General features: G+C 70.5%; 52 protein-coding genes, 2 pseudogenes and 1 riboswitch (2 of these 55 running past the window's edge). Of the genes and pseudogenes, 27 read left to right on the top strand and 27 right to left on the bottom strand.

What is annotated here, in order from left to right:
* Both ACIOEW_RS03290 and ACIOEW_RS03285 read left to right on the top strand, forming a co-directional pair.
* Positions 1 to 610, top strand: partial view of a branched-chain amino acid ABC transporter permease gene (locus tag ACIOEW_RS03290; RefSeq protein ID WP_362541286.1) — the 3' portion only. 500 nt of this gene lie to the left of the window's left edge; the window shows 610 of its 1110 coding nt (coding positions 501–1110); the start codon falls outside the window, past its left edge; it ends in the stop codon at positions 608 to 610.
* On the top strand, positions 607 to 1497 hold the full coding sequence (locus ACIOEW_RS03285; protein WP_401960875.1) for an alpha/beta fold hydrolase: 891 nt from the start codon (positions 607 to 609) through the stop codon (positions 1495 to 1497). Before ACIOEW_RS03290 ends, ACIOEW_RS03285 begins: the two co-directional genes overlap by 4 nt.
* 51 nt (positions 1498 to 1548) lie before the next feature.
* On the opposite strand, the gene ACIOEW_RS03280 is transcribed toward ACIOEW_RS03285, so the two are convergent.
* Positions 1549 to 3033, bottom strand: coding sequence for a PHB depolymerase family esterase (locus ACIOEW_RS03280; RefSeq protein WP_401960873.1), 1485 nt, complete (start codon positions 3031 to 3033; stop codon positions 1549 to 1551).
* A gap of 260 nt (positions 3034 to 3293) precedes the next feature.
* Between ACIOEW_RS03280 and ACIOEW_RS03275 the strand changes: the two genes are divergently transcribed.
* Together ACIOEW_RS03275 and ACIOEW_RS03270 are read left to right on the top strand one after the other, a co-directional pair.
* Positions 3294 to 4115 carry a 3-hydroxybutyrate dehydrogenase gene (locus ACIOEW_RS03275; RefSeq protein WP_401960870.1) on the top strand — a complete coding sequence of 274 codons (822 nt, stop codon included), beginning with the start codon at positions 3294 to 3296 and terminating at the stop codon, positions 4113 to 4115.
* A 44-nt stretch (positions 4116 to 4159) separates the two neighbouring features.
* Positions 4160 to 6127 carry a helix-turn-helix domain-containing protein gene (locus ACIOEW_RS03270; protein ID WP_401960867.1) on the top strand — a complete coding sequence of 656 codons (1968 nt, stop codon included), beginning with the start codon at positions 4160 to 4162 and terminating at the stop codon, positions 6125 to 6127.
* 261 nt (positions 6128 to 6388) lie between these two features.
* On the opposite strand, the gene ACIOEW_RS03265 is transcribed toward ACIOEW_RS03270, so the two are convergent.
* The gene (locus ACIOEW_RS03265; RefSeq protein ID WP_362541269.1) at positions 6389 to 6622 is read right to left on the bottom strand and encodes a ferredoxin; all 234 of its coding nucleotides are present in this window, start codon (positions 6620 to 6622) and stop codon (positions 6389 to 6391) included.
* Positions 6622 to 8085, bottom strand: a complete 1464-nt coding sequence (locus tag ACIOEW_RS03260; RefSeq protein ID WP_362541266.1) for an aldehyde dehydrogenase — start codon at positions 8083 to 8085, stop codon at positions 6622 to 6624. Before ACIOEW_RS03260 ends, ACIOEW_RS03265 begins: the two co-directional genes overlap by 1 nt.
* 343 nt (positions 8086 to 8428) lie before the next feature.
* Here ACIOEW_RS03260 and ACIOEW_RS03255 point away from each other — a divergent pair, with 343 nt between their 5' ends.
* Positions 8429 to 9469 carry an MBL fold metallo-hydrolase gene (locus ACIOEW_RS03255; RefSeq protein WP_362541263.1) on the top strand — a complete coding sequence of 347 codons (1041 nt, stop codon included), beginning with the start codon at positions 8429 to 8431 and terminating at the stop codon, positions 9467 to 9469.
* Positions 9470 to 9488: 19 nt separating this feature from the next.
* Here the strand turns inward: ACIOEW_RS03255 and ACIOEW_RS03250 are convergent, their stop codons facing one another.
* A complete protein-coding gene (locus ACIOEW_RS03250; protein ID WP_401960863.1) occupies positions 9489 to 11009 on the bottom strand; it encodes a hypothetical protein in 1521 nt (506 codons plus the stop codon).
* Positions 11010 to 11288: 279 nt separating this feature from the next.
* Between ACIOEW_RS03250 and ACIOEW_RS03245 the strand changes: the two genes are divergently transcribed.
* Complete coding sequence (locus ACIOEW_RS03245; RefSeq protein ID WP_401961529.1) at positions 11289 to 11810, top strand: GNAT family N-acetyltransferase; 522 nt, start codon at positions 11289 to 11291, stop codon at positions 11808 to 11810.
* A gap of 185 nt (positions 11811 to 11995) precedes the next feature.
* Here the strand turns inward: ACIOEW_RS03245 and ACIOEW_RS03240 are convergent, their stop codons facing one another.
* On the bottom strand, positions 11996 to 12757 hold the full coding sequence (locus ACIOEW_RS03240) for a hypothetical protein (RefSeq protein WP_401960861.1): 762 nt from the start codon (positions 12755 to 12757) through the stop codon (positions 11996 to 11998).
* A 266-nt stretch (positions 12758 to 13023) separates the two neighbouring features.
* A riboswitch (cobalamin riboswitch) is annotated at positions 13024 to 13095 on the top strand.
* A 128-nt stretch (positions 13096 to 13223) separates the two neighbouring features.
* Between ACIOEW_RS03240 and ACIOEW_RS03235 the strand changes: the two genes are divergently transcribed.
* The 6 genes from ACIOEW_RS03235 (at position 13224) to ACIOEW_RS03210 (ending at position 19802) form a co-directional block, all read left to right on the top strand.
* Positions 13224 to 14483: a prenyltransferase/squalene oxidase repeat-containing protein gene (locus ACIOEW_RS03235; RefSeq protein ID WP_362541255.1), complete on the top strand. Its 1260-nt coding sequence runs from the start codon at positions 13224 to 13226 to the stop codon at positions 14481 to 14483.
* Between the two features lie 206 nt (positions 14484 to 14689).
* On the top strand, positions 14690 to 15340 hold the full coding sequence (locus tag ACIOEW_RS03230; protein WP_401961527.1) for an SCO2322 family protein: 651 nt from the start codon (positions 14690 to 14692) through the stop codon (positions 15338 to 15340).
* Positions 15337 to 16536: an energy-coupling factor transporter transmembrane component T gene (locus ACIOEW_RS03225; protein ID WP_401960858.1), complete on the top strand. Its 1200-nt coding sequence runs from the start codon at positions 15337 to 15339 to the stop codon at positions 16534 to 16536. The genes ACIOEW_RS03230 and ACIOEW_RS03225 overlap by 4 nt, the downstream gene beginning before the upstream one ends.
* Positions 16533 to 18248, top strand: a complete 1716-nt coding sequence (locus tag ACIOEW_RS03220; RefSeq protein WP_401960856.1) for an ABC transporter ATP-binding protein — start codon at positions 16533 to 16535, stop codon at positions 18246 to 18248. Before ACIOEW_RS03225 ends, ACIOEW_RS03220 begins: the two co-directional genes overlap by 4 nt.
* Positions 18245 to 19072 carry an ECF transporter S component gene (locus ACIOEW_RS03215; protein WP_401960853.1) on the top strand — a complete coding sequence of 276 codons (828 nt, stop codon included), beginning with the start codon at positions 18245 to 18247 and terminating at the stop codon, positions 19070 to 19072. Before ACIOEW_RS03220 ends, ACIOEW_RS03215 begins: the two co-directional genes overlap by 4 nt.
* A 304-nt stretch (positions 19073 to 19376) precedes the next feature.
* Entirely contained in the window at positions 19377 to 19802 is a 426-nt protein-coding gene (locus ACIOEW_RS03210; protein ID WP_401960851.1) for a transglycosylase SLT domain-containing protein, read from the top strand.
* A 133-nt stretch (positions 19803 to 19935) separates the two neighbouring features.
* Here ACIOEW_RS03210 and ACIOEW_RS03205 read toward each other — a convergent pair whose 3' ends face one another.
* Positions 19936 to 21105, bottom strand: a complete 1170-nt coding sequence (locus ACIOEW_RS03205; protein WP_362541240.1) for a steroid 3-ketoacyl-CoA thiolase — start codon at positions 21103 to 21105, stop codon at positions 19936 to 19938.
* A 316-nt stretch (positions 21106 to 21421) separates the two neighbouring features.
* Here ACIOEW_RS03205 and ACIOEW_RS03200 point away from each other — a divergent pair, with 316 nt between their 5' ends.
* Together ACIOEW_RS03200 and ACIOEW_RS03195 are read left to right on the top strand one after the other, a co-directional pair.
* A complete protein-coding gene (locus ACIOEW_RS03200) occupies positions 21422 to 22672 on the top strand; it encodes a cytochrome P450 (protein WP_362541237.1) in 1251 nt (416 codons plus the stop codon).
* A 121-nt stretch (positions 22673 to 22793) separates the two neighbouring features.
* On the top strand, positions 22794 to 23750 hold the full coding sequence (locus ACIOEW_RS03195; RefSeq protein WP_401960848.1) for an AEC family transporter: 957 nt from the start codon (positions 22794 to 22796) through the stop codon (positions 23748 to 23750).
* Between the two features lie 116 nt (positions 23751 to 23866).
* On the opposite strand, the gene ACIOEW_RS03190 is transcribed toward ACIOEW_RS03195, so the two are convergent.
* Positions 23867 to 25825: a bifunctional glycosyltransferase 87/phosphatase PAP2 family protein gene (locus ACIOEW_RS03190; RefSeq protein ID WP_401961526.1), complete on the bottom strand. Its 1959-nt coding sequence runs from the start codon at positions 25823 to 25825 to the stop codon at positions 23867 to 23869.
* Between the two features lie 377 nt (positions 25826 to 26202).
* Here ACIOEW_RS03190 and ACIOEW_RS03185 point away from each other — a divergent pair, with 377 nt between their 5' ends.
* A complete protein-coding gene (locus tag ACIOEW_RS03185; RefSeq protein WP_401961525.1) occupies positions 26203 to 27300 on the top strand; it encodes a DUF2330 domain-containing protein in 1098 nt (365 codons plus the stop codon).
* Positions 27301 to 27444: 144 nt separating this feature from the next.
* Positions 27445 to 27921: a GNAT family N-acetyltransferase gene (locus tag ACIOEW_RS03180; RefSeq protein WP_401960846.1), complete on the top strand. Its 477-nt coding sequence runs from the start codon at positions 27445 to 27447 to the stop codon at positions 27919 to 27921.
* A gap of 40 nt (positions 27922 to 27961) precedes the next feature.
* Here ACIOEW_RS03180 and ACIOEW_RS03175 read toward each other — a convergent pair whose 3' ends face one another.
* On the bottom strand, positions 27962 to 30028 hold the full coding sequence (locus ACIOEW_RS03175; RefSeq protein ID WP_401960843.1) for a DHA2 family efflux MFS transporter permease subunit: 2067 nt from the start codon (positions 30026 to 30028) through the stop codon (positions 27962 to 27964).
* Between the two features lie 135 nt (positions 30029 to 30163).
* Here ACIOEW_RS03175 and ACIOEW_RS03170 point away from each other — a divergent pair, with 135 nt between their 5' ends.
* Positions 30164 to 31333 carry a peptidoglycan-binding protein gene (locus tag ACIOEW_RS03170; RefSeq protein WP_401960840.1) on the top strand — a complete coding sequence of 390 codons (1170 nt, stop codon included), beginning with the start codon at positions 30164 to 30166 and terminating at the stop codon, positions 31331 to 31333.
* A 178-nt stretch (positions 31334 to 31511) separates the two neighbouring features.
* Positions 31512 to 32174 carry an HAD-IA family hydrolase gene (locus ACIOEW_RS03165; protein WP_362541223.1) on the top strand — a complete coding sequence of 221 codons (663 nt, stop codon included), beginning with the start codon at positions 31512 to 31514 and terminating at the stop codon, positions 32172 to 32174.
* Between the two features lie 192 nt (positions 32175 to 32366).
* Here ACIOEW_RS03165 and ACIOEW_RS03160 read toward each other — a convergent pair whose 3' ends face one another.
* The gene (locus ACIOEW_RS03160) at positions 32367 to 33128 is read right to left on the bottom strand and encodes an ABC transporter permease (RefSeq protein WP_401960837.1); all 762 of its coding nucleotides are present in this window, start codon (positions 33126 to 33128) and stop codon (positions 32367 to 32369) included.
* A 302-nt stretch (positions 33129 to 33430) separates the two neighbouring features.
* Here ACIOEW_RS03160 and ACIOEW_RS03155 point away from each other — a divergent pair, with 302 nt between their 5' ends.
* The 4 genes from ACIOEW_RS03155 to ACIOEW_RS03140 all read left to right on the top strand — a co-directional run bounded on the left by ACIOEW_RS03155 (position 33431) and on the right by ACIOEW_RS03140 (position 37479).
* Complete coding sequence (locus ACIOEW_RS03155; protein WP_362541217.1) at positions 33431 to 34075, top strand: HNH endonuclease family protein; 645 nt, start codon at positions 33431 to 33433, stop codon at positions 34073 to 34075.
* A 147-nt stretch (positions 34076 to 34222) separates the two neighbouring features.
* Positions 34223 to 35971, top strand: a complete 1749-nt coding sequence (locus tag ACIOEW_RS03150) for an alkaline phosphatase D family protein (protein WP_401960834.1) — start codon at positions 34223 to 34225, stop codon at positions 35969 to 35971.
* Between the two features lie 83 nt (positions 35972 to 36054).
* A complete protein-coding gene (locus ACIOEW_RS03145) occupies positions 36055 to 36513 on the top strand; it encodes a DoxX family protein (RefSeq protein ID WP_362541211.1) in 459 nt (152 codons plus the stop codon).
* Positions 36514 to 36801: 288 nt separating this feature from the next.
* Positions 36802 to 37479, top strand: coding sequence for a VTT domain-containing protein (locus tag ACIOEW_RS03140; RefSeq protein WP_362541208.1), 678 nt, complete (start codon positions 36802 to 36804; stop codon positions 37477 to 37479).
* Here ACIOEW_RS03140 and ACIOEW_RS03135 read toward each other — a convergent pair.
* From ACIOEW_RS03135 to ACIOEW_RS03115, 5 genes are all read right to left on the bottom strand, one after another.
* Positions 37466 to 37690: a DUF2277 domain-containing protein gene (locus tag ACIOEW_RS03135; protein ID WP_362541205.1), complete on the bottom strand. Its 225-nt coding sequence runs from the start codon at positions 37688 to 37690 to the stop codon at positions 37466 to 37468. The genes ACIOEW_RS03140 and ACIOEW_RS03135 overlap by 14 nt on opposite strands.
* 92 nt (positions 37691 to 37782) lie before the next feature.
* Positions 37783 to 38463: a GAP family protein gene (locus ACIOEW_RS03130; protein WP_401960830.1), complete on the bottom strand. Its 681-nt coding sequence runs from the start codon at positions 38461 to 38463 to the stop codon at positions 37783 to 37785.
* Positions 38456 to 39823: a DUF1254 domain-containing protein gene (locus ACIOEW_RS03125; RefSeq protein ID WP_401960827.1), complete on the bottom strand. Its 1368-nt coding sequence runs from the start codon at positions 39821 to 39823 to the stop codon at positions 38456 to 38458. The genes ACIOEW_RS03130 and ACIOEW_RS03125 overlap by 8 nt, the downstream gene beginning before the upstream one ends.
* A 68-nt stretch (positions 39824 to 39891) precedes the next feature.
* Entirely contained in the window at positions 39892 to 41235 is a 1344-nt protein-coding gene (locus tag ACIOEW_RS03120; RefSeq protein ID WP_401960825.1) for a DUF1254 domain-containing protein, read from the bottom strand.
* Positions 41232 to 41675: a hypothetical protein gene (locus ACIOEW_RS03115; protein ID WP_362541194.1), complete on the bottom strand. Its 444-nt coding sequence runs from the start codon at positions 41673 to 41675 to the stop codon at positions 41232 to 41234. The genes ACIOEW_RS03120 and ACIOEW_RS03115 overlap by 4 nt, the downstream gene beginning before the upstream one ends.
* A 446-nt stretch (positions 41676 to 42121) precedes the next feature.
* On the opposite strand from ACIOEW_RS03115, the gene ACIOEW_RS03110 reads away from it, so the two are divergent.
* Entirely contained in the window at positions 42122 to 43552 is a 1431-nt protein-coding gene (locus tag ACIOEW_RS03110) for an MFS transporter (protein ID WP_401960823.1), read from the top strand.
* Here the strand turns inward: ACIOEW_RS03110 and ACIOEW_RS03105 are convergent.
* The 5 genes from ACIOEW_RS03105 to ACIOEW_RS03085 all read right to left on the bottom strand — a co-directional run bounded on the left by ACIOEW_RS03105 (position 43467) and on the right by ACIOEW_RS03085 (position 46945).
* Positions 43467 to 44156, bottom strand: a complete 690-nt coding sequence (locus tag ACIOEW_RS03105; RefSeq protein ID WP_401961522.1) for an alpha/beta hydrolase — start codon at positions 44154 to 44156, stop codon at positions 43467 to 43469. The two genes, ACIOEW_RS03110 and ACIOEW_RS03105, sit on opposite strands and share 86 nt — an antisense overlap.
* 61 nt (positions 44157 to 44217) lie before the next feature.
* The gene (locus ACIOEW_RS03100; protein ID WP_362541188.1) at positions 44218 to 44817 is read right to left on the bottom strand and encodes a hypothetical protein; all 600 of its coding nucleotides are present in this window, start codon (positions 44815 to 44817) and stop codon (positions 44218 to 44220) included.
* 124 nt (positions 44818 to 44941) lie between these two features.
* Positions 44942 to 45235, bottom strand: coding sequence for a hypothetical protein (locus ACIOEW_RS03095; RefSeq protein WP_362541185.1), 294 nt, complete (start codon positions 45233 to 45235; stop codon positions 44942 to 44944).
* 73 nt (positions 45236 to 45308) lie between these two features.
* The gene (locus ACIOEW_RS03090; protein WP_401960820.1) at positions 45309 to 46016 is read right to left on the bottom strand and encodes a B3/4 domain-containing protein; all 708 of its coding nucleotides are present in this window, start codon (positions 46014 to 46016) and stop codon (positions 45309 to 45311) included.
* Between the two features lie 92 nt (positions 46017 to 46108).
* Positions 46109 to 46945, bottom strand: coding sequence for an EamA family transporter (locus ACIOEW_RS03085; RefSeq protein WP_401961520.1), 837 nt, complete (start codon positions 46943 to 46945; stop codon positions 46109 to 46111).
* A gap of 117 nt (positions 46946 to 47062) precedes the next feature.
* On the opposite strand from ACIOEW_RS03085, the gene ACIOEW_RS03080 reads away from it, so the two are divergent.
* Complete coding sequence (locus ACIOEW_RS03080) at positions 47063 to 47647, top strand: XRE family transcriptional regulator (RefSeq protein WP_362541182.1); 585 nt, start codon at positions 47063 to 47065, stop codon at positions 47645 to 47647.
* 57 nt (positions 47648 to 47704) lie between these two features.
* On the opposite strand, the gene ACIOEW_RS03075 is transcribed toward ACIOEW_RS03080, so the two are convergent.
* Both ACIOEW_RS03075 and ACIOEW_RS03070 read right to left on the bottom strand, forming a co-directional pair.
* Entirely contained in the window at positions 47705 to 48172 is a 468-nt protein-coding gene (locus ACIOEW_RS03075) for a MarR family transcriptional regulator (protein WP_401960817.1), read from the bottom strand.
* A gap of 252 nt (positions 48173 to 48424) precedes the next feature.
* A pseudogene (locus tag ACIOEW_RS03070) lies at positions 48425 to 48565 on the bottom strand (signal peptidase I); the annotation flags it as partial.
* Between the two features lie 40 nt (positions 48566 to 48605).
* On the opposite strand from ACIOEW_RS03070, the gene ACIOEW_RS03065 reads away from it, so the two are divergent.
* Positions 48606 to 49124 (top strand): pentapeptide repeat-containing protein, encoded by a 519-nt coding sequence (locus ACIOEW_RS03065; RefSeq protein WP_401960815.1) that lies wholly within the window; start codon positions 48606 to 48608, stop codon positions 49122 to 49124.
* A 233-nt stretch (positions 49125 to 49357) separates the two neighbouring features.
* Here the strand turns inward: ACIOEW_RS03065 and ACIOEW_RS03060 are convergent, their stop codons facing one another.
* Positions 49358 to 49876, bottom strand: a complete 519-nt coding sequence (locus ACIOEW_RS03060) for a hypothetical protein (protein WP_401960812.1) — start codon at positions 49874 to 49876, stop codon at positions 49358 to 49360.
* A 501-nt stretch (positions 49877 to 50377) separates the two neighbouring features.
* On the opposite strand from ACIOEW_RS03060, the gene ACIOEW_RS03055 reads away from it, so the two are divergent.
* Positions 50378 to 51073: a hypothetical protein gene (locus ACIOEW_RS03055; RefSeq protein ID WP_401960809.1), complete on the top strand. Its 696-nt coding sequence runs from the start codon at positions 50378 to 50380 to the stop codon at positions 51071 to 51073.
* Positions 51074 to 51346: 273 nt separating this feature from the next.
* On the opposite strand, the gene ACIOEW_RS03050 is transcribed toward ACIOEW_RS03055, so the two are convergent.
* Entirely contained in the window at positions 51347 to 51637 is a 291-nt protein-coding gene (locus ACIOEW_RS03050) for a hypothetical protein (RefSeq protein WP_362541165.1), read from the bottom strand.
* A gap of 163 nt (positions 51638 to 51800) precedes the next feature.
* Positions 51801 to 52226: a hypothetical protein gene (locus ACIOEW_RS03045; protein WP_362541162.1), complete on the bottom strand. Its 426-nt coding sequence runs from the start codon at positions 52224 to 52226 to the stop codon at positions 51801 to 51803.
* A 265-nt stretch (positions 52227 to 52491) separates the two neighbouring features.
* Here ACIOEW_RS03045 and ACIOEW_RS03040 point away from each other — a divergent pair.
* Positions 52492 to 53031: pseudogene (locus tag ACIOEW_RS03040) on the top strand (tyrosine-type recombinase/integrase); the annotation flags it as partial.
* 252 nt (positions 53032 to 53283) lie between these two features.
* Here the strand turns inward: ACIOEW_RS03040 and ACIOEW_RS03035 are convergent.
* The 3 genes from ACIOEW_RS03035 to ACIOEW_RS03025 form a co-directional block, all read right to left on the bottom strand.
* Positions 53284 to 53628, bottom strand: coding sequence for a hypothetical protein (locus ACIOEW_RS03035; RefSeq protein ID WP_401960806.1), 345 nt, complete (start codon positions 53626 to 53628; stop codon positions 53284 to 53286).
* 495 nt (positions 53629 to 54123) lie between these two features.
* Positions 54124 to 54603, bottom strand: a complete 480-nt coding sequence (locus ACIOEW_RS03030; protein ID WP_401960804.1) for a hypothetical protein — start codon at positions 54601 to 54603, stop codon at positions 54124 to 54126.
* 13 nt (positions 54604 to 54616) lie between these two features.
* Positions 54617 to 55197: the end of an RNA-directed DNA polymerase gene (locus ACIOEW_RS03025; protein ID WP_401960802.1), read on the bottom strand. Its footprint extends 898 nt past the window's final position; the window shows 581 of its 1479 coding nt (coding positions 899–1479); its start codon lies off the right edge, out of view; the stop codon is at positions 54617 to 54619.

Genomic DNA, 55197 nt, shown 5'->3' with positions numbered 1-55197 from the left:
GGGCGGCGAGGAGGGCCGGGCGGCCCCGGCCGATCTGCTCCCCTCCTGGCTCGTCGGCATCGACAACACGGCGAACCTCTACTGGATCGCGCTCGCCTACCTCGTCCTGACCCTGGCCGTCGTCGCCTGGGCGGTCCGCTCCCCCACCGGGCGCGTCTGGGAGGGCATCAAGGAGAACGAGCGCCGGGTGGAGGTGCTGGGCCTGAAACCGTACGGATTCAAGCTGACGGCCTTCGTCGTCGCGGGCGCGCTCGCCGCGCTCGGCGGCATCGTGCATCTGCTCCTGACCGGCGGCTCCACGCCCCAGACGACCACGTCCGACTTCACGCTGTCGCTTCTGGTGATGGTGGTGCTGGGCGGCTCGGGGACCCGCTGGGGTCCGATGGTCGGCGGCATCCTCTACACGTGGGCGGACCACCGGCTCGGCGACCTGGCCGGTTCGGGCGCGGTCGCCGGGCTGCCCGCGGTGCTCCGCGTCCCGCTCTCCCAGCCGCTGTTCCTGCTGGGCGTGCTGTTCGTGGCCGTGGTACATCTGCTGCCGGGCGGCCTGGCCCGGCTGCCGTCCAGGCTGAGGGCCGTCGCGCACCGGAAGGAGACCGGAGACCAGTGATTCCGTACGAGGAGATCAAAGCCCCTGTGAACGGAGGCGAGTTGGCCGCACTGCGCTGGCCGGCCACCGATCCGCAGGCGCCGACGGTGGTGGCGCTGCACGGCATCACCGCCAACGCACTCTCCTGGGCCACGGTGGCCCGGCAGCTGGCCGGCCGCGTCACGCTGATCGCCCCGGATCTGCGGGGCAGGGCAGGGAGTTCGCGTCTCCCCGGCCCGTACGGCATCGCCACGCACGCGGACGACGTCGCCACTCTGGCCGAGGCCCTCGGCCTGGACCGGGTGGTGCTGGCCGGCCACTCGATGGGCGCGTTCGTGGCGGCGCTGGCCGCGGTGCGGCACCCGGACCGCTTCGGCCCGCTGCTGCTCGTCGACGGCGGCATCGGCTTCCCCGCGCCCACGCATCTGACGCCCGACGAGCTGCTGACGGCGGTGATCGGCCCGGCGATGGACAGGCTGTCGATGACCTTCACGGACCGGGCCGCCTACCGCGCCTTCTGGCAGGCACACCCGGCGTTCGCGGGCGCGTGGTCGGACGAGGTGGACGCGTACATCCAGCGCGATCTGACGGGCGAGGAGCCGGCCCTGCGCTCGACGTGCCGGATCGAGGCGATCCGCACGGACGGCGTCGGCCTGTTCGACGCGGAGGTGCTCTCGGCGGTACGGAAACTGCCCGCCGAGGCGACGCTGCTGTGGGCGGCGCGCGGTCTGATGGACGAGGAGCAGGGGCTGTACGACGAGAGCCGGCTGGCGGCTGCGGACCTGGGCGGGACCCGGGTGGAGCCGGTGGCGGTGAAGGACGTGAACCACTACACGGTGCTCACGGGCGAGCGGGGCGGGCGGGAGGTCGCCGACCGGATGGTGGCATACGCGCGGCAGGACGCCTGACGGGTGGGCCGGGCCCGGCGGTTGCCTGCCGGGCCCGGCCCACCGCACGCGTCAGCCGGTGGTGCAGCCGCTGTCCGCGATCACGAAGTACCCGGCGGGCGACTCCTTCAGGGTGTGGGTGACGAAGACGTTGTACAGCCCCATGTTCTGGTCGGATCCGTTGGCGTAGACGTACCCGCCGGTGGTGTGGGCCCTGCCCGCCGTCACCTGCGCGTAGTTGGTGGCGGTGTGGCACTGTGCGGGCGTGCTGCCGCCGGTGGTGGTCGCCGTCACCTGGGCCGACGTGGTGCCGGCCGTGCCCGATCCGTCCAGGGCCGTCACGGTGTAGCGGTAGGCGGTCCCGGCGGTGAGTCCGGTGTCCGTGTACGTGGTGGCGGTGGGCGACGCGATCTTCGTCCCGTTGCGGTGGACGGCGTACGAGGCCGCGCCCGCGACCGCGTTCCAGGACAGGGACGCCGTGTTGGCAGTGGTGCCGGTGACGGTCACGCCCGTGGGGGCCGGGAGCTGGTCGCCGCCACCGCCGGGAGCTCCGCCGTCCAGTCCCCAGAAGACGCCCGTGTAGTACGTGGAGCAGATCGCGTTCAGGAAGTACGCGGCCGTCGTCCCGCACTGCTGGTCGCCGGTCCCCGGGCTCACGGGAAGGCCGTGGCCCATGCCGGAGACGGAGTACGTCTCCACGGCCGGGTTGCCCGAGGCGTCGTTGTAGACGCTGCGGGTGGTGTTCCCGGGCAGGGTGTCGGTGGACGACGGGGTCTGGCCGATGCCCCAGACGTCCGTCCACTGGTCGCGCAGCGCCGTGGCGTTCGCCGGGTACACGGTGTAGTCCGAGGTCCCCTGCCAGACCGCCACGCGGGGCCAGGGGCCGGCGTACCCCGGATGGGCGGCGCGGACCTTGTCCCCCCACTGCGCGGGCGTCAGCTTCTGCGGGCCCGTCTGGCAGCCCGACGCGGCCGCCTGGCTCGTCGCACACTGCGCGGGCAGCCCCGAGGCCACCGAACCGCCCGCGAACACGTCCGGGTAGGCGGCCAGCAGGTCCGCGGTCATGCCGCCGCCCGCAGAGAGGCCGGTGACGTACACCCGGCGGCCGTCCGAGCCGTACTGCTGCTTCGCGTACTCGACCATCTGGACGACGGAGGCGGCCTCGCCCTTGCCCCGGGTGTCCTCGGCCGGGTCGAACCAGCCGAAGCAGGAGAGCGAGTTGTTCGCGGACGTGGTCTGCGGGAACACGACGGCGAAGCCCCACTTGTCGGCGAACTTCGGCCAGCCGGAGTTGGTGTAGTACGCGGAGGCCGTCTGGGTGCAGCCGTGCAGGGCGACGACCAGGGGCGCGTTCGCGGGAAGGCCGGCGGGTGTGTAGGCGTACATCTGCAGATTGCCCGGGTTGGAGCCGAAGCCGGTGACCTGCTGGAGGCCACCGGCGGCAGCGGCGGCCGGCTGTGCGGCGGCGGTGGTGGTGCTCAGCGTCGCCGCGAGCAGGCCGAGGACGGCCGTGGACGCTACGCGGCGGAACAGGCGTCTCAGGATCGATGGGCGCACGGGTGCCTCCCTGGTCGGTTCGTGCGGGGGGGTTCGGGTTGCTGCCGGAACCTATGAGCAGCGCCTGCGCACGCCCATGTGGCAGGCGGACACCGGCGGGTGCGAGGTGTGTGCGGCCGGTCCCTTGTGCGCTCCGGGGAGCCCTCGGCGGGGCGGCCCCGCGCCGGGCGGCACCATGTGCGCCGCCACCATGCCGGGGCAGGAGGGTGTGTGCACCGGCGCCGTGTGACACGGGCCGCCACGTACCTACGGTGACGGCCATGGAGACTTCCCGCAGACCGGATCGCGATCCCGCCGCCCCCTCCCCCGGCGGCGGATCACCGCAGGTACCCGCTGAACCGCTGCTGGCCGGGCGCACCGCGCTGGTGACCGGTGCGGCGAGCGGCATCGGACGGGCCTGCGCGCAGGCGCTGGCCGCGGCGGGCGCCCATGTGCACATCGTGGACAGGTCCGGCGAGGCCGCGAAGAGCCTGGCGGAGGAGATCGGCGGGACGCCCTGGGTGGTGGACCTGTCCGACCCCGCGGTCGTCGACACGCTGCCGGCCCATGTGGACGTCGTGGTCAACAACGCGGGGCTCCAGCACGTCGCCCCCGTCCACGAGTTCCCGCCGGAGCGCTTCGCCCTGATCCAGCGCGTCATGGTGGAGACCCCGTTCCGCATCTTGCGCCGGACCCTTCCGGGCATGTACGAACGCGGCTGGGGGCGCGTGGTCAACATCTCGTCGGTGCACGGCTTGCGCGCGAGTCCCTACAAGTCGGCCTATGTGACGGCGAAGCACGCACTGGAGGGACTGAGCAAGGTGGTGGCGCTCGAAGCGGCGGAGCACGGGGTGACGAGCAACTGCGTCAGCCCCGGATACGTACGCACGCCCCTGGTCGAGAACCAGATCGCCGACCAGGCGCGGGCGCACGGCATCTCGGAGGAGGACGTGGTGGCGCGGGTCATGCTGGAGCGCAGCGCGATCAAGCGGCTGATCGAGCCGGCGGACGTCGCCGAGGCGGTCCTGTGGCTGTGCGGGCCACGCACCGGGCACATCACGGGCACCTCGCTCGCCATGGACGGCGGCTGGACCGCGAACTGACCGACCGCTCCCCGATTCCCCCTGTCTGACGAACGCTGGACGCCATGCCTGAACCGCTCCCCTCCGCCGCACCCCACCTCCGGCATCTGTTCGACCTGCTGGCCGACGACGCCCCCGCCGAGGCGCTGGGGGCGGTCCTGTCGACGGCTCGGGCCGACGGTGTGCCCTCAGAGGAGCTCGCCGAGGTGGAGCGGGCCACGGCCACCGCGCTGCGGATCAGGGGCGCCCTGCGGCAGCACCGGCGCCGGGAGCTCCAGCTGACCGCGCTCTTCGACACGGCGGGCGACCTGGCGGCCTCCCGCGACCTGGACGACGTGCTGAAGGCGATCGTGCGCCGGGCCAGGATGCTGCTGGGTACGGACACGGCCTACCTCACGCTCCCGGACGAGGAGGCGGGCGACACCTACATGCGGGTGACCGACGGGTCGGTGTCGGTGCTCTTCCAGCGGCTGCGGCTGGAGCTCGGCGAGGGGCTCGGCGGCCTGGTGGCGCAGACGGCGAGCCCGTACGCGACACCGGACTACCGCACCGACGACCGCTTCCGCCACACCCGCAACATCAACGCCGGCGTCCTGGACGAGGGCCTGGTCGCCATCCTGGGCGTGCCCCTGCTGCTCGGCTCCAGCCGCGGCGGTACGGGAAAGGTGATCGGCGTCCTCTTCGCGGCCGACCGCGCGCCCCGGGTCTTCAGCCCCGACGAGGTGGCCCTCCTCTGCTCGCTGGCCGCGCACGCCGCGATCGCCATCGACACGGCCCGCGCGCTGGCCGACACCACCGCGGCCCTCGCCGAGCTGGCGGAGGCGAACGCGGAGCTGGCCGAGGCCAACGCCTCGGTACGGGCGCACTCGGCGGCCATGCGGCGGGCCGAGGAGTCTCACGACCGGCTGACGGACCTGGTACTGCGGGGCAGGGACGTCAAGGACGTGGCGGCGGCCGTCGCCGGGCTGCTCGACTCCCCGCTGACCATTCACGACCCGGGCGGCCGTCCGCTGGCCGCCGTGCGCCCGGACGGTACGGGCTTCGCCGCCGACAGCATGGACGCCGGGTGGCTGGCGGAGGCGGCCGAGGAGTCCCGTACGGGGGCACGCGCCGTGCACCGCGACGGGCGGGTGGTCTGCGCGGTGCTCGCCGGGCAGGAGCTGCTGGCCGGGCTGGTGCTGCACCGCGGCCGCCCGCTGGACGACTCCGACCGGCGGCTCTTCGAGCGGTCGGCCGTGGTCACCGGGCTCCTCCTGCTCCTGCGCCGCACGGTGGCCGAGACGGAGAACCGGATACGGGGCGAGCTGATCGCCGACCTGCTGACGGACACCGGCCGCGACCCGGCGGGGCTGGCCGAGCGCGGCCGCCGCCTGGGCATCGACCTGGACCGCCCGCATCTGCTGCTGGTGGCGGAGACCGGAGCGCGGGAGCGGCTCGCCCCGGCCGCCATGCGCTATCTGTTCGGCGGGGAGATCCACGGGGTGAGCGCCGAACACGCGGGCACGGTCGTGCTGTTGATCGAGGGCGTCGACACGGGCGCGGGGCGCGCGGCCCGTTCGGCGGCGGCCCAGCTCGGCCAGCTCGCGCAGTCCCCCGTCACCGTGGCCGCCGCAGGCCCCGCCCGGGGCCCCCGCGAACTGGCAGCCGCGTACGGCGAGGCGGCACGCTGCCTGCGGGCGATGCGGGTGCTGGGGCGTACGGGCGAGGGCGCGTGCGTGGACGAACTCGGCTTCCTGGGCGTGGTCCTGGGCAACGCGCAGGACGTCGACGGCTTCGTGACAGCGGCGCTGGGACCCTTGCTGGACTACGACGCGCAGCGCGGCACGCACCTGGTGCGGACATTGAGCGCGTACTTCGGCGCCGGCGGCAGCCTGATCCGGGCCAAGGACGAGCTGCACGTGCACGTGAACACGGTGGTGCAGCGGCTGGACCGGATCCAGGTGCTGCTGGGCCGGGACTGGAACGAGCCGGACCGGGCGCTGGAACTGCAACTGGCTTTGCGACTGCATCTGTTGTCGGGTGCGCGGCCCTGATCCGCCCGCCCGCACGGCCCACAAGGGGGGCGGGACGGGACGAACACGGGGCCGGGAATGGAACCGCGTGGGGCGGCGCTGCACCGCGCGGACCGACGTCGTGCACCTCTCCCTCCACGACGCCCCGGCCGTCCAGTGGGCTCTGGTCCGGCGTACGGCCCTTGAGACCCCGCTGGTACGCGCGCTCGCCGAGGCGGCTGCGGAGGAGGACGGGGAGCCGGCCGTGCCGTGGGGCCGGGCAGCCGCCGCCACCCGCTCCCCTCAGTCCTCCGGCGGGAACACCACCTCGCCCGTGTCGGCCAGCGCGACCGTGATGGCCTCGACCGGGCATCCCTCGGCGGCGGCGAGGACGCGTTCGTTGGCGTCCGTCTCCGGGTCGACCGGGTGGGACTGCCGGGCGGTGTCCAGCCGGAATCCGTCCGGTGCGTGGTTCACGCACATCCCGGACCCGATGCAGACGGCCCGGTCGACCTCGACGCTCCAGCGGTCGCCCATCAGGCCTCGCCCCCGTATCCGGCGGGCAGGTGGATCATCTTGTGCTCGAAGAACTCGCCGTACCCCTCGGGACCGAACTCCCGGCCCAGTCCGGAGTTCTTGTAGCCGCCGAACGGGCCGAGCATGTCGAGGCTGAACGTGTTCACGCTGTACGTGCCGGTCCTGACCCGGCGGGCGATGTCGATGCCGCGCTCGGTGTCGGCGGTCCAGACGCTGCCGCTGAGGCCGTACTCGGAGTCGTTGGCGATCTTCACGGCCTCGTCCTCGTCGCCGTACGGCAGCAGGCAGATGACCGGCCCGAAGATCTCCTCTCGGGCGATGCGCATGGAGTTGTCGACGTCACCGAAGAGCGTCGGCTCGACGTACCAGCCGCGCTCCTGGGATGCCGGACGCCCGCCCCCGGTCAGTACCTTCGCGCCCTCCTCCTGCCCGATCCGGATGTAGTCGAGGGAGCGTTGCTGCTGGCGCTGCGCGACGAGCGGTCCGAGTTCGGTGGCGGGGTCGAGGGGGTCGCCGACCTTCAGCGCACCGGCGGCGGCGGCGAAGGCCTCGGCCGTCTCCTCGTACCGGGAACGCGGTACGAGGATGCGGGTCTGGGCCACGCAGGCCTGCCCGTTGATCATCCAGGCGAAGGGCACGATGCCGGCGACCGCGGCGGCCAGGTCGGCGTCGGGGAGGATCACGGCGGCGGACTTCCCGCCGAGCTCCAGGGTGACGCGGGTGAGGTTGCGCGAGGCGACCTCCATGACGCGCCGGCCGGCGGCGACGGACCCGGTGAACGAGACCTTGTCGACGCCGGGATGCCCCACCAGGTACTCGCTCACCTCGCGGTCGGCGGGCAGGATCGACAGCACACCCTCGGGCAGCCCGGCCTCGGCGACGATCTCCGCCAGGATGTAGGCGTCGAGCGGCGATTCGGGCGACACCTTGAGGACGGCCGAGCACCCGGCGAGCAGTGCGGGCGCGAGTTTGGCGGCGGCGGTGAACTGGGGCACGTTCCAGGGCACGACGGCCGCGACGACCCCGACCGGCTCCCGGCGCACGAGCAGCGGCCCGAGCACCCCGTCGCGTCGTTCCTCGTATGGGAAGGTGCGCGCGACCGTGATGGCCGCGTCCCACACCATCATCGCGGCGAGGGCCTGCACCATGACGCTGGAGGTGTACGGGGTGCCGTTCTCCGAGCTGATGACCCGGGCGATCTCCTCGTACCGTACGGCGAACGCGTCCTTGATCCGGGTGACGACGGCGATGCGCTCGTCCAGCGTCATCCGCGGCCAGGGCCCGTGGTCGAACGCCTGCCGGGCGGCGGCGACGGCCCGGTCGACGTCCCCCTCGGCGGCATGCGGCACACGGCCGATGACCTGCTCGGTGTGCGGGGAGATGACCTCGATGACATCCCGCCCGAGCGGATCGACCAACTTCCCGCCGATGAACAGTTTTCCGTGTTCGACAAGCTCGCTCATGGCTGCTGCCTCCCGCGACGCGGCACGTGACCCGACTCGTTGACTGGTTCTGCATCCGGATTCTGCATCCGGCACGCATCTGACTGCGTGTCAGAACTGATACCAGTTCCAGTTCCAGGAGTCCACGGCTGGGACAACGACTGCCCGGTCCTTCCCCGCGCGGCGAACGAGGCGCTCCCCGTCACCACCCTCCCGCGACAGCCCTCCCCCGTACAGTGCCGCGGCTCGGGCGGAACGGACAGTCGACCGGGGCTACCACTGGAACAAGTTCTCGTTACAGTGGACGCGGCGCGTCGTGGCCGTACCCCGCACGCCGCCCAGGCCGCTCAGAGATGGGGAGTCCATGACGCAGGTGATCAACCATGGTGGAGGCGTCCACAGCATCAAGGTCCCCATCCCGGACAACCCGTTGGGCCACACCCTGGTCCACCTCCTCGACACGGACCGGGGCCCGGTCCTGATCGACACCGGCTGGGACGACCCGGAGGCCTGGAACACGCTCACGGCCGGGCTCACCACCGTGGGCGTGGACATCACCGACATCCACGGCGTGGTCATCACGCACCACCACCCCGACCACCACGGCCTCTCCGGCCAGGTCCGGGAGGCGTCCGGCGCCTGGATCGCGATGCACGCGGCCGACACGGCGATCGTCCGCCGTACCCGCGCGTCGGAGCCCGGCACCTGGCTGGCCTACCTCGCGACGAAGCTGGCGACGGTCGGCGCACCCGAGGACCACATCGCCCCGCTCCTGGCCGCCCGCGAGAAGGGCGGCCGCATGCGCACCCTGCCCGGCCTGCGGGCCGCGATCCCGGACCGCGAGATCGTGCCGGGCGAGCTCCTCGACCTGGCGGGCCGCACCCTGCGCGCGATCTGGACCCCGGGCCACACCCCGGGCCATGTCTGCCTGCACCTGGAGGAGGACCACCCGGCCAACCTCCCCGGCCGCGGCCGCCTGTTCTCCGGCGACCACCTGCTCCCCGGCATCAGCCCGCACGTCGGCCTCTACGAGGACCCGGACGACGCCACGGCCACCGACCCGCTCGGCGACTACCTCGACTCCCTGGAACGCATCGGCCGACTCGGCGTCGCCGAGGTCCTGCCGGCCCACCAGTACGCGTTCGCGGATGCCGCAGGCCGCGTACAGGAGCTCCTGGACCACCACGAGGAGCGCCTGACGGGCCTTCTCTCGCTGCTCGCCGAACCACTCACGCCGTGGCAGCTGGCCGAACGCATGGAGTGGAACCGCCCCTGGGAGCAGATCCCTTACGGGTCGAGGAACATCGCCGTCTCGGAGGCCGAGTCACACCTGCGCCGCCTCGTGAAGCTGGGACGCGCGGAAGCGGTGACGGGAAGCGAGCCGGTGACGTACGTGGCGGTGTGACGCCGGCGCGGGGCCGGAGTCACACGACGGCACCGGTGTCCTCGCGCGGTCCCGCCGGGACGGCTTCGGGGGCCCGGCCGGCCGACGGCACGGTGGGGCTGGCGTCCGGTTCACCGGCGGTCCCGCCGGCCGCCGCGCGCCGGCGCGCCACAAAGGCGGTGGCGACGAGGGCGAGTGCGACGGTCCCGGAGAGCGCGGGCCAGTACACGTAACGGTAGTTGGACTCGGGCGCGGTGGGCAGATAGGCGAGGATGTACAGGAGGGAACTGGCCCCGAGGAGCCGGAGCTCCCGGGTGTAGGGACCGGCCCACCGGCGACGCAGCACCAGCACCAGCGAGACGGCGAGCCAGAACCAGCCCTGGAAGAGCATGGGCAGGTCGCGGGCGAACCCGGTCACATAGTTCTGCAGAGCGAACCGCAGCGTGTCGTTCAGCGGCTGTTTGGGCACCTCGGGGTGCAGCCGGGCACCGGCATTGACATGGGAGCCGTTCCAGAAGGTCTGGTTGCTCTGGAAGAGCAGCTTGGTGAAGACCCGGGCCCGGTACTCGGCGTAGCCCTTCCAGTGCTTCGGCATCTGCTGCGTCCACATCCGGACGACGACGTCGGCGCGCCGGTCCAGATACGTCACATCGAACGGCCTGCGCTGCGGGAAGCACTGCAGGTACCCGTCCGAGGTGATGTGCCGCTTCTGGCAGGTGACGGCGGCGGCGACCATCCGGTCCCGCAGGTCCGCGTCCGCACCCGCCTGTTCGGCGGCGGCGCGCACCTGGTCCGGGGTGAGCACGTGGACGAGGTCGTCCACCGGGATCACCGCGTACACGCGCGTGGCCAGCGGAGCGGTGGCCACGTTCACCGCGGCGCTGCCGCCCGCCACGACCGCGACGAAGACACCGGTGGCCGCCAGCCAGCGACGCCGGCCCGGGGCGGGCCACGCCGCGAGGACCAGCAGGGCGAAGACCGGGATCGTGGCGGGAATGGCGTTCTTCCGCACGAGGGCGGCGTAAGCGAGGAACAGCAGACCCAGCGCGAGCAGGGCCCAGCGGGCCCTGAACCGCTCCCGCGGCAGGTCACGCACGGTCAGCGCGATCGCGAAGACCGCGAGGAGCGCGTACGCCAGGTGCACGTCCTTCCACACCACGCCGGTGAAGTTCATGATGTGCGGCGCGAATCCGACGGCCAGTACCGCGAGGGAGAGCCCGCGACTGCCGGTCCTCTTCCACACCAGCCGGGCGAGCACCCACAGCGTCCCCCACAGCATGGCTGCCTGCGTCGCCGCCATGGAGGAGAAGTCCCCCGTGATCCGGATGAGGATCCGCCACGCGAGCGCCATCACCGGCGGATGCCAGTCGTTCACCGGCTCGTCGCCGAGTGCCTGCCCCAGCTGGGTGTTGCTGTCCGGGCTGAGGTATCCGGGGTGGAAGACGGTGGCCACGGCGTAGCCGCACGCCGCCGCGATGACCGCCAGGCACCACGGCCACGCCGTGCCGTCCTTCCAGGCTCTGCGCAGTGCGGTGGTCCACCGGTCGACGGTTCCGGACATAGGGGCGGGGCCTCCCAGCCGATGATGACGGGTCGCGTGGTCGCTCAACTGCGAGCTGAGGGAAAACAGTTCGCGGACAGCGTGGACGGGAATCTATGCGTAACGGATGACAGAGGACAAACCGGAACGACTATTCACCCGAACGAGGGGCTCGCGAGGTGCGCCCGTCAGAGGCCCGGTCATCACGGCCCCACGCCGGTCCCTTGGCACTGCCGCGCCGATGGCACAGTTGCCCCTGTGATCACAGAGCGCCGCGATGAGCCCGTCGTACTGAACGCCATGGAGCTGGCGGCCGATCCGCAGCTGGAAGGCCGGTTCGCGGAGTCGGCCCACCGGATCCTGGCCGGCCTGGTCGCCGGCGGTGCGGCGCTGGGCTGGGTCGAGCCGCCCTCGCGGGACGAGGTGGCGGAACTGCTCCGCGATGTCGTCTCCGCGGTGCGGTCGGGGGACGCGTCCCTGCGGGCGGCCTACGTGGGCCGCGCCCTTGCCGGGTTCGGGTACTGGCGCCGCTACGCCCGGCCCACCCATCGGCCGCACGCGGACCTGGAGAAGGTCGCGGTGGACGGGGCCGCTCAAGGCCGTGGTGTCGGCCGGGCGCTGACCGCCGCCCTGATCGCCGATGCCCGGGAACGGGACATCGAGGTCCTCACCCTGGACGCCCGGGGCGACAACACCCCTGCCCTGCACCTGTACCGGTCGCTGGGCTTCACCGAGTACGGACGGCTGCCCGACTTCGTGGCGGTCGGCGAAGCCCGGTACGACAAGGTCTTCTGCATGCTGGACCTCCGCCGAAACGCCTGACCGCCCGTCCGCCCGTCGGGGGCGGGCGCCCTCCGACGGGCGGGGCAGGGAACGATCCTGAGCTGTGACGATCACCGCGCGCGCACGCAACCGGGCGACCCTCGGCCGTCAACTCCGGTCGGCCCGTGAGCCGCTGGGCGCCCTGGACGGAGTGCGGCGGGTGCGGTTCCGGTGGGCCGGGCGGATCAGGACGACTTCGGCCACACGTAGAGCGTGCCACTGACCGACGCCTCGTCCGATCCGTCGTCGATGTGCTCGATCAATGCCATCGAGACAGCACCCTGGTCCGTGACGGAGCACAGCGCCGCGCCTTCGACGAAGCCCCGTTTGCCGCGCTCATAGCTGTCGAGAAGCCCGAGGGCTCCGAAGCCGGTCCTCGACGCCGCCTTGCAGGACTCGAAGGACTTCGGCACGTCGGCCTGCAGCAGGCCCACACGGGTGTTGGGCAGCGCGCGCAGCACATAGTTGTTCTGGTCGTTACAGCTGCCGGGCCAGTAGAGGAGTTCGGCCCCGCGGGGATCCTTGCTCGCGCCGTTGTCCTCGCCCATGCCCGACGTTTCCACCCGGCTCATGCCGTCGTCGAGATCGACGAGTTGCTGTTCGTGCTGGTTACAGGGAGCGGGCGCCAGCCCCCACATGGTCCTGGTCACCTGTGCGTACCCGGCCGGCGCCGTGAGGTCGGCATCGGAGGAGGACGGAGCGCTCGGGGATGCCGAGGCGTCCGGGGTCGCGGTGGGAGACCCGGTCTCCGCCGAGGCGTGGTCCGGGCTCGACCGGGCGGAGGGTTCCGACTGCGGGCTGCTGGGGGCGGGGGCCGGGGCAGGCGCCGAGACGGGATCGCGGTCGGAGCCGTTGCTGAAGATCACCGTCGCGACGATGCCGATCAGCGGGATGGCGATCCCTCCGACCCACCATGCCCACCGGGGCGGATCCGTGCGCGGCGGCACGGGGGGATGAGGTGGCGGTGTATCGGGTGGCCGGGAAGGAGGCGGAGGGAATCCCCCTGCACCTGTCGTCATACCCGCCACCCCTTCAACCCGACTGATTCTCAAGCCGGTTGCAGTTTAACGATCACCCTCCGAAAGGGCCATGGACTATTCCGGGCGTTCCGGACGAGCAGCCCTTGCCCCGGCGCCGCCCCCGCCCCCGGCGCCCGGGCAGGGCCCCGTAGCACCCGCCCGGTAGAGTGGGCTGGTCGTCATCATGCCCGTTCAGGGGGAAGCCGGTGCGAATCCGGCGCTGACCCGCAGCCGTGACCGCCTCACCGGCGGGAGCCGGAATGCCCTGTCCGTGTCGTGACCGGCTCGTGTCGTCGGGACCCCCCGGCGGCCGGCACCGTCGAGGTATACGGAGCCGGAGCCTGGTGCCTGTGTGTGCCTGTGCCCGGTTCCCCCAGGAGAGGCCCCGCTCGCCATGACCGTACGCCGCAGCGCAGCTGCGCTCGCCGCCACCGCCACCGTGCTCTGTGCGGCCGCAGCCCCGGCCGCAGTCGCCGCGCCGTCCCCCTCCCCCTCGCCGTCCGTGGCACTGCCCTCGGGGCTGTACGGCACGAAGGACCCGACGTACGACGGGGTCTGGCGGCAGTCGCTGGCCTTCATCGCACAGCGGACCGTGGGCGTCACGCCCGCCGAGAAGGCCGTCGACTGGCTGATCGGCCAGCAGTGCGACAGCGGGGCGTTCCCCGCGTACCGGCCCGACGCCTCCGTGCCCTGCGACGCCAAGACCATGATCGACACGAATGCGACGGCGGTCGCCGTGCAGGCGCTGCACGAGGTCCGGGGGCACGAGGACCTCGTCGCGACCGGCGTCGACTGGCTGAAGTCCGTGCAGAACGAGGACGGCGGCTGGGGTTACACCGCCGGCAGCCCCAGTGACGCGAACTCCACCTCGATCGTCATCGGCACCCTCGGCCGGGCCGGGCAGAAGCTCGGCGATGTGACGACGGACGGCGGCAAGACCCCGTACGACGCCCTGCTCACCTTCGCCATCCCGTGCGGCGGCAAGGACGGCGGCGCGTTCGCGTACCAGCCCGACAAGGCCGGCAAGCTCGTCGCCAACGGCGACGCCACCGCGGCCGCCGTGCTCGGCTCCCTCGGCAAGGGATTCGTCATCGGGAACAACGCCGCGGTCAAGGACCCCACCTGCACCAAGGGTGCGGCGCTCAAGCCCGAGCAGGCGGCCCAGAACGGCGCCTACTACCTCGGCGGGGCCCTCGCGAAGACCGGCCACCTCGACTCGCCGCCGATGCCAGGCGCCGAGGACAGCACCCCGCAGCCCGACTTCGGCAACACCGCCGACGCGGTCGTCGCCCTGTCCGCCGCCGGTCACAAGGACAAGGCCGCCGCGTCCGTGAAGTGGCTGGCGGAGAACTCCGCGGACTGGGCGAAGGAGAACGGCCCCGCCGCCTACGCGCAGCTGGTCATGGCCGCCCACTCCACCGGCGCGGACCTCCACGACTTCGGCGGCGCCGACCTCGTCGCCCAGCTGAACGCGACCGGGCCCGCACCCACCGCCACCCGGAAGCCGACCGCGAGCGCCACCGAGGAGGAGAAGAAGGACAGCGGCGACGGTGACGGGATCGGCGGTGTCTGGTGGTTCGTCGGGATCGGGCTCGCCGTCGGCGCCGGCGCCGGCTTCCTGATCAGCGGCCGCCGCAAGAACCAGCAGCTGTGAGCGGCTGTCGGGTGGCCTCGGACCGGAGAAGCGGACGCGGTCCGGTGCGTGCGATTCCACGGCGGAGGAGGGAGGCGACGCGGAGCGTCGTCGACCGACGACAACGCGGGAAGCGTGCGTGCCAGGGCGTGGCCGCCCGGTCCGAGGCCACCCGGCATCCCCTGAGGCGCGCCGGATCCGGACGGGCCGTCGCACTGCTGGTGGCCATGGGCGCCGTCCTGGCCGTGCTCGGCACGGGCACGGCCCAGGCTGCGGGCTACCGCTACTGGTCGTTCTGGGAGGGCTCCGGCAGCGGGTGGGCCTATGCCACCCAGGGGCCCTCGCTGGTCCGCCCGGACGACGGTTCGGTGCAGGGCTTCCGGTTCGCCGTGAGCGCGGACTCGCAGGACGCGGCCAAGCCGCGCCGCTCCCCCGATTTCGCGAAGATCTGCGCGGACACACCCGCCGCGGGCGGTACCAAGCGGGTCGCGCTCGTGATCGATCCCGGTACGGCCGCCGACGCTCCGGACGGGGAGACGCCGCCCGCGCCGCGTACCGCGTGCGCGCAGGTCCCCGAGGACGCGAGCAGCGCGGACGCCCTCGCCTCGGTGGCCAAACCGCTGCGCTACGGCAGTGACGCGCTGCTCTGCGCGATCTCCGGTTATCCGGCCTCCGGCTGCGGTGAGCAGGTGTCCGGGAACGGCGAAAGCAGCCGGAAGGCCACGGCCGACGCCTCCGCGCCCACGTCGGCGGGTGTCGCCACCGGCGGGGACGGTTCGGACGGCAGCGGGCCGTCCGCCGGAGTCCTCGTCGGGGTCGCCGCCGTCCTGCTCCTCGGCATCGCCGCAGTCGCGCAGGCCCGCCGCCGCCGCGGATGACCGGCTCGACGGGCGGTGCGCCCGCGGATACCGCGGACGCCCCGGTGGACCGGATCCGTGCCTGGCGCGCCCCCGCCGCCACCCGGAGCAACGCACTGCCCGCCGGGGCCTGGTGGCTGTGGGCGCTCGGGCTCGCCACCGCCGCTTCCCGGACGACGAATCCGCTGCTGCTCGGCCTGTTGGTCGGCGTGGCGGGGTACGTGGTGGCCGCGCGCCGCACGGATGCGCCGTGGGCCCGGTCCTACGGGGCTTTCATCAAGATCGGGCTGTTCGTCATCGGCGTGCGGCTGCTCTTCTCCGCCTTCCTCGGCTCCCCCATCCCCGGTACGCATGTCGTGTTCACGCTGCCCGAGGTGCCGCTGCCGGACTGGGCGAAGGGGGTGAGGATCGGGGGCCGGGTCACCGCCGAGCAGCTGCTGTTCGCGCTGTACGACGGGGCGAAGCTGGCCGCCCTGCTCATCTGTGTCGGGGCGGCGAACTCCCTCGCCAACCCGGCCCGGCTGCTGAAGTCGCTGCCCGGTGCGCTGTACGAGGCCGGGGTGGCGGTCGTCGTCGCGATGACGTTCGCGCCGAACATGGTCGCCGACGTGATGCGGCTGCGCACCGCCCGACGTCTGCGCGGCAGGCCGACCGGCGGGGTGCGGGCCGTGCTCCAGATCGGGCTGCCGGTGCTGGAGGGCGCGCTGGAGCGGTCGGTCGCGGTGGCCGCTTCGATGGACGCGCGGGGGTACGGGCGTACCGCCCAGGTGCCGGCCGCCGTCCGGCACACCACGAACGTCCTCACGCTCGGCGGGCTGCTGGGCGTCTGCGCCGGTACGTACGGGCTGCTCGCCGCGCAGGGTGCGGTGTACGGGCTGCCACTGCTGATCGCCGGGCTCGTCGCCGCGATGGCCGGGCTGCGGCTCGGCGGAGCGCGTTCGGTACGGACCCGCTACCGGCCCGACCGGTGGGGGGTGCGGGCCTGGCTGGTCGCGGGGTCCGGTGCGACGGTCGCGGTGGCGATGATCTGGGCGGGCAGTGCGGATCCGGCGGCGCTGCATCCCGGTGTCGTACCACTGACCGCGCCCGTGCTGCCGCTGTGGCCGGCCGCCGCGGTGCTGATCGGCCTGCTGCCGGCAATCGTCGCGCCCGTCCCGCCCTCCCCCACAGGCTCGCCCGTCCCACCCTCCCCCACTGGCTTCGAGGAGCAGGTGTGATCCGGTTCGACGATGTTTCGGTGCAGTACGAGGGGGCCGGGCACCCCACGCTGTCGGGGGTCGACCTGACCGTTCCCGAGGGTGAGCTGGTGCTCCTCGTCGGGCCGTCCGGGGTCGGTAAGTCGACTTTGCTGGGTGCGGTGTCCGGGCTCGTGCCGCACTTCACCGGCGGCCGGCTGACCGGCCGCGTCACCGTCGGCGGGCGTGACACCCGCACCCACAAGCCCCGTGAGCTCGCCGATCTGGTCGGCACCGTGGGCCAGGACCCGCTCTCCCACTTCGTGACGGACACGGTCGAGGACGAGCTGGCGTACGGCATGGAGTCGCTGGGCCTCGCCCCCGACGTGATGCGGCGGCGGGTCGAGGAGACCCTCGATCTGCTGGGGCTCGCCGGGCTGCGCGACCGGCCGATCGCCACCCTGTCCGGGGGCCAGCAGCAGCGGGTCGCGATCGGGTCCGTCCTCACCCCGCACCCTCGCGTCCTGGTGCTGGACGAGCCGACGTCCGCGCTGGACCCCGCGGCCGCCGAGGAGGTCCTCGCGGTGCTGCAGCGGCTCGTCCACGACCTGGGGACGACAGTCCTGATGGCGGAGCACCGGCTGGAGCGCGTGGTGCAGTACGCGGACCAGGTCGTCCTGCTTCCGTCGCCGGGCGCCGCCCCGGTGTCGGGCACGCCCGCCGATGTGATGGCCCTCTCGCCGGTGCATCCGCCGGTGGTGGCACTGGGGCGGCTGGCGGGCTGGGAGCCGCTGCCGCTGTCGGTCCGTGATGCCCGGCGGCGGGCTTCGGGGATGCGGGAGCGGCTGGCGGGCGTGACGCCCGGGCCTGTCGGCGGTGGCGAAACCCTGAAACCTCCCCCGCCTGCGTCCCCTCACCACCCCACGCCGCGCCGGTCCGCCCTGGCCAGGCTGCTCGGCCGTACGGCGCAGGAGCCCCCCGAGCCCGTCACCGACGCCACCACCCGCGTCGAGCGCCTCGCGGTGCGGCGCGGGCGCGTCGAGGCGCTGCGCCGGGTGACGCTCACCGTCGCCCCCGGCGAGACCGTCGCCCTGATGGGGCGCAACGGCGCGGGCAAGTCCACCCTGCTCTCCGCCCTCGTCGGCATGGTCGAGCCGACGTCCGGCACCGTGCTCGTCGGCGGCCGCACCCCGCACCGCACCCCGCCGCGCGAGATGGTGCGCCGCGTCGGTCTCGTACCGCAGGAGCCGCGCGATCTGCTGTACGCGGACACCGTCGCCGCCGAGTGCACGGCGGCCGACGCCGATGCGGGCGCCGCGCCGGGCAGCTGCCGGGCCCTGGTCTCCGAGCTGCTGCCCGGTGTCGCGGATGCCACGCATCCCCGTGATCTGTCCGAAGGGCAGCGCCTCGCCCTGGCGCTCGCGCTCGTACTCACCGCCCGGCCCCCGCTGCTGCTGCTGGACGAGCCGACCCGCGGTCTGGACTACGCGGCGAAGGCGCGCCTCGTCGGGGTGCTGCGCACGCTGGCGGCCGAGGGCCATGCGATCGTGCTGGCCACGCATGACGTGGAGCTGGCCGCCGAGCTGGCCCACCGGGTGGTGATCCTCGCCGACGGGGAGGTCGTCGCGGACGGGCCGACACCGGAGGTGGTGGTGTCCTCGCCCGCGTTCGCCCCGCAGGTCGCCAAGATCCTCGCCCCGCAGGAATGGCTCACCGTGTCGCAGGTCCGCCAGGCGCTGGGGGGTGCCGGATGACCGGCACGACAGGGCGGGGTGCGCGGCCGGTGCGGCTCGGGCCGCGGGCCGTCGCCGCGCTGATCCTGATCAGCGCGATCGGGGTGGCCGCCTTCGGCTGGCCGCTGCTGGCCGGGCCGGACTCCGGGCTCGCGCACTCCAAGGACGCGCCGTGGCTGTTCGCCGCACTGCTGCCGCTGCTGGTCGGGGTGGTGGTCGCGATGATCGCGGACGCCGGACTCGACGCCAAGGCGGTCGCGATGCTGGGGGTGCTGGCAGCCGTCGGGGCGGCGCTGCGGCCGCTGGGGGCGGGGACGGCCGGTCTGGAGCCGATGTTCTTTCTGATGGTGCTGAGCGGCAGGGTGCTCGGGCCGGGCTTCGGCTTCGTGCTCGGCTCGGTGACGATGTTCGCGTCCGCGCTGCTCACCGGCGGGGTGGGCCCGTGGATGCCGTTCCAGATGCTGTCGATGGGCTGGTTCGCGATGGGCGCCGGGCTGCTGCCGGGCCCTGACCGGCTGCGCGGGCCCGCCGAGCTGCTGATGCTCGCCGCGTACGGGGCGGTCGCCTCGTTCGCGTACGGAACGGTCATGAATCTGTACGGGTGGACGATCGTGCCGGGGCTCGGCTCGGGCATCTCCTTCCGGCCCGGGGACGCGCTGGGCGACAACCTGGTGCGCTTCCTGGCCTACTGCACGGCCACGTCGCTCGGCTGGGACCTGGGCCGCGCCGTGCTCACCGTCGTACTGACACTGACCGTCGGAACCGCGCTGCTGAAGGCGCTGCGCCGGGCCACTCGCCGTGCCGCCTTCGAGGCCCAGGTCACATTCGGGGTCCCGGAGGAGTGAGGGCACCCACAGGACCTTGGTCCTGTACGAAGCGGATTAGGAGTCGGGAGGGACGGTCACGGGACCCCGTTGCACACCCTCCGACCTGCTATGAAGCGTTTTGGGGTGGTTCGGGACCTTCGGCCCTGGGTGCGAGGCGGGGTCGTACCGGGGGTCGTTGCGGTGGTTGAACGGCGCGGCTAACACTTGAGACGTCGCCGAGCACCGCAGCGTCCACCGGAACGGACAGCGGTCAACGCGCAACGGTCCACGCAGGATTCGGGCCGGAGCACGCGACTCCCCCGTACCCGACGTTAGGTTCCCTGTGTCGTTCGCCCGTAACATCCTCGCCCGTCGCAAGTCCGCCGTCGCCGGTGCAGCAGTGCTGCTGGGTGCCTCCGGTGTGGCCCTGGGCGTCTCCCCGGCCATGGCGGCCACCTCCGCCGCGCCGACGTCCGCTGCCGCGAGTGCTCAGGACACGGCGAAGCAGATGATCGGTGACGACGCGCAGTTCCAGTGCTTCAGCAACATCGTCAGCCACGAGAGCGGCTGGAACCCGAGCGCGACCAACGCCTCCTCCGGCGCCTACGGCCTGGTCCAGGCGCTGCCCGGTTCGAAGATGGCGTCCGCCGGCTCCGACTGGCAGACCAACCCCACCACCCAGATCAAGTGGGGCATGGACTACATGGACTCCCGCTACGGCAGCCCGTGTGGCGCCTGGTCGTTCTGGCAGGCCAACAACTGGTACTGAGTCCACCCGGACCGCAGCCAGTAGCGGCGAAGAGCCCCCGCACACCGCATCGCGCGGCGTGCAGGGGCTCTTCGTCATGCCCGCGAACGACCTCCGCACCACCGAGGGCGCGGGCCCGGCCACGCATCCCGGCCTACAGCCGCTGGATGATCGTCCCGGTCGCCAGCGCGCCGCCCGCACACATGGTGATCAGCGCGAACTCCTTGTCCCTGCGCTCCAGTTCGTGCAGGGCCGTGGTGATCAGCCGGGCGCCGGTGGCGCCGACCGGGTGGCCGAGCGCGATCGCGCCGCCGTTGACGTTCACCTTCGACAGGTCCTGGTCGAAGACCTGCGCCCAGCTCAGCACCACGGACGCGAACGCCTCGTTGATCTCCACGATGTCGATGTCCTTGAGTGACATCCCGGCCTTGCCGAGCACCGCACGGGTCGCGTCGACGGGGCCGTCGAGGTGGAAGTGCGGATCGGAACCGACCAGCGCCTGGGCGACGATCCGGGCCCGCGGCTTGAGCTTGAGGGCCCGCGCCATCCGCTTGGACGCCCACATGATCGCGCAGGCGCCGTCGGATATCTGCGAGGAGTTGCCCGCGGTGTGGATGGCGGTGGGCATCACGGGCTTGAGCCGCGCGAGCCCCTCCATCGTGGTGTCGCGCAGCCCCTCGTCACGGTCGACGAGCCGCCACATGCCCTGCCCCGCGGCCTGCTCCGCCTCGGTGGTGGGCACCTGGACCGCGTACGTCTCGCGTTTGAAGCGCTCCTCGGCCCAGGCGACGGCCGCCCGCTCCTGCGAGATGAGGCCGAGCGAGTCGACGTTCTCCCGGGTGAGGCCGCGCTTACGGGCGATGCGTTCGGCGGCCTCGAACTGGTTGGGCAGGTCGACGTTCCACTCGTCGGGCCACGGCTTGCCCGGCCCGTGCTTGGAGCCGCTGCCCAGCGGCACGCGCGACATCGCCTCGACCCCGCAGCTGATGCCGACGTCGATCACCCCGGCCGCGACCATGTTGGCGACCATGTGGGAGGCCTGCTGCGAGGATCCGCACTGACAGTCCACGGTCGTCGCGGCGGTCTCGTAGGGAAGCCCCACAGTGAGCCAGGCATTGCGCGCGGGGTTCATGGACTGTTCACCGGCGTGGGTGACGGTGCCGCCGACGATTTGTTCGACGCAGTCGGCGTGGATGCCGGTCCGGCCGAGAAGTTCACGGTAGGTCTCACCCAGCAGGTAGGCCGGGTGCAGATTGGCGAGCGCGCCTCCGCGCTTGCCGATGGGGGTGCGTACGGCTTCGACGATGACGGGTTCCGCGGCCATGAGCTCGTCCTCTCCTCGCACTTCCGCAGAGGCGTCCCGGCGCCCACGGAAGGAACTAGTACGCGTTCTAGTTCTGCAAGCAGTCTTATGAGGCTTACCCCCGGTACGCAAGGGTCGTGCACGCACCTTGCCGGGCTTCACGGCAGATACTCGCCACGAACCGACCCGGTTCACCGATGCTTCACGCAACAGATCCGGCCATGCCCCTTGTCAGTTGTAGAACTCGTTACTACCTTTCGGGCAACTTCTGATGGGTCGTCAGACGATGTTCCGGCGGCTCTCGGACCGACCTGGAGTTCTTGACCTGGAGCTGCCGATGCCCTGCCCCCATCTGCCCGAAGGGTTCGACTTCACCGATCCCGACCTGCTCCACGCCCGTGTCCCGCACCCCGAGTTCACCCTCATGCGGGAGACGGCACCGGTCTGGTGGTGCACCCAGCCCACCGGCATTTCCGGCTTCGACGACTCGGGCTACTGGGTCGTCACCCGGCACGCGGACGTCAAGTACGTCTCGACCCATCCCGAACTGTTCTCGTCGAACACCAACACCGCGGTGATCCGCTTCAACGAGTCGATCAGCCGGGACCAGATCGACGTCCAGAAGCTGATCATGCTGAACATGGACCCGCCCGAACACACCCGGGTCCGCCAGATCGTCCAGCGCGGCTTCACCCCCCGCGCCATCCGGTCGCTGGAGGAGACGCTGCGCAACCGGGCGCGCTCCATCGTCGAGACGGCCCTCGCCGGGGCCGACGAGGAAGGGTCCTTCGACTTCGTCACCAACATCGCCGTGGAGCTGCCGCTCCAGGCCATCGCCGAGCTCATCGGCGTACCGCAGGAGGACCGGGCCCGGATCTTCGACTGGTCGAACAAGATGGCCGCGTACGACGATCCGGAGTACGCGATCACCGAGGAGATCGGCGCCGAGGCGGCCATGGAGATCGTCTCCTACTCCATGAACCTCGCGGCAGCGCGCAAGGAGTGCCCGGCCAAGGACATCGTCTCGCAGCTGGTCGCCGCGGAGGGCGAGGGCAACCTCTCCTCCGACGAGTTCGGCTTCTTCGTGATCCTGCTCGCCGTGGCCGGCAACGAGACCACGCGCAACGCCATCAGCCACGGCATGCACGCCTTCCTGACCCATCCCGAGCAGTGGGAGCTCTACAAGCGCGAGCGGCCGGAGACGACCGCCGAGGAGATCGTCCGCTGGGCGACGCCCGTGGTCTCCTTCCAGCGGACCGCCACCCAGGACCTCGAACTGGGCGGACAGCAGATCAAGAAGGGCGACCGGGTCGGCCTGTTCTACTCCTCGGCCAACAACGACCCCGAGGTGTTCGAGAACCCGGAGCAGTTCGACATCTCCCGCGACCCGAACCCGCACCTCGGCTTCGGCGGCGGCGGTCCGCACTTCTGCCTGGGCAAGTCCCTGGCCGTGATGGAGATCAACCTGATCTTCAACGCGATCGCGGACGTGCTTCCGGACCTGCGGCTGGTCAGCGACCCCCGGCGGCTGCGGTCGGCCTGGCTCAACGGCATCAAGCAGCTGCAGGTGAGCACCACGGACGCCTGAGCACGGACGTCACCCACGCCCCCTGGACGGGCCGGATCAACTACGGCCCGTCCAGGGCGTGAAGGCCCCCGTCCTGTCTCTCCGCACCCCCGTCCGCATGGCGGACAGGTGCACGGGGATCATGGCGACCATGCATGCCCTGCTCTCCGGCTTCGCCCCCATCTGGATCCTGACCGCCATCGGTTACGCGGCCGGACGCGGCGGACTTCTCGGAGAGCAGGCGGAGTCCGTCCTCGGCCGGTTCGTCTTCCATGTGGCCATGCCCGCCGCGCTGTTCACCATGGTGTCCGGGTCCCGGCCCGCCTCCTTCGCCCATGTGTCGATGGTGGCGTTCGCGGCGGGCACGGCGCTGGTGTCCGGGCTCGGATACGTGGTGGGCCGGCGGTTCTTCGGCCGCAAGAGGGCTGACGGCGCGATCAGCAGCATGGCGTCCGGCTATGTCAACTCCGCCAACCTGGGCATCCCGGTGGCGGTTCAGGTGCTCGGCGACGCCTCGTTCGTCGCGCAGGTCATCCTGTTCCAGGTGCTGTTGGTATCACCCGTGATCCTGACCCTGCTGGACTCGGGCACACAGGCGGCCGGGCGCCCCGGCGGCGGGCTGCGGCGCATGCTCACCATGCCGGTCCGCAATCCCGTCATCATGGCCTCGCTGCTCGGCGTGGCCGTCTCCGTGTCCGGACTGCGGCTGCCGGCCGCGGTCACCCACTCCTGCGACGTGCTCGGCGCCGCCGCGGTCCCGACGGCGTTGATCACGCTGGGTCTGTCCCTGCACGGCGGCCCGGCCGACGGGACCGGCCGGGTCGCGGGCCGTGCGGAGGTCGGTGTCGCGGTCGCGCTCAAGACCCTGGTCCAGCCACTGGTCGCCTTCGCCGTCGCCGGTCCGCTCCTCCACCTGCCCGATCATCAGGTGCTGGCCGTGGTGCTCTGCTCCGCTCTGCCGACGGCGCAGAACGCCTTCATCTACGCCCGGCAGTACGGCCTGGACACCGGCCTCGCCCGCAATTCCGTGGTGGCCTCCACGGTCGTGTCGATGCTCACGCTGTCCTTCGCCACCTGGGCACTGGGGCCGTCCCGCTGATCCGTTGGAGTGGCGGGGTCCGCCGGACGGGCGGATGCTGGGGACGCGACGATCCACATACCGAGGGGGTGCCGGACGCTTCTGCCGTCCGGCACCCCTTCGGCCATCGCCCGCCGTCAGGCGCTCTCGGTGACCCGCCCGACCGGTTTCGACAGCGTCGTGGCCTCCGTGGCGCTCTGCGGCTTCTCTCCCGGCCTCCGCAGCCTGCGCGGGCCCGAAAGCACGTACGTGAGACCGAAGCCGAGGGCCACCACCGTCGCCCCGCCCACCGCGTCGAGCACCCAGTGGTTGCCCGTCGCGACGATCGTCGAGAGCGTGAACAGCGGGTGCAGCACCCCCAGCGCCTTCATCCAGACCTTCGGGGCGAGCATCACGATCACCACACCGCACCACAGGGACCAGCCGAAGTGCAGCGAGGGCATCGCCGCGTACTGGTTGGTCACCCCGGTCAGCGTGCCGTAGTCGGGCTTCGCGAAGTCCTGGACACCGTGGACCGTGTCGATGAAGCCGAGCCCGGGCATCAGCCGCGGCGGGGCCAGCGGGTAGAGCCAGAATCCGACCAGGGCGAGCAGCGTGGCGAAGCCGATGGAACTGCGGACCCAGCGGTAGTCCGCGGGGCGGCGTACGTACAGCACGCCCAGGATGGTCAGCGGCACGATGAAGTGGAACGTCGAGTAGTAGTAGTCGAAGAAGTCCCGAAGCCAGCCGACCTTGACGACCGAGTGGTTGACCCAGTGCTCGATGTCGATGTGCAGCCACTGTTCGATCGAGTGGATCTGCCGGCCGTGGTGCTCCGCGGTGGCACGGCCTGCCGTCGCGGCCAGCCTGACCTGTTGGTACGCGGAGTAGACGACCCTGATCAGCAGGAGTTCCAGCAGCAGGTTCGGCCGGCTGAGCACCCGCCGCCAGAACGGCAGCAGCGGCACCCTGCTCCAGCGGGCGGCGACCGGGGACGCGTGGTCGGTGGGGATCGGCTGCTGCCAGTGCGGCGAGGTGCGCGGCACGAACGGGGCGACGCACGCGGCCGCGAGCGCGGCGATCAGCAGCACGTTGTCGCGGACCGGGAACATCGCCTCGATGTTCGGCAGCAGCATCTTGCCCGGCAGTGTGACGACGAGGATCACGACGGCCGGCCACACCGGCCGGTCGGAGGCCCGCTTGCCGACCCGGCCGACGACGGCGAGCAGCACCCACAGCAGTTGGTGCTGCCAGGCGGTGGGCGCCACGGCGACGGAGACGCAGCCGGTGACGGCCACGGCGAGCAGCAGCTGGCCGTCGCGCGCGTACCGTGCGGCGCGGCGCAGTCCGAGGAAGCAGACGGCCGCGGCCAGCACGACAAAGAGGGTGATCTCCAGCGGGCCCTCCAGGCCCAGGCGGAGCAGCGCACCGTGCAGCGACTGGTTGGCGAGGCTGTCCGCCTGGTCGCCGAGCCCCGCGCCCGCGACATGGTGCACCCAGTACGTCCACGAGTCGTGCGGCATCGCGGCCCAGGCCAGCGCCGTGCAGACGGCGAAGGCCGCGCCGCCGGTCAGCGCGGCCCGGCGTCTGCCGGTCAGCCAGAGCAGGACGGCGAAGAGCAGCACCGTCGGCTGGAGCGCGGCCGCGACCCCGATCAGTACGCCCGAGGTCCGTTCACCACGGACCACGAAGCAGCCGACGAGGACCAGGAGGACCGGCAGGATGCTGGTCTGGCCCAGGTGGAGGGCGTTGCGCACCGGCAGCGAGAGCATCAGCAGGCTGATGGCGACGGGGGCGGCGAGCAGGGCCGTACGGCGGCTGACGGGGGCGGGCAGGGCGCGGGCCGCGATGACTCCGAGCGCGGCGACGAGCAGCAGCGAACCGAAGGTCCAGGCGACGCCGAGGCTCTGTTCGGCCGTGCGGGTCAGTGGCTTGAGCACCAGGCCGGCGAAGGGAGTGCCGGTGAACCGGTCGGTGTCGTAGAGCGAACCCGTCACATGAAGCACACCGTTCTCACCGATCCACGTCTCCAGATCGGTGAGGCGTTCGCCGGGCGGCTGCCGCAGCACCACCGCCATCTGCCGCACGGCCAATGCGGCCACAACCAGCCAGAGCACGGCACGGGCAGCCCCGGTCCTCGCTCCCGTCGCCGCGTCTGTGCGCACACTGTGCTCCGCGTTCGCCACGTTGCGCCGACCCTCCCAACGTTTGGTGCCGGTTCTCTGTCCGGCATGCTGTGAAACCTTCGCATTGCCCTATGAGGTAGACACAATCACCCCCTCTTCACCTGACTGTCATCTCGCTTTTGTCCGAAAGAATGCCCGGCGGGGTGGTGCGGACAGGCCGGAACGGCCGGAACCGGTGAGGCCGCCCGCACGTCTGAGCCCCTGATCGGTGACCACGGGGAGGAACACGGAACATGCGGTGTGCGGGGAGAAATCGACAGGTGCGGCATCGGCCGCGCGGGTGGGCGCGCCGTGCGCTGTCCCTGGTCATGCTGGTGTTCTCGCTGCAGCTGGGGTCGCTGGTCGCACCGGCGTACGCGTGCGGCTGCGGGGCGATGGTCGTGCACCGTGACAGTCAGGTGTCGGTCGACCGGGAGACGTCCGTGGTCGGCTGGGACGGCAGCACCGAGCAGATCGTGATGCGGCTCACCGTGCGCGGGAACGCCCCCGAGGCAGCCTGGATCATGCCCGTGCCGCACCGGGCCACGGTCGAGCTCGGTGACGCCTCGCTCTTCTCCGAGCTCCAAACCCTCACCGCCCCGGTGAGCGCCACACGCCACTACTTCTGGCCACGTGCGAAGGACTGGCCGTTCGGTGGTTCCGACAGCAGGTCCGGGGACCGCGCCGCCGCTCCCGCGGCCGCGGCACCCGTCGAGGTGGTGGGCCGGGAACGGCTCGGGCCGTTCGACGTGGCCCGGCTGGCCGCGACCGACCCCACCGCGCTGGAGGGCTGGCTGAAGGAGAACGGCTTCGATCTGCCGGACCGGCTCGCGACGGCGCTGCGCCCCTACGTCGAGCAGAAGTGGGAGTACGTGGCCGTGCGCCTCGCTCCCCAGGAGTCCGGCAGCCCGCTGAGCGGCGAGCTCGACCCGCTGCGGCTGCGGTTCGCCAGCGACCGTCCGGTCTACCCGATGCGCCTGTCCCGGCTCGCCGCGACGCCGCAGTCCCTGGGTCTGTACGTGCTCGCCGCGCACCGCATGGAGCCGCGCGGCGCCATCGGCGGGCAGCGCCCCGAGGTGACGTACGCGGGCCGGGTCGGCACCGGGCAGGAGCAGGGTGCGCATCCGGCGCTCGACGCGCTGACGGGCGGGAAGCCGGTGTTCGTCACGGCGATCGACCAGTCTTTCCCGCGGCCGGAGCTGATCGACGGGGACCACGAACTGCGGGCGGCCGCCGCGGACACCCCGTACCGGACCACGTACTACCGGGACGAGCTGCTGACCGTGGGCGGCATCCCGGCCTGGGTGTTGTCGCTGCTCGGTGGAGCGGTGGTGGTGGTCGCGGCCCTGGTGCTGGTGCTGCGGGCACGGGGGCGACGTCCGGTGACACCGCCGCCGCCGGTCACCGTGCCGCCGCCACTGAGGTGAGAGGGGGCCCTGCGCCGGGCCCGGCGACCTGGACATGCGTACGCCGGGTGAGTTGCGGGACGGCGCTCCTCGAGACGTCCGCGGGGTGCGCCGTCGGCACCAAATCGTTTCCCCATACAGCCATACGGACCCCAGAATGACCCGATGACCTGGACCATGAACCCCGAACGCTTCGACTCCCCGGATGCCGCCCTGCTGCGCCGGGACTACTACGACGAGGTGGCCAGCCGCTACTGGAAGCGGCCCGCGACCGCGGCGGAGATCGACGAGGGGCTCACCGACGACGGCGCCGAACGGCTCGTCCCGCCGACCGGCGAGTTCGTCGTCGGCCGCTTCGGGGGCAGTGCGGCGGCCTGCGCCGGGCTGGTCGTGATGGACGCGGGGATCGCGGAGCTGACCCGGGTCTACGTACGCCCCGAGGCGCGCGGCACGGGCGGCGGCGGGCTGCTGCTCACGACCGTCGAGAGCCTGGCGCGGGCCATGGGCGTGCGGCAGATCCGGCTCGACACCCGTAACGACCTCGTCGAGGCGCGCGGACTGTACGCCAAGCACGGCTACCGCGAGGTCCCGGCCTTCCACCGGCGCCAGTACGCGGAGCACTGGTTCGCCAAGGAGCTGTAAGGACCTGCGACCTGCGGGCAAGCACCCGCGGGGACAGCCCTCAGGTGGGCCGCTGGTGCGGGTGCCCGGCCGCGTGGTCCCGCTTGGGCCCCGGGCTGTGCGGGCGCTCCTTGCTCGATCCGGTGGTCTCCGCCGTCAGTTCCGACACCAGGGCGACCAGGTCGGTCGGGCGGCCCGGACCCCACCAGTCGCCCAGCAGCTCGGCCAGGGAGTCCTCACGGGCCTGCGCGAGCTTCACCACGGCCTCGGCGCCCGGTTCGGTGAGCACCATCTGCACCCCCACCCGGCGGGCCAGACCGCGCTCCTCCAGCTGGCGGGCGGCGTCGCTGATCACCCGCAGCGGTACGGGGGCGACATCGGCGAGCCGGGCGGGCTCGACGGTGCCGTGCCGTTTGATGCGCAGCAGCATCCAGCTGGCGGCCGGCAACAGGTCGTAGCCGGCCCGCTCGGTGATCTTCTCGTAGACCTCGCGGCGGCCCTCCCTGGTGGCGAGGACCGAGAGGGCACGTGCGCACTCGTCGTACGAGGACCGCTCCACCGGGTTCGACGCCAGCGTCTCGGTGGAGTCGGGGGCGGTCACCGAGCCGCGCAGCTTGTCCTCCTTGAGCAGCCAGGCGAAGAGGAAGGCGATGAGGACCACGGGGGCGGCGTAGAGGAACACATCGGTGATCGACGTCGAGTACGCGTTGAGCACGGGCTGCTGGATCGCGGGCGGCAGCTGGCCGATGGCGCGCGGGTCGGCGGCCAGCTCTTTGGCGCTGACTCCGGGCGGCAGCGGCCGGCCGGCGAGGGCGGAGCCGAGCTTGTCGGTGAGCCGGTTGGTGAAGATGGTGCCGAAGATCGCGACGCCGAACGAGGCTCCGATGGAGCGGAAGAAGGTCGCGCCCGAGGTGGCGACGCCGAGGTCCTGGTACGAGACGGCGTTCTGCACGACCAGGACGAGAACCTGCATCACCAGGCCGAGCCCCGCACCGAAGACGAAGAAGTAGATGCTCATCTCCCAGGTGGGGCTCGTCTCCGTGAGCCGGTGCAGGAGCAGCAGGCCGATCGCGGTGAGACCGGTGCCGACGACCGGGAAGACCTTCCAGCGGCCCGTACGGCTGACGATCTGGCCGGACAGGGTCGAGGTGATGAGCAGACCGAACACCATGGGGAGCATGTGGACGCCGGACATCGTCGGCGTGATGCCGTGCACCACCTGGAGGAACGTCGGCAGATAGGTCATCGCGCCGAACATCGCGAAGCCGACGACGAAGCTGATCACCGCGACGAGGCTGAAGGTCCTGATCCGGAACAGTTTCAGCGGCAGGACGGGCTCGGCGGCGCGCCGCTCCACGTACACGAAGGCGATCAGCAGCAGCACGCTGAGGACGGCCAGGCCGATGATCTGCCCCGATCCCCAGGCCCAGGTGGTGCCGCCGAGCGAGGCGACGAGGACCAGGCAGGTGGCGACCGAGGCGATGAGGAAGGTGCCGAGGTAGTCGATGGTGTGCTTCGTCCGGCGGACCGGAATGTGCAGCACGGCGGCGATCACGGCCAGGGCGACGACCCCGATGGGGAGGTTGATGTAGAAGACCCAGCGCCAGCTGAGGTGCTCGGTGAAGAGGCCGCCGAGGAGGGGACCGAGGACGCTCGTCGCACCGAACACCGCTCCGAACAGGCCCTGGTACTTGCCGCGTTCACGCGGGGAGACGATGTCGCCCACGATCGCCATCGACAGCACCATCAGACCGCCGCCGCCCAGCCCCTGGAGGGCGCGGAAGCCGATCAGCTGCGGCATGTTCTGGGCGATGCCGCAGAGCGCCGAGCCGATCAGGAAGATGACGATGGCGGTCTGGAAGAGCCTTTTGCGCCCGTACTGGTCGCCGAGCTTGCCCCAGAGCGGAGTCGCGGCGGTCGACGCCAGCAGATAGGCCGTGACCACCCAGGACAGGTGCTCCATACCGCCGAGATCGCTGACGATGGTCGGCAGTGCGGTGGAGACGATGGTCTGGTCGAGTGCCGCGAGGAGCATGCCGAGAAGCAGTGCGCCGATCGCCACCAGGACCGACCTCGTGGACCGGTCGGCACCGGGGGCCGGGGCCGGCGGGCTCAGCTGCTGGGCCATAGAACATCTCCTCGGATCCGGTACACCCCCATCCTGTCCGTTCCGCACCGTTATGGCCTGCCGAAGAACGTCATGATTGGGCTTCCTGGCGGCGGGCTGCATAATCGCAGGCAGTTCAAGGGGAGGGGACCCACAATGACGGGACATATATGCCCGGAGTGCGGTACGGACAACAGACCGGGCACCGGCCCGCGCTGCGCCTGCGCGTCACACGCGGCCCATGGTGAAGCCGGACCGCAGCAGAACGGGCAGTACGGCGTGACCGGACCGGGGCAGGCCGGTCATGACGCCGCCTTCGCACAGCAGGCCACCGGGCAGCTCGACGGCCGGGAGCTGGCCGCCGAACAGCAGCGCATCACGGAACAGCACCACGCCGAGCGTTCGGCGGAGATGGCGGCGGCGGAGGACTTCGATCCGCTGCGCATCCGGCCGTACGTGACGCTGGGCGGCGAGGACGCGGCGCCGGCCGCCTCCGGTGCCTCCCAGGCCTCCTCGACTCCGCAGGAGCACGTGCCGGGCGGGCAGCCGGGGGACGCCGCCACGACGATGCCGCTGTTCCTGGATCCGGCGGCGCCGGGTGCGGTGCCGGACGCGACGGACCCGGGCGGCGCGGCGGGATTCGCCGGCACCGCACTCCTCACGACCGGCCCGGACCCCGTACAGCCACGGCGTCGCCGACCCTTCGCGGCACTGGTCGCGGGGGCGGCCGTCGTCACGGTGGTCGGCACGGCGGCCTTCGTGGGCGGGCTGTTCAACGGGGACAGGAACCAGGAGGCCGACCTGGATCAGGCACTGCCCTCCACCGTGGCCAGCCTCCCCGAGGAGAGCGTCGAGCCGTCGGCCTCCGCGTCGGCGTCCGCCTCCTCGTCGGCTTCACGGTCGGCGTCCGGCTCGCCGTCCGCGTCGGCCTCCGCCTCCGCATCGTCGTCCGCATCGTCGTCCGCGTCCGCCTCCTCGTCCCGTTCCACGTCGGCGTCCCCGTCACGGTCGGCCGCCGCCTCGTCCCCGGCTGCCACGGCGGGGACCAGTAACCCCGCGGCTGTGGCGCCGCCCGCCCAGTCGCAGAGCGGCCCGACGCTGCGGCGCGGCGACGACGGCCCGGAGGTGACCGAGCTGCAGCGCCGGCTCCAGGAGGCGTGGGTGCTCGCGCAGGGCCCCATCGACGACGACTACTCGGAGCGGGTCGAGCAGGCCGTCCGCGAGTACCAGACATGGAGAAACATCCAGGGCGACCCCGAGGGTGTCTACGGGCCGAACACCCGGAGCGTGCTGGAGGCGGCCACGACGGGCCGGGGGCACCACTGATCAGCACGGAAGGCCACTCCGGGGCCGGGATTCGCTTTCCCGGTCCCGTTTTTGTATCGTGGAGAAACAAAGTGGCCTCCGCGCGCACACCCTGACCGGCGAGCGGGGGCCACTTGTTTCTCTCTCCCGCGCCGCATGTCCCCCGCGGCGTTCGCTTCCCCCGCTCTGGAGCCCGCCCATGCCGGCCACCGTCCTCACCGCCCACGCACTCCTCCTCGACATGGACGGCACGCTGGTGAACTCCGACGCCGTCGTGGAGCGCTGCTGGCGGCGCTGGGCGCTGCGGCAGGGCCTGGACCCGGTGGCGGCCCTCAAGGTGGTCCACGGCCGGCAGGGGTACGCCACGATGGCGGTGCTCCTCCCGGACCGCCCGATGGAGGAGAACTACGCGGACAACCGGGTGATGCTCGCCGAGGAGACCGCCGACACCGACGGCGTCGTCCCGGTCGGCGGCGCCCCTGCATTCATGGACGCGATCGCCCCGCTCCCGCACGCCCTGGTGACCTCGGCCGACCTGGCACTGGCCCGGGCCCGGATGACCGCGGCCGGGCTGCGGATGCCGGAGCTCCGCGTCACCGCCGAGAGCGTCGGCGCCAGCAAGCCGGACCCCGAGGGCTTCCTCAAGGGCGCGGCCGGACTCGGCTTCGCACCGGCGGACTGCATCGTCTTCGAGGACTCCGAAGCGGGCATCGCGGCCGGCCGCGCGGCGGGCATGCGCGTCGTGGGCGTGGGCCCGCGCGCGGCGGCGCTCTCCCCCGACGCCCACGTCGACGACCTGACGCAGATCCGGGTGGAAGCGGCGGCGGACGGCTCGGTCGTACTGCACATCAGCGCGCGATAGCCGACACCTACGGGACAGCCGACACCCCCGGCGGAACCCTGCTCACGCAGCACCTCCCGCCCGCCACGGCCGGCCTGCGCGCGTAACCACCCCTCCCCGCGCGGGGCTCGGCGCACAACAGCCGGCCTGCGCGCGTAACCGCCCCTGCCCGTACGGGGCTCGGCCCGCCACCGCCGGCCACCCCGCCCGGCTTCAGCGCCCCGCATCCGGCTCCTCCGCCGACTCGCGGTGCAGCCGCCCTCGCGCCACCAGTTCCAGCACGGTCGCGACGGCCGCCGCCTGAACGGCCATCAGGGCCACCAGCACGAACAGCTGTACGGCGCCCGCCTGTACCGGTGAGGCGCCGCCCAGCAGCATGCCCACGAAGGCCCCGGGCAGCGTGACAAGTCCCACCGTGCGCGTCTGGTCGAGCCCCGGCAGCAGCGCGTCCGACGCCGCGGGCCGGGCGATCTCCAGCCGTGCGTCACGGTCCAGGAACCCGAGAGCCATCGCCGCCTCCACCTCCCCCCGCCGCGTGGCCAGTTCGTCGAGCGCCCGTCGGCCGCCGAGCACCGTCGCGGTCAGCGCGCCCCCGATGAGAATGCCCGTCACCGGGATCAGCGCGATGCCCCGGACCGGGACAAGGCCGGTGAGCAGCAGCACGACGACGACCGGCACGACCCCCGCCCCGATGGGCACGGCCGCCCAGCGCCACGTGCGGTTTCCCGTGATCCGGCGCCCCGCGGTCCACACGGCCACGGCGTACATCAGCGCGATGAACGCGAACATCGGCGCCAGGGCGTGGACCACCCAGCCGATCAGCGAGGAGACCACGGCGAGCTGGACCGCGGCCCGCAGCCCGGCCACGACGATCTCGCGCGACCGGCCGAGGGACGCGAACCGGGCGACGGCGGCGGCCGCCACGAGCAGCAGCGCCAGGACGACGCCGAGCGTGAGGTTGACCGGAAGCAGCACGCGGCCACCCTAAGACCACCCCCGTCCGGGCCCCCGCCGCGAACCGCGACCGCCCGCGCCGAGTCGGAGCCCGCCCCACCCCGGCCCGGCCCACGGACCTGCCGCCCCTCGGTTCCGTACGCCCGCGCACGCACTCCGGTACGCCCCCGCACCCCGAACCTCTTTGTCAGACCCCTTGATGTGACGTGCCCATGTCGCCACTCTGTTACCTGGCGCCCACCCCACGGAAACCTGGCGCCGCCACGATGGCCGGGCCGTTCCGAACGGGCCGCCCAATATCCCCCCACATCAAGGGAGTTCGCATGTCAGGTGTCTACGCGCGTCGCATAGCCGTCCTCGCCGCAACCGCCGCCCTCGCCGCAACCACCGGACTGCTCACCGCCCCCAGCGCGCAGGCGGCCATGCCCACCCCGGTCTCCGCGTCCACCGCCCGCACGTATCTGAGTGAGCTGACCGTGGCGGCGGAGGGCTCGTCCACCGGATACAGCAGGGACAAGTTCCCGCACTGGATCACCCAGTCGGGTGCCTGCAACACCCGCGAGGTCGTCCTCAAGAGGGACGGCACGAACGTCTCGCAGGACTCCAGCTGCGCCGCGGTCAGCGGCAGTTGGTACTCGCAGTACGACGGCGCCACCTGGACCGCAGCATCCGATCTGGATATCGACCACATGGTCCCGCTCGCCGAGGCGTGGCGTTCCGGCGCTTCCAGCTGGACCACCGCCCAACGACAGGCGCTCGCCAACGACCTGACGCGTCCGCAGCTCATCGCGGTCACGGACAACGTCAACCAGTCCAAGAGCGACCAGGACCCCGCGACCTGGCTCCCCTCGCGCACCGCGTACCAGTGCACGTACGTACGCGCCTGGGTGCACGTGAAGCACTACTACGACCTGAGTGTCGACTCGGCCGAGAAGAGCGCCCTGCAGTCCGTGCTCAACGGCTGCTGATCGCCCGGCGAGGACCGGGGACCGGCTGACCGCCGGGCACCCTCCCGGAACCACCTCGCACTCCCCCGTCGTTCCGTACGGTACGAACCCGCCGTACGCATCCGTCGTACGGAACCGTCCCGTACGGAACGACGCGAGGAGCACCACATGGCCGGGCTGCGCCTGGGACCACTGCTGCGGTACGTCGACTGGGAGACCGCCTCCACCGCGACCGTCTGGGTCGAGGCGGACCGGCCGTGCACGGCCCAAGTCCGGTGCGCGGACGGGGCGTCGGGCTCGTCCCGAACCTTCGCGGTCGCCGGGCACCACTACGCCCTGGTGGTCGTGACCGGACTGACGCCCGGCTCCACCACCCCGTACGAGGTACTGCTCGACGACCGCACGGTGTGGCCGCCCGAGCAGTACCGGTTCCCGCCGAGCACGATCACCACCCCGCCCATATCCGCAGCGGCGGACGACGGCGAGAGGGCCGAACCCGCCACGGTCCGGGTCGCGTTCGGTTCCTGCCGCTGGGCGGCGCCGCCCGCCGACGGCCACCTGCCGGGCCGGACCGACCCCGTCGGCCCGGACGCCCTGGACACCCTCGCCGCACGCCTCGCGTCCGACCCCGACGCCGTACGCCCCGACGTCCTGCTGCTCCTGGGCGACCAGGTGTACGCGGACGAGACCTCCGAGGCGACCCGCCGCAGGCTGGCGGCACGGCGCGATCTGGGCGAGCCGCCGGGAGCGGAGGTGGCGGACTACGGCGAATACACCTGCCTGTACGACGAGTCGTGGCGCGACCCCGAGGTGCGGTGGCTGCTCTCGACGGTCCCCAGCTGCATGATCTTCGACGATCACGACGTCATCGACGACTGGAACACCAGCGCCGCCTGGCTGGCCTCCGTCCGGGCCACGCCCTGGTGGCACGAGCGGATCGTCAGCGGGCTGATGTCGTACTGGGTCTACCAGCATCTGGGCAATCTCTCCCCCGCCGAGATCGCCGCGGACCCGCTGCACACGGCGGTGCACGCCACCGCGGACGCCACGGAAGCGATGCGTCGCTTCGCCGCCGAGGCCGCCGCCGACCCCACCCGGACCCGCTGGAGCTACCGGCGCATTTTCGGCCGAGTACGGCTGCTCATGGTCGACAGCCGCGCGGCCCGGGTGCTCGACGAACAGCAGCGGGCGATGCTCCACCCGCAGGAGGCTCAGTGGCTGCGGCAGGAGGCCCTGTCCGCGCCCGGCTCCTGCGATCACCTTCTGATCGGCACCTCGCTGCCGTGGCTGCTGCCGCCCCTGGTCCATGACGCGGAGCAGTGGAGCGCCGCACTGTGCCGGGGCGAGCGGGGCGGGCCGGACGGCCGCTGGGCGCGCGTCGGCGAGTTCCTGCGACGGCGCTCCGACCTGGAGCATTGGGCGGCGTTCCCCGAGTCGTTCGGACGGCTGACGGAGCTGATCCGGGAGGTGGCCGAGGGGCCGGAGGCCCCGGCGACGGTATGCGTGCTGTCGGGCGATGTGCACCATGCGTACATCGCGGAGCCCGACCCGTCCGCTCCGGCCCCCGGCGGCGCACCGACGGCCCGCGTTCTGCAGCTGACCTGCTCTCCCGTGCACAACTCCATCCCCGCACCGCTCAGGGGCGGCTTCCGTTTCGCCTGGAGCCGGGCGGGACGGCTGCTCGGCCGGCTGCTGGCACGGCACGGGCGCACCGGGACGCCGCCGGTGCGGTGGCACAGGACGGACGGACCGTGGTTCGGCAATCAGTTGATGACGCTGACCTTGAGTGGCCGGAAAGCCGCGTTGTCATTGGTTCAGGCCAAGTCACGGAAGACGGGGACCGTGCTGGAGCTGGCCTTCGACCGCTCGCTGACCGATGACGCACCGTCGGGTTTCAGCCAGTCGACAAAACGTTGAACTTGCAAGTATTGGTGAGGTCTACCTAATCTAAGGCGCTCAGTCGGTTCACGTCCCCACCAGACCGAAGGAGCTCTCCCCCCATGTACACACGCCTGAACCAAGCCCAGCCCTATGCCCTCGCGCTCTTCCGCATCGTCGTAGGCCTGCTCTTCGCCTGCCACGGCGCCGCCTCGCTCTTCGGCATCCTCGGCGGCGCCATGGGCGGCGGCTCCATACCTGCCGGCACCTGGCCCGGCTGGTACGCGGCGGTCATCCAGCTCGTCGGCGGCGGCCTCGTGGTGCTGGGCCTCGGCACCCGTATCGCCGCCCTCGTCGCGTCCGGCTCCATGGCGTACGCGTACTTCAAGGTCCACCAGCCCGATGCGCTCTTCCCGCTGGAGAACGGCGGCGAGCCCTCGGCCGTCTACTGCTGGGCCTTCCTGCTGCTCGTCTTCACCGGCCCCGGCGCCCTGGCCCTGGACCGGCTGTTCACGTCCCGCACCACCGCGAAGCGCGACCAGGACCGCGCAGTCGAGCCGAGCACCCCGGTAGCCGCCTGACGCGATCCGCACCCCCACCGCACGGGTTCGCGCCGACCGGGCCCGCTGCTGGACCTCGTGCCCGCCGGGAGCCGCTCCCCGGCGGGCACGAGGTACGGGCGCAGGAGGACACGCGTACGGGGGCGGGCAGCGCGCCGCGGCACGGCTGTGACTCACGTGAGATGCCCAACATCACGCATATATAGGGATCTCCAGGTGAACGGCAGGCGTACGCTGTACAGCTGTCCCTGCCGCTCCTGCCGCTCCCCTTGCGACGTCGCGGCGTGGTTACGAATCGGGGAGTAGAAGGTGCTCGAGAGTGTGGGTGCGCTGACCAGCAGCCCATGGATCTACGCCGTGGTCGCCCTCTCCGTGCTGCTGGACGTCTTCCTCCCCGTGCTGCCGAGCGGAGTCCTCGTGATCACGGCCGCAACGGCCGCCGCCGCGGGCACCACCAGCGTCGCTGCCGACGCAGCAGGCGCGGCCCGGCACGTGACCGAGGTCCCCTCGGTCCTGGCCCTGATCCTCTGCGCGGCCACCGCCTCGGTCCTCGGCGACCTCGTCGCGTACAAGCTGGCCTGGCGCGGCGGCGAGCGCCTGGACCGCGCCATCGCCCGCTCGCGCCGTCTCACCTCGGCGCAGGAACGTCTCGGCGCGGCGCTGAGCCGCGGCGGCGGGGTCCTCGTCGTCATCGCCCGCTTCGCCCCGGCCGGCCGCTCCGTCGTCTCGCTGGGCGCGGGCGCCTCGCACCGCGACGTGAAGGAATTCCTGCCGTGGTCGGCCGTGGCTGGCGTGGCCTGGGCGGGCTACAGCGTGGGCCTCGGCTACTTCGGCGCACACTGGCTCGGCGCGAGCTGGCTGGGCACGGCCCTCTCGGTCCTGGCCCTGTTCGTCGCGGGGGCGTTCGCCGCACTCCTGATGAAGCGCCCCGCTGCGGCGGCCGCCGCAGCCGCATCCGCCCCGGTCTCGGTCTCTACGGCGTCCTGACACCACCCCGCACTTCCAGACCGTCCAGCAGCCTGGCCGTCGCTTCGGCGATGTCGTCGACGGCTTGGTCGAAGACCTCCCTGTTGTGCGCGGCCGGAGCGCGGAAGCCGGACACCTTGCGGACGAACTGCAGGGCGGCGGCGCGGATGTCCTCCTCGGTCGCCTCTTCGGGGAGGGCCGGCGGACGAAGGGTCTTGATACTGCGGCACATGACTCCAGTGTGGACCGCAGCACTGACAACGTCCCGGGCTGCGGGTGCGCCCGGCCCACCGGGCCCGACGCACCCCGGCCCACCCCGGGCCGTCAGCCGGCCAGGCCGCTGATCGCGTCGCCGACGTACTTGGCACCGAGGACGACCAGCACCGTCGTCATGATCGCGGCGTTGTGCCGCCCCATCCACGCCTTCCACTCCCCCAGCACCTTCGCCGACCGCTCCCCGCCGAAGAGGTAGACGGACAGCGGCAACGTGGTGCAGAGCGACGCGACGAGCACCATCAGCACGCCGGCGACAGCCTTCCCGCCCCCGTCCGCCGTGCTGGAGGCGATGGATACGGCACCGCCGACCGCCAGCACCAGGTTCTTCGGATTGGCGACGGCCAGCGCGGCCGCCAGCCCGGCCGACTTGCCGGGGGTGAATCCGTCGATCGCCTGCATCCACTTGGGCTGCTCGGCGTCCTGCCCCTCCCTCGGCCGTCCCTTCCACTGCTTGGCCGCCATCAGCACGAACAGTGCGCCCAGCCCCAGTTTCAGCCACAGTGTCCAGGTGGCGGGTCCCTCGTCGCCCTCGGAGGCGTCGGCCCCCGAGCCGGCGAGCACGACCACCGTGACCAGGACGGCGAGCGACACCGTCCAGCCGAGCGCGAACGCGATGCCGTTGGACCGGCCGCGCGGGGTGGCCAGCATGAGAATGACGGCGATCAGCGGCAGCGGGCTGATCGCGATGCCGACGGCCGACGCCAGCATCTGGCCGATCGCGTCACCCACGGCCACCCCCTTCGACCCGCCGGACGGGGGGAATCTCGTACTCCCCGTCGAGGACGGCCCGTTCCGGCATGTAGAGCCTGAGCATGGGCCGGAAGTCGCCCTCCGGCGCCGGCAGCCAGTTCGCCGCGGCGGCCGGATCGGCAGGCCGCTCCTTGCTCATGTGGATGGTCAGCGACCCGTCGTCGGCGCGCACGATCCCGGGCGTACGGTCCCCGATCGAGTACCGCGCCGCCGGGTTGGCGACGAGGAAGTAGTCCGGGGTGTCGTACATGGTCACGGACCAGAACGCGTCGACCGGCGGCGACTCCTCGAAGCGGAGCTCGTAGCGGTGCGCACCGCTGAGCGGCGCACCCGCGGCGTCGTGGAAGGTCTGCGCGTACACGGCCTCGTAGCCGTGGTTCCCCCACAGCCCGATGCGGGCCGCCACCGCCCTGGCCAGGTAGGAGGCCTCCCGGTCCGCGATCTTCCACTCCGGTGAGTCGATGGTCCCGACGCCGAACCAGTCCAGGTTGTAGTCGAAGAGGTGGGGATTCATCGACCATCCCCCGCCCCCGTCCCCGGCCCCCGACCGGCTGGCCGCCTCCACCCGTTCCTTGCCCAGCGCCAGCCCCTCGGTCAGGGCGCGCACGAGAGCGGAACCGGCCGGGACGTACGGCGAAGGCCCCTCCTCCAGGAGTCCCAGCGGCTGGAACCGGTCCTGATAGGCCCGGTCCGCGGCGGACGGCGGGAAGTCGGCCATCCACACCCTGAGCTGCTCGAAGAAGCGGAGTTCCGCCGGCACCCCGGCGTCGGGTGCGGGCAGACCGGTGCGGTGCTCGCCCGGCTCGAGGTGGGCGAGGGTGAGCTGTTCCTGGAGCCCGCGGACCCGCCGCTGCAAGTCCTCGGGGCCGTCGCAGGCGTTGCGGCCGACGATGGTGACGACCGTGGTGGGGGCGTCGATCACCCCGCGCACGTCGTCGGGCGCGGTGCCCGCCCACCCCGGCGGCACGACGAGCCAGTCGCCCGCCTCCGTCCCCGTGGACCGGCGGCCGACGTACGCGAAGTTGTTGGACCATGCGTCGACGAACTGCAGGACGTAGTACGCCCCGTCGGTGTCCGGGACGTGCAGCCGGACCGGTCCGCCGGAGAGGTCGAGCTGGGCGAGGGAGTAGACGGTGTCGTTGTTGACGGACACGAAGTGCGCGTCGGCGTCGGCGAGCCGGTCGGAATGGGAGAACTGGTTGAAGGGCGCTGCCGCCAGCGTGCCGAACCCCTTGTGCAGGCACGTCTCAACCATCGACAGGTCGAAGACGAGCGGATACCCGTAGACGTACGCCTCGGCAGCCAGCTCGACGAGCTCGGACGTTTGCTCCTCGGACATGGAAGACCTCCCCTTAAGTGGTCGCACACGGCTCAGCGGTCGTGCGCAGTTCAGCGGTCGTGCACGGCTCAGCGGTCGTGCGCGGCGAGCGTCGGCATGGACCAGCCACCGTCCAGGACGGACGGTTCGGGCCCGTACACGCGGACGGCGATGGTGAACGGCCCGTCCGGCGCGGGAAGCCAGTTGGCGGCCTGCTTCGGGTCGTCGGGCCGGTCCTTCTGTACGTAGAGGGTCAGTCCGCCGTCCTCGTCGTACACCAGGCCCGGGGTGCGGTCGCCGATCGAGTAGCGGTCGGCGGGGTTGGCGACGAGCAGCCGCTCGGGCAGCCGGTACATGGTGGCGGACCAGAAGAACCGGGCGGGCGGCAGCTGCCCGGCCGGGAAGTGCACGGTGTGGTCGCGGACGGAGGCGTCCGGCGGGCGGTTGCCCCGGTCGTCCTCCAGCCATCCCGCGTACCAGGCCTCGGCGGCGGGCAGCCCGTAGAGCCCCTTGTCGACGCCGACCGCGCGGGTGAGGTGGTCGTCACCGTGTTCGGCCCGCGTGCCGAACCAGCCGGTGGAGTCGGCGGCCCCGCTCTTCGCCGCCTCCAGCCGCTCGCGCGCGTCGGCGATCCCCAGCCGGACGGCCTCCTGGATCTCCGGCTTCAGCGCGGCGAGTTCGAATTCGCCACTGCCGTCGACGCCGAGCGCGGCGAGCCGCTCGCGCAGCTCCCTTTCGCTGTCGAGTACGGGGAAGAACTGGAGCAGGAAGTCGAGCAGCGTGAAGAACTCAGCACTGTCCAGGTCCTCCTCGCGCCACACGGGCCAGACGGGCTCGCCGACGGGGTGCGGGGCTGCCGTGTCGAGGAACTCCGACAGCGGTCGCAGCCGGTACTGCTCCTGGATCGTCCGCAGGGCCGCCACGTCCCCGGGGCCCGCCAGATACGTACGCCCGAGAATCCCGACGAGGAAGGTGTCCGCACGCAGCACCCCGCTGATCCCGTCGGGCACCTGCCCCCGCCACCCGGGTCCCGCGACGAGGTAGTCCCCGGCTTCCTTCCCGGTCGTACGCGTCCCGATGTAACCCACGTACGAGGTGTCGAGGTCGTGGAGCGGCAGGACGTAGTACCGGTCGACGGCCGGTACGGAGACCACCCACGGCTCGTCGCGCAGATCGAGCCACGCCCAGGAGTACGGGGTGTCGTTGTTGGGCGTCACCACATCGGTGTTGGCCGGGGTGAACGGCTGGGAGTAGTGCCGGAACCGCCCGAAACCACCGACCGAACGGGGATCGTCCGGGTCGATGGCCTGCGGATACATGGTGCGGTAGTTCTGGAGCAGCGGATATCCCCATATCCAGGCGTCCGCCGCTGCCGAACGCGCCGGCCCGGCGGTGGGAGCCGCCGCCGGGCCGGCGCCGTTGCCCGCGCTCATCCGATGACCGACTTCGAGCGGTCCGTGCACAGGGCCCAGATCACGAAGGTGTCGATCGCGAGGGAGACGACGGCCCAGATCGGCTGGTAGGGCAGCCACATGAAGTTGGCGATCATGTTGAGCGCCGCGAGCCCCACACCTGCGCCGCGCGCCCAGACGGAGCCCTTGAGGATGCCCCAGCCGACTACGGCGATGATGACGCCGAGGATGAGGTGGATCCATCCCCAGGTCGTCACGTTGAACTCGAAGACGTAGTTGTTGATCCGTGCGTAGACGTCGTCGGACGCGATACCGGCGATGCCCTTGATCGCCCCCAGCACCCCGTCGACCATCAGCAGGACACCGGCGAACATGATCCCGCCGGCCGCCCAGGGGTTGATGCCCCCGGGGTGCGACGGAGGCGAGGAAGAGCTGTCGGGCGTGGGCGCTGTCTGTGCCATGAGAACTCCTGGGCCGGTGGGGCTACGTCAGACCGACCCTGCTCGGCACCTTCGGGCGCGGCTACTTGGACGCGGCCATACGGGTGACAGGGGTGGGGCGGAAATTCCCTCCCCCCTCACGGACCCGCACGGCTAACCTTCGACCATCAACTGATCCTTCAGGCAGGAGTGGAGATGCCCGGTCGCCCGAGCGCGCGCTGACGTCGCAGGTCGTGATCGACCCGTCATCGCGTGCTGCCTCCGGTCTGCGGCACAGCGAGCCTTTCTCGCCCGAACCGCCGGTGCACATTCCCGTGCCCCGGCCGGCGAGCGTTGTCCTTCGCAGCTCAAGGGGCCCCCGTGCAACCCATGCCGTCCATCCGAACCTCCTCCGCACCTGCCCGCCGCCTCCCTCCACCGAATCCCCCTGAATCCCGGTCCGGAGCCCTGCGCGTCCGGGCGACGCGATGAAGGCGGCCGGCAAGACCGGGGCCGGGGCTCCGCCGGGGCTGTGGCGGGACGCCGACTTCCGCAGGCTGTGGGTGGGCCAGACCGCGTCGCAGTTCGGGGAGCAGGCCACGCAGGTGGTCCTGCCGCTCGTCGCAGTGGTGTCGCTCAACGCGGGTTCCGGTCAACTCGGCTTCCTGCGTGCGGTGGAACAGGCGCCGATCCTGCTGCTCTCGCTCTTCGCGGGCGCGTGGGTGGACCGTCGGCGTGCCCGTACGGTGATGGTGCTGGCGGACTGCGGCCGGGCACTCGCGCTGGCGGTGATCCCCGCCGTCTGTCTACTGGGCCTCCTCGGACTGCCCGTACTGTTCGTGGTCGCTCTGCTCGTCGGCGTACTGAGCGTGTTCTTCGACGTGGCGTACCAGGCGTCGCTCGTACGGCTCGTGGACCGCGACCAGCTGACGCAGGGCAACAGCGCCCTGGAGGGCAGCAGATCCGCGGCGCAGATAGGCGGCCCGGCACTCGGTGGCACGCTGGTGTCGGTGTTCTCGGGCCCGGCCGCTGTCGTCACCGGCGCGTTCTTCTTCGCACTGTCGTCCGTGTCGATCTGGCGGATCCGCAGGCACGAACCGGTACCGGCGCCCATCGACGGACGGGCCCGCATGTGGCGGCAGATCGACGAGGGCCTGCGTTTCGTGGCCGGCAACGCCTCGCTGCGGGCGGTGGGTGTGGCCTCGGCCCTCTTCCAGTTCTGGTTCGCCGCCCTGATGACCGTCTACCTGCTCCACCTCCCGCGCGGACTGCACCTGTCGGCCACGGCCATCGGCCTGGCACTCGCCGCGACGGGCCCGGGCGCGGTCGTGGGATCGCTGTTGGCGGCGAGGCTGCCGGGGAGGTTCGGGTACGGCAGGGTGCTGGTGTCATCGGCGGTGATCGCGGACGGCGTGATGCTGTGCGTACCGGCGCTGCACGGCTCGGCGGCCGTCACGCTCCCCGTACTCATCGGCGTCAACTTCGCCTTCGGCACCTTCGGTCAGCTGGTCAACGTCACTTTGATGGCGGTGCGGCAGGCCATCACGCCCCTGCCGATACAAGGCCGGGTCGTGGCAACGATCAACTTCGCCGGCATGGGCCTGACCCCGGTCGGTTCCCTGCTGGGCGGCTTCCTGGCGGGCCACTGGGGACTGCGTACGAGCCTGCTGGTGACCGCCGTCGCCCTCTCCCTGTCCCCGCTGTTCATGGCGTTCTCCCCGCTGGCGCGCCTGGGCAGACAGCTTCCGCACGAACCGCGAACGGGACCGCTGGGACCGCTGCATGCCTGCCGCCAACGCACGAGTGGGGCCTGTACGGCTCCGGAGCCGTCGGTTACCCGTCGTCGGTCTCGGGACGGCGCCCGGCCCTGGGCGAAAGCAGGCCGCGCAGTGCGGCGGCGACTCTCCCGGGTTCGCTGATGAAGGGTGAATGGCCCGTGTTCCAGGTCAGGGTGCTGGAACAGCGCCTGCTCATATCTCTCTGCACCTCGGGGTCGATCGCGCGGTCCTGACTGCAGACGATGTAGGTGGACGGCGTGCTCCGCCATGCCTGCCGCACCGGCACGCCTCGGCCGCACCCGGGCTTCTGCGGCCGCAGCAACGACGCTGCCCAGAGGGCTCGTTCCCTCGGGGCATCGCCGTAGAACACGTCCACGGCCGCGGCCGCATCCACGTGGGTGCGGCCGTCGCCGTCCCGTACGACGGCGGAAGCCAGAAGTGGAGTCGACCCGCCGAGACGGGCCGCGCTCTCCCCCTCTGCGGGCACGAAGGCCGCCAGGTACACCAGGTGACCGACGCCCGTCAGTCCGGTGATGACGGACCCGCCGTAGGAGTGCCCCACGACGAGGGGCGGTTCCCCCATGGCATCGACAGCTGCCTGTACGGCTTCGGTATCGGCCTGGAGCGAGCCCCGGTGCAGTTCCGGAACGACGACGTCGACCCCTCCGGCTCGCAACTCAGCGACGACCAGGTCGAAGTGGAGTGGGTCGTGGTACAGACCGTGCACCAGCACGACGCCGTTCAGGATGGTTCCTCGATTCTGCGCAGCTTTCGTTTCCGAGGCTGCTCATTGCTTCTGGAGCTACTCATTGCTTCTGGAGCTGTTCCATGACACGGGCTTGCAACTTCGGCTCCACCTCGCGCTCACTCATGGCCCTCCGCACGAGGAGAAGATCGGCACCGTACACCCGCATGTGCTCGATCAGGGGCGCAATCCGGTCGGGACGGTTCCGGACCAGCTCGGAGACCAGCCTCAACTCCAGGCGGACGACGGGAACGACATGACTGCCGAACCCGACGCGCACACAGTGCTCCCACGGGCCGCGCCCCGCGCACTCGAACGTGTCGGTGTCGGCCGACCACTCGACCGTACTGATCTCCACATCGGTCCCGTCGACCCTGAACCGCGTGAAGTACTGCCGCGCATCGGGCAGCCAGGCCGGTGCGTCCAGGCACGGAAACCCGGACAGCCCGGCTGCGAATCTGTCGACGTCGTCCCGGTGTCCGACCAGGACATCCACGTCACCCACAGGCAGCGGGACTCCCTGTGCCAGCGCGGCACCGGTCCCGACCAACCGGTATGCGAGGCCCGACGTGTCGGGATCGACCTGGTCGAGGACGAGCGAGAAGAGTCTCCGCAGCTCGTCGGGGTCCTGCAATGCCCTTGCCCTGCCGTGGGGGTCCATCACTCAATTGTGCTCTCTGGACTGCGAGTTGCCGGTGATCATCGGAAACACCGAAGTCCGCAAGGGACGGGCATTCTCATGGTCCAGCCGCACGCGGCTCCCCCCGGAGCGAACGGCGCCGGGCCTACAGCCCCCGAAGCGCCTCGTGGAGATCGGAGTGCGCGCTCCAACAGTCGACACTACCGTCGTCGTACAGGCTGCCCATGTACCAGTCGTCGTCATCGACGGGCTTCACCAGACACAATCCCCGGAATCCCAGAACGATTTCAGGGTAGAGCCGTTCCTTCTCGGCATAGCGACCCGGCCCCACCACCCACGTCACCGAGCGATCGGTATCGAGGACCGTGGCCTCCCGGTCGCCGGAGACGCGGCGGATCTCCTCCAGAGTCCACCCAGCCGGTAGTTTCGCACCTGTCATCGGGCGATCATGACCCACCGCGTCAACCGTACGGCGGCCACAAGACGGGGACTCTCCCGCCCGACGGCAGCCCTCACACGGCGATCCGGGACTGCGCCGGGCCGAGGTAGCGCACGGTCGTCTGCTGAGCGTGCGGGGCCAGCAGCTCCCGCAGGTCCAGCGCTGCGGCCTTCAGGAGGTCGCCGTCGCGGGTGGCATGGAGCGTTTCGAGAAGGAACGCGACGTGGGTGGAGTCCTCGGTGACGCGGGTGCGGTGGGCGTCGCGGTGGTTCCAGTGCCGGGTCAGGACGCCGCTGGTGTCCGCGTAGATGATCTCGCCGGGCTTGGGGGTCTCGACGGTGCCGGGTTCGCCGAGCGGGGTGAACTCCTCACTGCCGTCCGCGTAGCGGATGTCGACGCCGCCGGTGACCTGGTCGAGGTCGAAGGCGCCTGCGGGCAGGCCATGACGGACGGAGACGACGTTGTAGGAGTCGACTGGCGGGTTGATCCGCGGCAGGGTCCCCTTCTTGGCGAAGCGCCTGCCGAGCGCGTCGACGCTGGGGCGGATGCGCCGGGGATTGGTGCCGAAGGAGCGGTAGGCGGTGTGCCACGCCTCGATGCGGGGATCGGTCTCCTCGGCGGGCTGCCAGGCGCTGTCGACGAGTTGCCGCTCCAGCTCCCCCAGTGCGGCGGCCGTGGCGGGCCAGTCCTCGCGGCCGCGCAGGCCGGTGGCCGTGACGACGGCGATGAGGGTGTCGGGGAAGGAGTCGGCGACGGCGGGAGTGAGGCGGAATTCAGTCATGAGCGAGTGCTCCGTTCCTTCGTACGTACAACAGTCACGGGCTGGATGAACATGCTGCTCCTTGTACGTGACAGATGCTGCGGGCGGGGGGCTCAGGTGAGGGCGAGGAGGCTGACGGCAGCGGCGGCGGCGGTGAGCCCGACGATCTGGCCGCGCTGGATGCGCTCGGCCAGCACGCTGCGGGCGAGCAGGACGGTGCCGGCCGGGTATAGGGCAGTGATCACGGCGACGACGGCGAGGTCTCCGCTGCGGGCGGCGAGCAGGAAGAGCAGGTTCGCCACCGAGTCCAGTACACCGGCGGTGGCGGACATCGCGTAGGCGGGCCGCTCGGACCCCAGCCTTCGAAACATCAGCCCGGCAGCGCCGAGGGTGACGGCCGAGGACACCGCCCTGCCGATGATCAGCGGCGCGACCCCGCTGTCGGACGGCGTCTGGTGCAGGAAGACCAGCTGGAGGGCGATGGCGGCGCCCGCACCGAGTGCCAGCAGCAGCACCGTACGCGAGGGCCGCGCCGACCCCGAGCCGTGCCCGGCGCTGACCAGCACCACCGCGGCCAGCGCGAGCGGCAGACCCACCAGCCCAGCGACACCCAGGCGCTCCCCCTGCAGTAGCCCGACACCCACGGGCAGCATGGCGGACACCAGTGCGGTGACGGGCGACAGCACGTTCATCGGGCCGATCGCCAGCGTCCTGTAGAGCAGGGCGAACGCGGCGGCCGACGCGACACCGGACGCGGCGCCCCAGCCCAGGGCCCCGGCACTGAACGACGCACCGAGGAACGGCCACAGCAGCAGCTCGACCACGAGAGAGGCCGGAGCTGCGATCATCACGGTGCGCAGTACATGAGCCTTGCGGGCCCCGAGACCGCCGAGGAAATCGGCGCATCCGTAGGCGAGTGAGCTGCTCAGGGCCAGCAGCAGAGCAATCACGGGCACTTCCCTTACCATTCAATGGACCGACCCAAAGGTACAACGAACCGACCGTCGAGTGTCAACCAAACGACCGCACGGTGCATTCCAGTGGTCCTTCGCAAGGATGGTGATCGGATGGCCGAGACGGACACGGCCCTGCGGACGCTCGCGCACAACGTCAGGGCGGCCCGCACCCGCGCAGGCCTGTCCCTGGACGAGCTGGGCCGGCGTGCGCAGGTCAGCAAGGGCGCCCTGGTGGGGCTGGAGAAGGCCCAGGGCAACCCCAACTTCGCGACTCTGGTCCGGCTGGCCGACACACTCGGCGTCTCGGTGTCCGCGCTGATGGAAGGACCGACGGAAGGCCGCGTCCGTGTCGTATCGGCCGACGCCGTGACCCCTCTGTGGACCGGAACGCGGGGCAGCGAGGCCCGGCTCATGCTGACGACCTCGGGCGCGGCCCCGGTCGAGGTCTGGCGCTGGCGGCTGGAGCCGGACGAGGAGTACCCCAGCCACCCGCACCAGGCCGGGGTCGTGGAAACGGTCAGCGTCACCTCCGGCCGGATGGCACTGATCGTCGACGGCACCGAACATCAGGTGGAGGCCGGCCAGACGGCCACCTTCGACGGCGACGCCCCCCACACCTACCGCGGCATCGGCCCCCGGACCTGCCACCTGATCATGACGGTCCACCTGCCACCCGGCCCAGCGTCGGCCGCCTGACGGCGACGCCCGCCGGAGCATGGACCCGGCGGCCCGGATGGCAATGGGGGGCCGGGCTCAGTCCAGGGTGCCGCCGGTGTTCCGGATCAGCTGCTGGAGCACCTTCACCGCGGTGACGTAGTCGGCGTCGTCGATGCCCTGATGGATGCGGGCCCGGATAGCCGGGGCGTGCCGCTTGAGACCGACACGGGCCTCCTCGCCCGACTCGGTGATCCACAACCGCCCCTCGCCGTCGAGAGTGAGCCAACCGCGCTCCAACAAGACGTCCGCTTCTGCCTTCAGGTCGTCTTCGGGCCTGAGGTAGGAGCTCATGGCCTGTTGGAGTTCGAGGATGGTCATGCCACGACCGTCGGGTGAGATGTCGTTCGCCGACAGGTTGCGCAGCAGCCAGAACTGGGGCTGGGTGAAGCCCAGTTCGGCCTGCCGGGCCCGAATGAACGAGGTGAGCGCCTCATAGGCCACTCCGGTCCAGTACGCGGCCGGCTGCGCGGCGAGTCCGGCATCGGATGTCTGCTGGGTCGTCATGTGTCGTGCCCCCTGATCGATCGCTGGTGCAAGCACCGTAAAACCTCAAGCGAAGTCGAGGTCAAGATCGATCCCTGCGCTGCCCGGCCGGAACCGGATCGAAGGAAACCAGGATGCGGCCACGAGGAGCGACAGGCTCGCGGTCCGTACGAGGCGACCGCCCGCGTCGCCGCGACCGACGAACGGAGCCATCGCAGCCCTTTGCGTGCGGCTCAACTCGGACCAGCTCGGCTCAACTCAACTTAACTCGGCTCAACTCGACTCCTGTACGCGGCGCTTCTCTGCCACTGCATAGCCGGGCACGGAAGGCCATCGAACGGTCAGCACCACCGATTCCTCCTCCGCGAACCACGAGTGGTCGACTCCGCGCCCCCACACGACGTAATCACCCTTCGGTGGCGGTCTGATTACAGGCTTCGCGGTAGGTCTGAGCGTGCTGTTTTTGGAGAGAGGATTCGTCGCCGCACAGGAGCGAGCAGCATGGCGCGCCAATGCGGAGATCTCCGAAAGTATCCCTGGGTTCACTCCCGGGAAGCGGTCACTGAAAGGCCTGCACTTCACCGGCAAGAGGATGAAGGGCGCCGATTTCCGCGACCTCGACCTGCACGGCGTGAGCTTCTGCGACGCTGAGCTTGTGGGCGCAAATTTTGACGGCGCTAATCTGCGTAGCGCTGACTTCACCAACGCCAATCTGGAGACCGCTACCTCCCGAAAGGCCGACCTCTCCGAGGCTCTACCACTTGGTAGCAATCTCGGCCGCGCGAACATGAGAGAGATCGAGTCCGTGCACGAGGCGCAGGTGAACACGAAATCCTGCTGGCCGCCCAGCCGCTTCCAGGGATTCGAAAACCTCAAAATGAAGGCCACCCCCGTGGTTCGGTACGACGATCAGGGCACGCCCGTCACAGGAAGGGACGCTGATGGGCCATGCCCGGATTGGACAGCTGACTGACCCGGCACAACCCCAAAGCCGCCCGCCAGCCGGGGCTGTCACCATCTGGCACGCGCGGCGTCGCCTGACAACCGCCTTGTAAGTTCGGCTGCAGCACCGCCGCCCATGGGCACAACTCTGGCCCTCGCGCTCTGGCCCTCGAAGCCTCCGTCGCCAAATGAGGGCTGCCGCGATCCGCGCCGTTGATGCCGGCTACGGACGTCATAGCACCGCCTAACCGACGCTCTACCGGATCATGCAGACCTTGCCGCCCCCGCCGCCCGGTACCCTTGAGGCCCTATCTCAGCGATCACTTCGCCCGCCAATTTTACATAGTGTGGATAAGGCTTCCATTTGAGTTTCGACTCCCTGGATTCGATGAAATAGTCCCCATGCCCTTTATAGGACAAGGCGAGCATCTCTCCCCACTCCGCCACCACCAAATCTCTATCTACGTAATTGCGACTGACGTACAGCCCCAACAAGTCGAACATCGCTACGGCTTGCGATACAGCCCAGTGATCATCCCGTTTTCGGCGATACATGATCTCGGCGTCTCTCTTACTTTTCACCCGTTCACGGAGGATGCCCCTGCCCCGCTGCAGGTCTGGCTGCATAAGCTGCTCATTTAGCGAAAGAAAAAGATTTCGCTTATCATTCTCAACGCCACACCTTTCTTGCCTTCGACTCGCCAGAAACAGCACAAGCGAAATTAGCGAGGCCACCACTGCAGCCGCCGCTGCCACCACTGTGCCAATCGTCGTCCAGTCCATACCTGAGTGAAACAGGAGCAACGCGCGAAGCAACAAGTTAGTAGTCCGATCGGGGCTGCCTGAGGCCCTTCGGCAGAGTCGGTGGAGCGGTTTTGTCCGGTGTCCTGCCCGGTTCGGGGTCGAGAATGATCAGGGGCCGTACGCTGGATGGCAATTCGGGCGGGCTGTGATCCTGCCGGAATTTGAAGCGATGCGCCGGGAGAACACTGACTACGTGTAGTTGAGGCTGACCGCTGCCTTGGTGAAAGACCCTGTCCCGGCCACGGTCACCAGCAGCCGCAGCGCGTCGATATCGAACACGAGCCACCCTTCCGTCCCGTGTAACTCATGCCTCTGTCGCATGGCTCCCATGCGATCCAGTCGCTGGTGGAATGTATCGCCTCGCCCTAGCGTCGAGGGGCGGCCGCGCACCAGCCGCTCCGATCACCCCGGGGGCTGATTTCCCCATGCCGGACGAGAGGAAGTGCCGTGTTACGAAGGACCCTGCAGCTCAGGCGAACGATGGGTACGTGGGGGCGCGAGCGTGACTTCCCGAGCCCGGCCGCTCACCACCCTGACCACCAGGACCCGGTGGTGCACCGACGGGGGCGCGACCGCCGGCTGCTGCTGCTCACGGTCGTCACGGCTGTGCTGCTCAGCGCCTGCGCGGGAGCCGGCTCCAGCCCGGCCAGGGACGGCGCCACCTCGGCCGCACAACCGACCCCGACGGAGACCTTGTCTCCGTCTCCGACCGCGTCCCCGTCTCCGACCGCGGCGCCGACACCGACTACCGCCGCCGAGATCGCCGAGGCCGTCAACAGTTGGTACATGTACGGAGGCGAGACGGCGATGGTCAGCTTGATCAAGGAAGCGATGAAGGCTCAAGAAGGCCGCCCCAGTGCCGAACTGGAGCTGGTGACACTGGACTTCGGTGGCCTCATGGATGCGCTCAGCACGGCCCGGCTATTCGATTCCCTCCCCGACCCCAAGACCCGGACGGCTTGGTCGGCCGCCATCGAACACCTCGATGAGGGCGCGCGCGAGGTCCTCGATTCAGCGCCGGAGGACAGATTGATCCAGTCCCCCCAAGAGGCCGCGCAGGCGTTGCGGGGGTGGCGCACGTTCGACGAAGGAATCAAGTACCTCAAGGCTGCCCAGGCGCGACTCCACCGGACCTACGACCTGAAGCCGTCTCCGGACCCGTGGGAAGCGAGGTAGCCCTGGGCGCTCTCCGACGGACCACGGCCGGGCCACTGCCGTCACCTACTACCGTCTACGCCCCCGCAGCCGCTCGCTGCGGGGGCGTTTTGACTGGTGGGCGCGGCCGGTTTCGAACCGCCGACATCTGCTTTGTAAGTTCGCCCGGACGCTCATGCCTGCTTGCGCTTCCACGGCTGCCCGCGCCGTGAGGAGACGGGCACGGCTGCTGCAATCCACCGCCGTTGATGTCAGCCGCGGATGTCAGCTCCGTGCCCAGCTTCCCGCGTACCGTCACTCGTCGTCGCTGCGCTCCAGGACCAAGCCGGCGGACCCGTCCTCCAGACCGTTACTGTCCTCGAGGTGCAGGTGACTTCCATCGGGAACTCCATCGCCGGCCAACACGAGGAGATGCCCAGCGAGCGTCCTGAGGCCCGCGGCGTTCGCCTCAATGACGACCTCTCCCCCGAGGTCTCGCACCTCGATCCGCGCTCCCGCCTCCCACTCGAAGACTTGGGCGACACCATCGGTCACGGCCGTAACTTGGGTGCTCTCAACGGGAGCGCTGCTGGATTCAGAGGTCATGGAGAACATGATGCCGCTCAACACACACGACTCCGGAGGCCGGTCTGATTCCCCATGTCCATGCAGTTCAAGCGTCTGATACGCCCGCCGGCTGACGAGTTATCCCGCACATGTCCCGTGCCGTGGCGGTCACGTAGTCGGTTCGCGGCCAGGACCACTCGGGTCAGCCTTCCTCCCGGCTGAATTCGTGCGTGCATCCTCCGGAAGTCACGTCCCGAGTGAAGCAGGCGATGAAGGAATCCGGGGAGCCGTAGAAGGCCAATTTCATCTCCTCGCAGTCCACGCCGTCGAAGGTGACCTCGCCATACGTTCCGGAGGGAGACCAGGTTCCATGTTGCCGGTCGGCGAACCCGGAGCACCCCCAGCCGACGACGTCCGCCTTGTCCAAGCCCTTGGCTGTGAACGTACCGTCGTCCTTGAACTCAACTGTCGCCCCGGTCCAGTCCGACCACACGCCCGTCAGCCGATCAACGGTGCTGACCTCGACTGGGTAGTAGCCGGAACAGGAGGCCAACAGGAATGTCACCGCACCTCCCAACGCAGCGCTCATGAGTGCACGTCGTATCCGCTGATGCTGGTCGGCAGCCATACGGCCCTGCCTCTCGTGTCTCGCACATGTTCCGGTAGCGACGCCTCAAGGAAGCGGCGAACAGTATCTTGAACGTGTTCAAGTCCTGGTGTCAATGAGGGCTGGGGCGCGCTTCGCGATTACGGTCCGTGTGCCTGGCAGGGAAGATCGACGTGGAGAGACTTTGGCCGGGAGCTGCCATGGTCCGAGGACCTGCACCTTCGCTGACCTGGGTCGGAGCCTTGCTGCAACTCCCCTTGGTTCCCCCCGGCTTCCCGACAGATCGGGCACGCGAGGGACACGTGTCGTGGGACTCCGCTGGGAAAACCTCGACCTCGAAAAGCGAGAGATCCGCCTCCGAACCCAGCGCCAGCGCGTCCGCGGTGAGGCGCACGAGGACGATGCCAAGGGAAGGCGCAGGAAGCAGACGCTCCCCTTGCCCGCGATCTGCGTCGCTCCCCATCGTTGGCAACGAATGCGGCAGGCTGCCATGCGCGGAGCCGCTGGCGAGAAGTGGGAGGAGACCGGCTACGTCTTCACCACCCGCACCGGCCATCCGATCGAGCCGCGCAACCTGTACCGCTCGTTCACCCGGGTTGCCGGTACGGCCGGACTCCGCGTGATCCGGCTGCACGATGCCAGGCACGGCTGCGCAACCCTGCTCACCGCCGCCGGCGTCGCTCCCCGCGTCGTGATGGAGATCCTCGGGCACAGTCAGATCGCGGTCACGATGAACATCTACGCCCACGTCGTCCAGGACACCCAGCGCGAGGCCGTGAGTCACCTGGACCGCATGCTGAAGCGGCAGCGTCCCGACCGTGGGTGACCGCACCCGTTGATGTCAGAAGTAGATGTCAAAGGCCCCCAACCATGATCGGTTGGGGGCCTTTGCATTGGTGGGCGCGGACGGTTTCGAACCGCCGACATCTGCTTTGTAAGCCTGGCATCGGCCTCTGAGCCATCACCGCAGCTCAGTCTGTCTGTGCGCTGCGACGGCTGTCACCAGCTGCTGACGCCGGGACGTTCCCCAAATGACCGTGACTGACCGCTCGATCTGGCACGCATCTGGCACGCATGCCTAGAGCTCAACGCGCTCGCTCACAACGTCGTCACCGGGCTCGCCATAGCGCAGCGCGACATGGGCCGGCCGAAACGGAAGCATGCGCAACCCAGACTGCATAACCCGGAACAAGGCCTCGGCATCAGAACCATAGGCGTAGATCACAACCTCTCCCCCGCCGAACTCATTGCCGTCGACCTCACCAACACCAGCGGCTGCGACCGCGGCACCGATGGACCGCTCGGCTGCAAAGACCAATGACCTCTGGTCAGGTTCACCGAAGTCGTCGCCGCCCAGCTGGAAGCGAGCGATCACGGCATGTTCCGGAGCCTCGTCCGGCGAGTCAAAGAGCGCGTCCTGCATGGCTCCACCCTCCCACCGGGCTCTGACAGCCGGCCTCTGGCCCGGGGGTGCTGAGCGGGCGGCGCTCACAGGAGACACCTGTTTTGTAAGTTCGGCCGGGCACCGAGGCCTCAAGGCTGCGAGGTCATGACGGTCAGGCAGAGGTGCCTATGTACGCCTCCGTCCTGTGCCGTGATGTCAGCCGTGGATGTCAGAGACCTTCTGATCCGTAGCTCTAGCCGGATCGGTCAGCTACGGCCATACCGGCCGTTACGAGGGTCCGGAGAGACAGTGGCGAGCGGGGGCGGTCGCTGCGGTTGCGGTACGCCGCTGCTGTACAGCAGCCCAAGCCACAGGCGGCCCCTTCGGATGCACGTCACCCTCGTCATCACTCGGTCTTGGCCAGCGGATAAGCGGCGGCAAAATTTTCCCCACCTCGTCAAGCGATCGTCGGCTTCTATCCGCGCCCCGACAGCATGCGCGATCTTCAACTAACTGCTTCCGCAGGATGCTGCTTCACGAGGCCATCCCCTGCTGGATGCGCTTTCGCGCTACGTTGAAAGCACGATTAGACATCGGGACGTCAGTAGAAACGATCTGCACATAGGAAGAATTCAATGAGCGCAACGCAGATTGAGCATCAACCCAATCCTGAGCGGGCGACAGCAAGGCTATTTCCACATGGACATTATGCCGTAGGGAAGTATAGGAGCGCGCTGATGACTGAAAATCGGCAGCTTTCTTGGTAGCCCCAAGGAATGAGGCTGTCGCAGCGACGGCTCCCGCTACTGCGGACACGGCACCCCAGGTAGGAGTTTTATTCATGGCCGACATAAATCCGGAAAACGCTGATACGCAGGCAGGAACGAAAACCATAAGTCGTCCCCAAAATTCAGCTCGTTTAGCCGCTTCGAAGTATGCCTGTGCACTATAGAGACAATTTTCCTGTATCCGTTCAAGTTCGTTTTTGATGGCTTCAAATTGCTCATCATTCAAGGCGACCCCACCCTTAAGACGTTGGAATTTTAGGATTTTCCTCAAGATAATTACATGTCCAACGCAACTCTGGCAACGAGTTTTTCACCTCGCCCAAATACCTAACAGATAGCTTCCCTGCTTCGTACAGGGCCATCAGAAAGGCCCTACGCATTACGGTGCTCGCTTCGCTTTCAAACTTATGCCGTAGAAGCTGAGCCTCGGAAGCGGAAGCCACGCTGCCTAGGTACCTAACAGCGAACTCTCTCGGAAATTCCTCTCGATTACTGTCCTCCATTATTCCCCAAGCGGCACCCTTGATATTTTCACTCTCAGTTCCGAGTCCCACGAAGTACCGCAGCACTCTTTGCTCTACATACGGATAGCTTGCACTCTCAGAGGAGTGCATAAATTCTTCCAGGCGGCGCTGGATTACATTGTGCTTACTCTCGCATACTGCGAAGTAGGCAAATATCTCCCTGGACGCATAGGCAACTAGCCGGAGGTTGTCTAGGCACCAATCGACCGCATAGTCATCCTCCATGTTTCTGAATCTATTCAGAGAAAACTTCAGGTCGCTGGCAATTACCTTATCTGCCGTAATCAACTTATCGA

This window comes from Streptomyces sp. NPDC087901, from assembly GCF_044742205.1.
GTDB lineage: Bacteria > Actinomycetota > Actinomycetes > Streptomycetales > Streptomycetaceae > Streptomyces.
The sequence above is the reverse complement of the archived record's forward strand: the minus strand, read 5'-3'. Positions and strand labels throughout refer to the sequence as shown.

What these genes read in the sequence shown, in the direction of transcription:
- ACIOEW_RS03055 (WP_401960809.1), top strand. Translation starts at nt 50,378, where the DNA reads ATGGGTACGTGGGGGCGCGAGCGTGACTTCCCGAGCCCGGCCGCTCAC.
- ACIOEW_RS03100 (WP_362541188.1), bottom strand. Translation starts at nt 44,817, where the DNA reads ATGGACCCCCACGGCAGGGCAAGGGCATTGCAGGACCCCGACGAGCTG.
- ACIOEW_RS03265 (WP_362541269.1), bottom strand. Translation starts at nt 6,622, where the DNA reads ATGGGCGACCGCTGGAGCGTCGAGGTCGACCGGGCCGTCTGCATCGGG.
- ACIOEW_RS03060 (WP_401960812.1), bottom strand. Translation starts at nt 49,876, where the DNA reads ATGGACTGGACGACGATTGGCACAGTGGTGGCAGCGGCGGCTGCAGTG.
- ACIOEW_RS03135 (WP_362541205.1), bottom strand. Translation starts at nt 37,690, where the DNA reads ATGTGCCGCAGTATCAAGACCCTTCGTCCGCCGGCCCTCCCCGAAGAG.
- ACIOEW_RS03175 (WP_401960843.1), bottom strand. Translation starts at nt 30,028, where the DNA reads ATGGCCCAGCAGCTGAGCCCGCCGGCCCCGGCCCCCGGTGCCGACCGG.
- ACIOEW_RS03180 (WP_401960846.1), top strand. Translation starts at nt 27,445, where the DNA reads ATGACCTGGACCATGAACCCCGAACGCTTCGACTCCCCGGATGCCGCC.
- ACIOEW_RS03230 (WP_401961527.1), top strand. Translation starts at nt 14,690, where the DNA reads ATGGGCGCCGTCCTGGCCGTGCTCGGCACGGGCACGGCCCAGGCTGCG.
- ACIOEW_RS03035 (WP_401960806.1), bottom strand. Translation starts at nt 53,628, where the DNA reads ATGCAGGACGCGCTCTTTGACTCGCCGGACGAGGCTCCGGAACATGCC.
- ACIOEW_RS03110 (WP_401960823.1), top strand. Translation starts at nt 42,122, where the DNA reads ATGAAGGCGGCCGGCAAGACCGGGGCCGGGGCTCCGCCGGGGCTGTGG.
- ACIOEW_RS03115 (WP_362541194.1), bottom strand. Translation starts at nt 41,675, where the DNA reads ATGGCACAGACAGCGCCCACGCCCGACAGCTCTTCCTCGCCTCCGTCG.
- ACIOEW_RS03195 (WP_401960848.1), top strand. Translation starts at nt 22,794, where the DNA reads ATGGCGACCATGCATGCCCTGCTCTCCGGCTTCGCCCCCATCTGGATC.
- ACIOEW_RS03050 (WP_362541165.1), bottom strand. Translation starts at nt 51,637, where the DNA reads ATGACCTCTGAATCCAGCAGCGCTCCCGTTGAGAGCACCCAAGTTACG.
- ACIOEW_RS03090 (WP_401960820.1), bottom strand. Translation starts at nt 46,016, where the DNA reads ATGACTGAATTCCGCCTCACTCCCGCCGTCGCCGACTCCTTCCCCGAC.
- ACIOEW_RS03275 (WP_401960870.1), top strand. Translation starts at nt 3,294, where the DNA reads ATGGAGACTTCCCGCAGACCGGATCGCGATCCCGCCGCCCCCTCCCCC.
- ACIOEW_RS03255 (WP_362541263.1), top strand. Translation starts at nt 8,429, where the DNA reads ATGACGCAGGTGATCAACCATGGTGGAGGCGTCCACAGCATCAAGGTC.
- ACIOEW_RS03045 (WP_362541162.1), bottom strand. Translation starts at nt 52,226, where the DNA reads ATGGCTGCCGACCAGCATCAGCGGATACGACGTGCACTCATGAGCGCT.
- ACIOEW_RS03260 (WP_362541266.1), bottom strand. Translation starts at nt 8,085, where the DNA reads ATGAGCGAGCTTGTCGAACACGGAAAACTGTTCATCGGCGGGAAGTTG.
- ACIOEW_RS03150 (WP_401960834.1), top strand. Translation starts at nt 34,223, where the DNA reads ATGGCCGGGCTGCGCCTGGGACCACTGCTGCGGTACGTCGACTGGGAG.
- ACIOEW_RS03155 (WP_362541217.1), top strand. Translation starts at nt 33,431, where the DNA reads ATGTCAGGTGTCTACGCGCGTCGCATAGCCGTCCTCGCCGCAACCGCC.
- ACIOEW_RS03270 (WP_401960867.1), top strand. Translation starts at nt 4,160, where the DNA reads ATGCCTGAACCGCTCCCCTCCGCCGCACCCCACCTCCGGCATCTGTTC.
- ACIOEW_RS03170 (WP_401960840.1), top strand. Translation starts at nt 30,164, where the DNA reads ATGACGGGACATATATGCCCGGAGTGCGGTACGGACAACAGACCGGGC.
- ACIOEW_RS03185 (WP_401961525.1), top strand. Translation starts at nt 26,203, where the DNA reads ATGCTGGTGTTCTCGCTGCAGCTGGGGTCGCTGGTCGCACCGGCGTAC.
- ACIOEW_RS03245 (WP_401961529.1), top strand. Translation starts at nt 11,289, where the DNA reads ATGGAGCTGGCGGCCGATCCGCAGCTGGAAGGCCGGTTCGCGGAGTCG.
- ACIOEW_RS03145 (WP_362541211.1), top strand. Translation starts at nt 36,055, where the DNA reads ATGTACACACGCCTGAACCAAGCCCAGCCCTATGCCCTCGCGCTCTTC.
- ACIOEW_RS03125 (WP_401960827.1), bottom strand. Translation starts at nt 39,823, where the DNA reads ATGTCCGAGGAGCAAACGTCCGAGCTCGTCGAGCTGGCTGCCGAGGCG.
- ACIOEW_RS03205 (WP_362541240.1), bottom strand. Translation starts at nt 21,105, where the DNA reads ATGGCCGCGGAACCCGTCATCGTCGAAGCCGTACGCACCCCCATCGGC.
- ACIOEW_RS03165 (WP_362541223.1), top strand. Translation starts at nt 31,512, where the DNA reads ATGCCGGCCACCGTCCTCACCGCCCACGCACTCCTCCTCGACATGGAC.
- ACIOEW_RS03120 (WP_401960825.1), bottom strand. Translation starts at nt 41,235, where the DNA reads ATGAGCGCGGGCAACGGCGCCGGCCCGGCGGCGGCTCCCACCGCCGGG.
- ACIOEW_RS03235 (WP_362541255.1), top strand. Translation starts at nt 13,224, where the DNA reads ATGACCGTACGCCGCAGCGCAGCTGCGCTCGCCGCCACCGCCACCGTG.
- ACIOEW_RS03095 (WP_362541185.1), bottom strand. Translation starts at nt 45,235, where the DNA reads ATGACAGGTGCGAAACTACCGGCTGGGTGGACTCTGGAGGAGATCCGC.
- ACIOEW_RS03080 (WP_362541182.1), top strand. Translation starts at nt 47,063, where the DNA reads ATGGCCGAGACGGACACGGCCCTGCGGACGCTCGCGCACAACGTCAGG.
- ACIOEW_RS03075 (WP_401960817.1), bottom strand. Translation starts at nt 48,172, where the DNA reads ATGACGACCCAGCAGACATCCGATGCCGGACTCGCCGCGCAGCCGGCC.
- ACIOEW_RS03215 (WP_401960853.1), top strand. Translation starts at nt 18,245, where the DNA reads ATGACCGGCACGACAGGGCGGGGTGCGCGGCCGGTGCGGCTCGGGCCG.
- ACIOEW_RS03250 (WP_401960863.1), bottom strand. Translation starts at nt 11,009, where the DNA reads ATGTCCGGAACCGTCGACCGGTGGACCACCGCACTGCGCAGAGCCTGG.
- ACIOEW_RS03200 (WP_362541237.1), top strand. Translation starts at nt 21,422, where the DNA reads ATGCCCTGCCCCCATCTGCCCGAAGGGTTCGACTTCACCGATCCCGAC.
- ACIOEW_RS03225 (WP_401960858.1), top strand. Translation starts at nt 15,337, where the DNA reads ATGACCGGCTCGACGGGCGGTGCGCCCGCGGATACCGCGGACGCCCCG.